Source organism: Vibrio sp. AIC-3, from assembly GCF_013114515.1.
Classification (GTDB): domain Bacteria; phylum Pseudomonadota; class Gammaproteobacteria; order Enterobacterales; family Vibrionaceae; genus Vibrio; species Vibrio crassostreae_C.
On the sequence record NZ_VTXG01000014.1, the window covers coordinates 1 to 57671 of the forward strand.

Genomic DNA, 57671 nt, shown 5'->3' on the forward strand with positions numbered 1-57671 from the left:
TGATATCAGGAACTGTGAGCCTGTCGGTGACGTTCACCTAAATCCAGAAAGAGAAGCTGCTTAATAAGTAAGCAAATGATGACAACTACCTTGAAAAACACCGTTATCCATACAAAGCATTTAAGAGAGATTCCCAACGCATGGCATTTTTATTATGCGTTGCGTTCAGTGTTTAAGGCGGTATACGGTAGCATCGGTATTGCGTTGCTCACACCTTAACAGGGCTATAACACAAAATCAGGCTATTGCTCAAAATTGCTATTTGAACTATTATTTGTACATTAAATTGTACCATAGGGAGTTCAACATGAGCCGCATCCATTTTGATCAAGATATTCAGCCTTTGTCTGAATTTCGTGCTGGCGTGACGTCATTTATTAAACAGATTAACGAAACTCGCAGACCACTAGTTATCACACAACGTGGTAAGGGTGTTGCGGTTGTCCTTGATGTTGCAGAATATGAAGCAATGCAAGAGAAGATCGAGTTACTGGAAGAAATGCGTACTGCTGAAGCACAATTAGCTTCAGGTTTAGGTGTTTCCAATGAAGACGCTCGTGCTCAAGTATTGGGGCGCATTAAGAAATGAAAGTAGTCTGGTCACCACTAGCATTACAAAAGTTAGGTGATGCAGCCGAGTTTATTTCACTGGATAATCCAGTGGCGGCAGAAAACTGGGTTAATGAGGTTTTTGATAAAACTGATTTACTCTCAAGTATGCCTGACATGGGGCGAATGGTTCCTGAGCTGCCTCATACCAATTACCGTGAAATTTTGTTTGGTCACTATCGAATCATATATAGCCTCAGCCATGAAATTCGCGTCCTTACAGTACGAAATTGTCGTCAGATACTAACGGAAAGTGACGTGTAGCAATTGTGTTATAACAAGCAATTTAAGAGGGATTCACAACGCTTGGCATTTTTCTTCTACTTCAAATTTAGTGTTTATGGCACAATGCTTTAGGTTGGGTGGAGGCGTTGTTCACCCCTTAATTGGGCTAGTTGCCCAGAGGAAGTAATCAATCCATTGGGAACTTTTGTTTCTGGTGGAGTACGCGCATAATTCGGATAATGTCGCCTTCGATCCAATAGGAGACGATCATTGAAATCTCAGGAATTATAAGTAATTGCCCACGAATGCCGTCTCTCTGTACACCCATTAGAGGCTGCTCAAGCAAGTTTTCTACTTTTGTTTCAATGAGGTTGTCAGCGTTTTCTGCCGCATCAGGGTTGAAGTCATAGATAAACTCAAAGATCCTTTCACGATCATTGAGTGATTCTTCTTCCCATAAAATCATTGCTTACCTCGATTACGTATTCTGGCTTTGCGTTCTTCCATTCGAGATTTAGCAGTTTGGTGTTCAACGAAAACGGATTCTCCTGAGTCAAACTTCTCAAATGCTAGGTTTACTTGTTCAGTTAGCCATGCATCGTGAGATAATGTTTGTCTTTGTTGCTCAGCGAGTTGCTCAGTAAGCTCACGGCAAGCACCACTCAGTGTGCGACCTTGGCTCTCAGCCATCTGTTGAGCTAGGCGTTTTGTTTCTTCATCAACACGAAATTGAATTCTAGTGTCCATGATGTATTCCTTTATTGGTGTGTGTACAAATGTTAGCACTCACCTTTGAGATGGGCAACTGACAAGCTACTATGGCGCCAATAACTAACTTTTGGTGCTATGTTTCATCGCACATAGTCCCATATCTCATCAACCATTGCAGAACGTTAAATGATAGGTCACCACAATCTGTAGAGGAAAGTGCATTGAAGTTAACCAATAAACTCGTACGTTACCCGCACATTGATGTTGATCGTGCGTTTGAAAAAGAAGCTGAATTATTGCAGCAAATTCAGGCGGGTGAGATTGGGCAAGCCTTAATGTTGTGGCAAGCAAAAGCGCTGACACTTGTTTTGCCCGCAGGTAAAAAGTGGCCTGTGACCGTAGAGTCTAGAAAACAACTCGCGGCACAAGGTTGGCAACTCACCTCACGTAAAACAGGCGGCGCTCCCGTTCCCCAACTGCCGGGGATCATTAACTTATCGCACATTTACCATTGGCCTCGTGATGAAGCCTACAACATCCAAAAAGCGTATCTACATCTGTGCAATATCTTAACCCTGTTTTTTAAAGAACTGGGTATCGATGTGGATGTACACGCGACTCCCGGTTCTTATTGCGATGGTGATTACAATCTCAATATCAACAAACAAAAAATAGTGGGCACTGCGCAGCGTGTTTTGCTTAAACAAGGGGGCGGCCAAATTGTACTTTCGCAAGCCTGTATCTTGTTGGATGTCGACTTAGAGAACATCGTTGCACCCGTAAATTTTTATAATCAAGTTTGTGGCAATCCAACCGTGGTGGATGCGCAGGTTCATACTCCGTTGTCCGCACATCTGACAACTCTACCCAACGTAGACTCACTTTTTCAGCAGTTAAGCCAAGCTTTCATCAAGCATGCGTGATACCAACCTTTCGTTAACGCCAAACTAATTTGCCGATGGTAGAACGATTTCAATACTATGTGTCGATGACAACGAATGGGTTGAACTTAAGGCGGTGAGAACTTTATAATGTTACTTGTAACATAATAAAGAGTTCAAATAGTTATGACAGAACAGCAGAAGAAAACTCGAACCACACTTCAAGATGTTGCAGACAAAGTGGGGGTCACAAAGATGACCGTCTCTCGTTACATGCGCAATCCCGATTCAGTCGCAGCCAAAACTCGCGTTAAAATTGCAGCGGTTATTGAAGAGATGGGATACATCGAAAACAAAGCGCCAGCTATGCTCTCTAAATCGTCGAGTAAAGCGATCGGTATCTTGCTCCCTTCGTTATCAAACCAAATCTTTGCCGCGTTTGTTCAAGGTATCGAAACGGTTACTAAAGAGAATGGCTACGAGACGTTGCTTGCTCACTTTAGCTATGATGCTGTGGAAGAAGAGGAAAAGATTGCTTCGCTGCTTTCGTATCAAGTTGATGGGTTGATATTGACGGAAAGCCACCACACCCCCCGCACGTTACAGATGATCAAGAATTCAGGTGTTTCTGTTGTTGAAACGATGGAACTCCCAACCAATCCGATCGATATGGTTGTTGGCTTGGACCATATTGATGCTTCTTACCATGTCGTGAAGCGAATGATTGAAGCTGGTAAACGCTCTATTGCTTACTTTGGCGCTCGATTGGATGCGCGAACCAAGTTGCGTTTGCAAGGCTATGACAAAGCGATGTATGAGGCTGGATTAGAGCCTAAACACGTGTTGACTGAACAGCACTCTAACTTCTCTTTGGCTGAAGATCTGCTTGATCGCGCTCTTGCGGATTACCCAGATCTAGATGGCGTGTTCTGCACCAATGATGACATCGCGATAGGTACCTTGCTCATTGCCCAGCAACGTGGAATCCAAGTGCCGCAACAGCTATCTGTGGTGGGCTATAACGCGTTAGATATCGGTCAAACCATACGCCCAAAACTGACTAGCGTGGATACGCCACGTTATGAAATAGGTAAGAAAAGTGCCGAGCTACTGCTTGCCCGATTGAAAGGTGAGCCAGTTACGGAAACGGTAGTGGATATGGGCTATCGCATCACTGATGGCGAAAGCGTTTAACCAAGTATCGTGGAAACTGAAAGGGGCATCGAAATGATGCCCCTTTTGCTTTTACATTTAAGTAATGACACAGCTAGACGATAAAACTCGCCCCTTGTTCTGCACTCGAAACGCTTTGGCGCATCACGCTAAATAGGTTGCGCCCCATGGTTTGCTGGTTGGCGTCTGCCTCAAATACCTTCGCTTGGCGAGATTGCATGTCGTTGAGGTTATTGAGTTCGCCACTCGCGCAATCTAAGCGCAGGATATCGCCTTCGCAAACAAGCCCAATAGTTCCTCCTCGAATAGCCTCTGGTGAGACATGAATCGCGGATGGGATCTTTCCTGAGGCTCCAGAAAGGCGCCCATCAGTAACCAGAGCCACTTTAAACCCTTGTTTCTGAACATTACCTAGAATCGGCATGAGCTTATGCAGTTCAGGCATACCGTTCGCAGCTGGTCCATTATTTATCACCACAACAATGCAATCTTTGTTGAGCTCACCTCGTTGATACGCAGCTTCTACCTTATGTTGGCAATCAAAAACTACCGCAGGTGCTTCTATTACACGTTGCTCTTCTGCAACCGCTGACACTTTAATCACTGCGTTGCCAAGGTTCCCTGAAAGGACTCGCGTTCCGCCTGTGCTTTGGAATACCTGTTCTTGGCCTGCAATTACCTCTGCATCTGCCGACTGTTTGCATTTTTTCCACGTTAGCTTTCCATTTTCAAGCTCTGGAATACTCATTTGATCTTCAAACGAGCCAAAGGTAGGTGTGACATCTCGGTGCAGTAAGTTGGCTTGATCTAAACGGCGTAACAGCGCGGGAACTCCTCCTGCCGCTTGGAACGCATTCATATCTGCTGGGCCGTTGGGATAAACTCGAGCAAGTAAAGGCACCACATCGGATAGATCGCTGATGTCTTGCCAAGTCAGAATAAATCCTGCTGCGCGTGCCATTGCGACCATGTGAATGCTGTGGTTAGTGCTGCCACCTGATGCGAGTAGGGCAACAATGCCATTGATTAAGCTTTTAGCGGTAAAGACTTCAGAAAGCGGGCGGAAGTTTGCGGCTTGTGGTGTCATTGAAGCAATTTCAATGGCGGCATGCTGAGTGAGTGATGCGCGCAATTTAGAGTCAGGATGAATAAACGCTGAGCCCGGAAGCATCAGCCCCATCGCTTCAAATACCAGCTGATTGGTATTGGCTGTGCCGTAAAAAGTGCAGGTGCCCGCTGAGTGATAAGCGTTGCACTCCATGTCCAGCAAGGCACTTTTTCCTACCTTGCCAGCCGCGTATTCTTGGCGAATATGTACTTTCTCATCATTGCTGATGCCCGTTGCCATCAAGCCCGCCGGAACAAAAGCGGTGGGTAGATGCGCAAAAGAGAGCGCGCCCATCAGTTGTCCTGGAGCTATCTTGTCGCAAATGCCAAGCAATAGGGTTGAATCAAACACGTTGTGACTCAGTGAAAGAGCGGTCGATTGAGCAATCAAGTCCCTTGAAAACAAAGACATATCCATGCCTGGTTGGCCTTGAGTTACCCCATCGCACATCGCGGGAACACAGCCCGCTACTTGAGAGGTGTGGCCGAACTTAGCTAACGCCTTTTTGATCTGATCTGGATAGTGTTGATACGACTGGTGAGCGCTTAACATATCGTTGTAAGAGCTGATTAACGCCACATTGGATTTAGTGAGATCAAGAATCGAGCGTTTCTCATCGGAGCAAGAAGCTGCGACAGCATGAGCCAAGTTGCCGCAAGAAAGCCCTTTACCACCTTTGCCAGCAGAGGCTTGGTGTTGGGTTCGGTTTAGAAACGCTTCATGAGTCTCTTTGCTTCGTTCAATTAATCGTTGAGTCACCGCTTGGATGGTTGGAAGGGTCATTCTGTTTCTGCCTCATCAGTCATTGAAAGCACAATCGCAGCACAGTCCACAACGTCATCAATATCGCCATCAATGCTGATGACAACCGTATCTGGCTCGTGATCGGGTCTTTCTAATGTTTCGAACTGGCTTTTAATCATGTTCTCTTTCATGAAGTGGCCTTGGCGCTGACGCATTCGATGCAAGATCAGGTCAATGTTGCCATCTAAAAAGAGAAAGGTGAGGTTTTTGTTCCCTTCGCGAATTTGGTCGCGGTACATCTTCTTCAACGCAGAACACACAATAATGCCGTGCTCATTTTTACTTTCTAGGCTGTACGCTGCATCACGAACGCGTTCCAGCCATGGAATGCGATCATCATCATTAAGAGGTTGGCCTGACGCCATTTTTTGAATGTTTGCTCGAGGATGAAGGTCGTCACCATCAATGAACTTACGCCCAAGTTTTTTTGCCAACTGCTCGCCTATCGTGCTTTTCCCACAAGCACTGACACCCATGACGATGACACTACTACCAGCCATAACTCAATCCTCTTAACAAATTTGCGCGTGATCTCAATTTTGAACATCGCTTGTAAATATGGCTTTATCTTATAAGCGTTACCGGTAACATGTTACCGGTAACTTAAGGAAGTGTGATGAAGGACACAAAACAACAATTCACAACAATTGTGATTGTTTTTGCATCCTACTGACGGAAAATTAGTCACATCTCACTATATTCGCGTTTAAAAATCACTGGAAAGAGATCTTTGGGGGATAAAATGGCCAACGATTACCGCGCAATTGCGAAATCTGTTGTTGAGCATCTTGGGGGCAAGACAAATGTGGCTGCCCTAACACACTGTATGACTCGACTACGATTCGTTTTACACAGCCAAGATGGCGTCGATATTAACAAGCTAAAAGCACTGAAAGGTGTGATGGGTGTTGTTGATAATGGAGACAAAGTACAAGTTATCATTGGTAACGAGGTATCGTATGCATACAAAGAAGTGATGGCGCTTTGTGAGCTATCCACTGTATCTGAGTCAGAGGTTCCTGCTAAAAAAGAGAAGCTAACGGCTAAGTCAATTGGTGCGAAAATGTTGGACGCACTGGTTGGTACCATGTCGCCTCTTATCCCAGCAATCATTGGCGCTTCAATGGTCAAACTGCTCGCCATGGTACTTGAGATGCTGGGCTGGGTTGAGCCAAATGCACCTACCTTGATTATCTTGAAAGCGATTGGCGATGGCGCCTTCTTCTTCCTACCGGTTATGGTTGCCGCTTCCGCATCGATCAAATTCAAGACCAATATGTCTCTTTCCATTGCGATTGCCGGTGTCTTAATCCACCCGAACTTTATGGAATTGATGGCGCAAGCAGCAGAAGGCAAGCACGTTGATTTCTTCGGTATCCCAATCACGTCAGTGAAATACACCTACACGGTTATTCCTGTACTTGTGATGACTTGGGCTCTTTCTTACATAGAACGTTGGGTAGATAGCATTACCCCTGCTGTGACTAAAAACTTCCTGAAACCTATGCTTATCGTATTGATTGCAGCTCCGGTTGCTATCGTACTTATCGGTCCATTTGGTATTTGGGTTGGTACTGCACTTTCAGCGCTTGTTTACACAATTCATGACACATTAGGTTGGTTGTCGGTTGCTATCATGGGCGCACTGTGGCCTCTACTTGTTCTTACTGGTATGCACCGTGTATTTACTCCAACGATTATTCAAACCATTGCTGAGACGGGTCGTGAAGGTATGGTTATGCCTTCAGAAATCGGTGCCAACCTCGGTATGGGTGGTGCGTGTCTGGCTGTTGCTTACAAAACCAAAAACAGCGCACTAAAGCAGACATCATTAGCCGCAGGTGCTTCAGCTATCTTCGCCGGTATCTCTGAGCCTGCATTGTACGGCGTGCTTGTTCGTCTGAAACGTCCACTTATCGCAACAATGATTACTGGTTTTATCGTAGGTGCATTAGCGGGCATGGGTGGCCTTGCGAGTCACTCGATGGCAGCACCAAGCTTGTTTACGAGTGTTCAGTTCTTCGATGTGAATGACCCAATGAGTATCGTTTGGGTGTTCGGTCTGATCGCATTGTCTATTGTTCTGTCATTTGTTCTAACCCTAGTTTTAGGCTTTGAAGATGTTCCAGAAGATGATGCCGATGAGAAAGCAACTTCAGAGTCAGCAAACAAAGAAGCTGGTAAGGCAGAAGACAAGCCGACAGTAGTGTCCGCGTCTTAATTAGAATTGATTAATTTATTCAGTCACCTTACTTCAGCGTAAGGTGACTTTTATTGTTTCCGAGGTATTCGATGTCAAACATTCAATTTCCCGAAGATTTCTTATGGGGCGGCGCTATTGCTGCAAACCAGTCTGAAGGCGCTCACTTAGCGGGTGGTAAAGGCCTAACAACCGTAGATATGATCCCTTATGGTGAGAACCGCATGCCAATTAAGCTTGGTCAGGTTGATAAGGTGACGCTCAGCGAAGACGAGTTCTACCCAAGCCATAACGCGATAGACTTTTATCACCGTTACAAAGAAGACATCGCCTTGCTGGCAGAGATGGGATTTAAAGTCTTCCGCGTATCCATCGCTTGGAGCCGAATCTTTCCAAAAGGTGACGAGCTAGAGCCGAACCAAGCTGGCTTAGATTTTTACCGTGATGTTTTTGAAGAGTGTAAGAAATACGGTATTGAGCCGCTCGTTACCTTGTGCCATTTCGATGTGCCTATGCACTTGGTCAACGAGTATGGTTCGTGGCGTAATCGTAAGATGATTGAGTTCTTTAGCCGTTACGCGAGAACCTGTTTCGAAAACTACAAAGGCTTGGTGAAATACTGGTTAACTTTCAACGAAATCAATATTTTACTAGCGAGCCCGTTTTCTGGTGCTGGATTGTTGTTTCAGGAAGGCGAAAATCACGATCAAGTGAAGTACCAAGCAGCTCACCATGAGCTAGTAGCAAGCGCTTTGGTAACCAAGATTGCCCATGAAGTTGATGAGCAAAACCAAGTGGGTTGTATGCTGGCGGGCGGTAACTTCTATCCATATTCATGTAAGCCAGAAGATGTGCTGATGGCTATGGAAAAAGACCGCGAGAACCTGTTCTTTATCGATGTTCAATCGCGTGGTTACTACCCATCTTATGCTCAAAAAGTGTTTGATAACAAAGGTGTGGTGCTTGAAACACAAGAAGAAGATTTCGAGATTCTGAAAAATACTGTCGATTTCATTTCTTTCAGTTATTACGCTTCACGCTGTGCTTCCGCTGATATGAATGCAGGAAATACGAGTGCAGCGAACGTCGTTAAGTCCATCAAAAACCCTCATCTTCCAGCAAGTGATTGGGGCTGGGTCATTGACCCTACAGGTCTTCGAATTACGATGAACACACTCTATGACCGTTACCAGAAACCACTTTTCTTGGTAGAAAATGGCTTAGGTGCTCGTGATACCTTGGATGACAATGGAGAAGTGAACGATGATTACCGCATTGATTACCTTCGTCAGCACATTGTTGCGATGCATGAAGCAATGGAAGACGGTGTACCATTGATGGGTTACACACCTTGGGGTTGTATCGATCTTGTTGCGGCGTCGACCGGAGAGATGAGCAAGCGCTATGGGTTTATCTACGTGGACAGAGACAACCTAGGCAATGGTACGTTAAATCGTATTCCTAAAAAGTCATTCCACTGGTACAAAAAAGTGATCGCAAGCAACGGCAGCGACTTGGCTTAATTTGTCTGTTTGATAATGAGAGAAATGAACAATGAAAACAATTGAACAGCGACTCAGAGATATTCGCATCGTTCCGGTGATCGCCATTAATGACATTGCTCAGGCTGTGCCGCTTGCGAAAGTATTGGTTGAGAATGGTTTGCCTTGTGCTGAAGTGACATTTCGTACAGAAGCGGCAGCAGAGTCGATTCGTTTGATGCGTGAAGCCTACCCTGAGTTACTGATTGGCGCAGGTACTGTGCTGACTATAGAGCAGGTGGATACTGCCATTAATGCGGGTGTTGATTTCATTGTCAGCCCAGGTTTGAATCCAACCACAGTCAAATACTGTCAGCAAAGAGGGGTTACGATTGTTCCTGGAGTGAGTAACCCAAGCTTGGTTGAACAAGCAATGGAAATGGGGCTTAAGACACTAAAGTTCTTCCCTGCCGAGCCATCTGGCGGTGTCGCAATGTTGAAAGCGTTGACGGCTGTTTACCCGGTTAACTTTATGCCTACAGGCGGTGTAAGCCCAGCGAACGTTGAGTCTTACTTAGCACTGAAATCAGTCGTTGCCTGCGGTGGAACTTGGATGGTACCGACAGACAAAATGGACAAGGGTGATTGGGATGGAATCGCAGAATTAGTCCGAGCGGTCGGCTCCAGATAGTTCGATAGAGAGATACATAGCTAGAAAATGAAAGGGCCAGCTGACACTGGCCCTTTTTGTGGCTGCTTCAAACGATGTAGAGGTTACTCGTTACCAAGTAAAGGTTTTAATGACGTTTTGCTTAGTGATTGGGTTATGCGCGATGTCTTGATTTATCTTATCAAGAAACGGCTTGCGAGCTTGAGGCAACATGCCACGCATTGGTGAGATGTTATTGCCGTGGTCGCCCCAGTAGTAGCAATCGAAATCTTCTAGGTTTTCGAGCAAGTATTTTTCTTCTTCCAGAATCTGCAATGGCGTTGGTAAAACAAACTCGCCACGGTTTACTTCTTTTTCCAATACCGATCCCGGTTGAACGGCTAAAGCCATTGGTGCAATCGCATCCGGCTGCATGATGTTCAGCAAGCTGGTGGTATTAATCGCATGCTCGACAGAACGTTCTTTGCCGCCAAGGCCAAAGATGAAAGAAGCCAGTACCTTGATGTCTGCTTCACGGGCTAGGTTCATACCTTCAATTGCATGCTCACGCGTCATGCGCTTTTGAATGCGTTCAAGCACAATTGGGTCACCGGACTCCAAGCCTGAATAAGCCATGCTTAAACCTGCCGACTTAATCTCTTTTAATTCAGACAAGCTCTTACGACGGAAGTCATTAAACCCTGAATACAGAGAGATGTTCTTGATCTCTGGGAAGGTGATCTTGATGTAATCCAGAATCGAAATCAGCATCTCGGTTCTAATCGCCATCACGTTACCATCGACCAAAAAGATTGATTCAACATGTGGGTAGATTTTTCTCGCCGCATCAATATCTTCAAAGATGTCTTTGATGTCTCTTACTTTGAAACGCTTATCATCAAACATCGTGCAGAAGGTACACTGGTTATTACTGCACCCCAATGTTGTCTGGATGAGTACGCTCTCTGCTTCCATCCAAGGACGATAAACTTTACCTTCAAAACGCATAAATGCTCTTCGGCCGTAGCCTGTGTTGTTTCGACGGGGGCAAGTTTAGCAATCTGCATCTTGGGTGATAATTGGGCAAAGCGGGGAATCAGTATTAAAGAAATCTTAATAATCGAAAGAGCGCGCAGTTCTTTGTCTGTATAGATAGAACTGCGGCTTGGATTGTGTGTGTGGTGGTGGGGGGGAGTGTTAGTGGTCGTTTTTTACTAATGAATGATCAGTGCGTAACGCACAGCTTTTCTTCGAGTAATTGATTAAGCACTGTCACCAGCTTGTGGTTCTTAGTGTTGTCTAATGCGTCGGCGTGCGGGTCTTTGAACAACCCAGAATCATTATCAAAATATTGACCAGAAGCGTTGGCAAACTCATCACTGAGCGCAGCACGACAAAGAATATCGGCTCCAATCGCAAGGTCGTTGCCATCAACGCCATAAGCATCTTTCACTAATTTACTACCAAGGAAAGAAGCTGGGTTTACAGGGATAATTGCGGTGCCTTTGTCTAAAAGAGTATTGGCTAATTCGATGGACCACATCGTTAGCGCCAGCTTACTTTGCGCGTAAACCGGACCATCAAGTTCGCCCGCATTCGGACTGATTAATGCATCTAGATCTACGGGTGCTTGGGCTGCTGAAGATAGGTTGACGATACGACCTGTCGCATCAAAAAGAGGAAGCAGCTTTTGTGTCAGTAGATACGGCGCAATGGTGTTTACGACAAAACGCACATCAAGATTGTCTGGAGTGGTGATGTCCGACACTTTATACACACCTGCGTTGTTAATGAGTATATCGAGTCGTTTGTGATCGCTTTTGATTTGGGTTGCGAGCGCCTCAACTTCAGAGAGCGTCGATAGGTCTGCGATGTAGCTTTCGATGATTGCATTCTTAGACAGGCGAGACAGAGCGGTCACGACTTTATTGACCTTAGCTGGGTTGCGGCCATGAATTAGAACATGGTGCCCTTGCTGCGTTAGTGCTTTTGCGGTCTCTAAACCAATGCCATCCGTGGCACCTGTGATCAGAATTATTTTTTGCATATTCCGTCCTTCAAAAAATAGTTTGAACAACGTTATAACAAAGATTAATGACACATAGTTGCATTTGGCTCACAAGCTGAAGACTCAAATGTGAGTCTATGGGGCAAATAATGACCATTTTAACACTTGGTGGTTAACCGTTGGCGTTTAACGATTAAGTAAGACAATGGGTCAGTTTGTGACTGACCCAAATTAAGAGAAGTGACCGAGTTATTTGATGTCTTGAACGTTCATAACCAGAGTTTCCCAGTTACGTTGGTTTTCCATATCGTGCTCTAGGCCTTGCTCATCGGCAATTTGGAAGCGCTTAACCGCAGGGGTTTTGCTCGTAGCTTGATACAACCAATAAGCTTCCGCTTTGAGTGCTTCGGCTTCGTCAGCATCAAAGTCTCTTGCCCTTGAACATTCACAGTACCGAAGTCAAAAGTGACGGTAAGAATTCCATCCTCGGCTTGAGCTTTAAACGTTGTATAACCTTGATATACCATTTCCATATTCCTTCTGAGAGATTTCATTTCAGCCTATTCAGTGTGAATGCGACCTAAATTCAGGCTAGCGAGGAATGTTCGAACCAACAATTAACCATTAAACGAAACACTATTAACGAATTATTAAGAGTGTTGGCGCGTTTGATAATTTCAATTTATTCAGTGTCTTAGATGGATATTTTAACGTTGAAGGTATCTTGCTAATTCGATTGTCAACGAAATCTAAAAACTCATTCCTTGTCTGGCGCTCTTATCCTTTTCATTTAGCTTCGTATACTGCTCAACTAGGTAATTAGCCCCAAGGTACAGACAAGAGTGAACCGACTTATGCAGATGAGATCCGCGACTTTGAAAACCATTATTGAGAAAACGCTGCCACTGACGCTGGGTGTGTTTGCGATCATGATGGTTCAATTGGTCGATTCGATCTTTATTGGTCAGCTAGGGGTGAATGAATTGGCGGTTCACGGTATCACCTTGCCATTTCAAGCAGCGTTTACCGGTGTTCAAGTGGGCATCGGTGTGGCGGCAACGTCCATTATTTCTCAAGCGGTAGGGGCAAAAGAACAACGTAAATCTACTTCAATTGCGACGCTGTCGGTTGGATTTGGAGTGTTGGTGATTGCTTTGATCTGCATAGGGCTGATTGTTTTTAGCGATTCTGTTTTTGCGTCGTTTGTGAATGATGTCTCTGACGCTCAATACCAATCCATGCTGTCTATTTTTAATGTGTACTGGCCACTGTGGTTGTTCAGTGCATTGATGGTGGCGGTGCTTTATCTTGCCACCTGCGTTTATCGTGCCAATGGCGATACCAAAACAACCGGAAGCATGTTCTTGACTGCTAGCGTGATTAACCTAATTCTCGACCCTATTCTGATCTTTGGATTGGATATGGGCATCGCAGGGGCGGCGATCGCATCGAGCCTTGGCTACGCTTTCGGCGCAATCTACATGCTAATCAAGTCTCGCGGCAAAGGTTGGTTTGGCTTCAATGGCGCGTGCAGTAACCGAATCAAAGGCTACAGTTTTGAGTTATTCAAGACGGTAATGCCAACCACTGCGAATCAGATATTACCTGCGGTCAGCGCGTTCTTCTCAATGCTATTGATTGCGAGAATCGGAACCGATGAGATGGCTTTTTGGAGCTTACTCGCCCGTGTTGAAAGTTTTATGCTGGTGTTTTCTCTTGCTCTGACGATGTCTATCCCGCCTATGATTGGTCGTTACCTAGGGGCGCAGCAGCGATGCAAAATCCCTGAGCTATTGAATACAACAGCGAAGTTCTTATTGGTTTTCCACACCGTGATGGCAACATTGTTGGCGCTGTTTAGTGGCTGGATTATTCCTGTTATCTCGGAAGAACAAAGCATACGCAGCTGGTTTGAAGTGACCTTGTTATTTATACCGTTCAGCTATGGGCCGCTTGGGCTTTGCATGTTGGTTGCGTCGGTCTTTAATGCCTTGGGTGTGCCGCGTAAAGCTTTGAATGTCTCTTTCCTACGCTTGTTTGTTTTCTACATTCCCGCTTTATGGATCGGCTCGATAACCGGAGACATGGTCAATGCGGTTATTGCTGCGACAGTCGCCAATGTTTTAGCGGGCGCTTTTGCATGGTTTAAGCTTAATGCCTATATTAAAACTCACATTATTCCCCGTGCCGCTGCGGCCAATAAGCAGCGTGTACTCAGCGCAGGCTAGCCATTATTGATGAACATTGAACATCTAAAATTGTTTGTGCGACTCGCGTCTACGCACAATATAGGTCAAGCAGGACAAGAGCTTGGGTTGTCACCTCCGGTAGCCAGTATTCATATCGGAAAACTCGAAGAGAGCCTAGGTGCTATCCGCGTCGATCACGGTGAAGCGGTAAGGGATGTATGTGTCGATGGCTTGGGCATTGCCATGTGCGCGAGTTGGATAGCATACAAGCAGCTCGCGGAAGGTTCGCTGGTTGAGGTGTTGCCGGATTACCCTTTAAAGGATGAGGCGGCTATCTGGGCGGTATACCCGAGTGCTCAGTTACTTGCACCAAAGGTGCGCGTATTTATCGATTACTTTGTTCAATATTATGGTTCACCTTCTTATTGGGATTGCGACGTAAACGGGCAAACTCAATAGCGATTCAGAAGCATATATTGAGAACAAATAAGAAAGCCCCAACCAAAAGGGAGGGGCTTGTTTTTATGTTCTTTATAGAACGTTTTTCTAGCTAACTGCTGTTGTTTTTATTTAGTGTATCCGGCGTTTAATGAGCGTGTACCGCTGAATCTTGGTATAGCTCTGCATCAACTTCTTCGCCTTTACTTGGGCGCGGTACAATCTCAAAAGAGGTGTCAGCTTCTGTCAGTGAAGACAGCAGTTTGTTAAGTGATGTCTTATCACCTTTCACGCCTGCTTGTCCGTCTTCTAACAGTTTTCCAAGGCTTGTTTTCTTAAGCACGATGTCAGACACGTCAGACTTATTGATGATCAGTGTCGTATCCGCATCTTGCAGCTCTGATACTTGGATGTTGTTCAGGTTGCCGTTAGACATCTCAACGTAGTAGAACTCTTTTACATCAGGCAACTGAATATTCAATGTAAATGGTGTTTCTTGTGCTTTTAGCGAATCCACTTTTACGGCTAAGTAATCGAGTAGGTTTTCAATCGTCATGTTCGCTAACACATCCGGAGATGCAGTTTTCGGTGCGCCCGGTTGTGTGCCAATACGAAGCTCTTGAGCGCCGGTTAGGTAGATGTTTCTCCAACCTGCACCTTCTGATTGATAACCCAACTGCTCGTATGTATCTGCCAATAAGCCACGTGCAACTTTGTTCTCTGGCTCAGCTTGAATCACCTTATTCAGTGCTGTTGCAACGAAGCGGTATTCACCTTCTTGGAAATCTTGCTGCGCTTTTTCAATCACAGCATCGCTGCCGCCCATGTACTCAACAAACTTCACCGATTCTGGCTCGATTGGTAATGGATTAAGGTTAGCTGGGTTCATGTCGAAGTAACCAAGATACATGTTGTACACAGCGCGAGCGTTGTGAGAGTAAGTACCGTGGTAACCGTTGGTGTGCCAAGACTGTTGGATGCTGTCTGGCATGACCTTGTAAATCTCGTCACCGATGTCTTGCAGAACCACGCCGTTATTGGCTAAGCGAAGCGTTTGGTTATGAGTAAAACCGTAAGCGTCACGCTGCATTTTTAGGTAATCAGAGATCTCTTGTTCGCCCCAGATTGGCGATGAGTGAGACGCAAACAACACCTCTGTTTCTTCACCCCAAGTGATTAACATCTCGTTGATCTTCTTAGACCATTTCAAGCCGTCACGTACTTTAGCGCCACGCAGCGTGTACAGGTTGTGCATGCCTTGGTAGGTCAGTTCGCCAGTCCAAAGTGCTTTCATGCTTGGAATATACGTCACCATTTCAGAGGCCGCTTCGGTACCTGAAGCATCCATGAATTGCATTTCTAGGCCGTCAATAACCAGAGTTTCAATCTCTTCGTTATGGTTCAGCTCGTAGTCTGGCAGTACGTAAGTAATGCTACCGGTTGATAGGCCTTTCGACAGTGCAGCATCAACAATACCGTGCTCGTGTCGGTTCAGGGTTGCACCATACTGATAAGCGGTACGACGAGACATTGCATTACCCGCCAATACGTTTTCGTCGACGATCTCTTTAGTAATGTTTTTCGAACCGTACACTTTTACATCTGGGTATGCGTCTTTGATTGCTCTTGCGCCACCAAAGTGATCAGCGTGCGAGTGAGAGTAAATCATAGCAACGACGGGCAGTTCGCCGCCATCAGGCACATTGCTCTTGAAGAATTTGAGTGATTTAGCGGCCGCTTCTTTGGTAAGAAGAACGTCGTAAGCGATCCAACCGTTGTCACTACGAATGAAAGAGATAGACGCTAAGTCAGCACCTCGAACTTGGTAAACTTTACCCGGAACAACTTCATATAAGCCTTCTGCTGCTTGGTTCAATACCGCTTGGCGCCACAGTGAAGGGTTTACTGAATCTGGTGCTTGGTCTGCATTCGTCACACTTGGGTCGATAAAGTTAAAGCTATTGCGAATGATGTCGCCCGTCTCTTGGTCGAAGCTAGCAATAAGACCCTTGTTGTTATTGTCGAAAGCGCGAGTGTCGGCAAAGTTAAGTGTTTTTGCGAACTCTTGGTTTGCCTTAGTTGTCATCTCGGTTGCGCTTTTGCCACCTTGGTCGCCAATTTCGCTGAAGTGTGCGTGGTCATGGTTAGCTGCAACTGCAGGGAATGCGAGCGAGATAGCTAGGAACAGTGATGCATTTTTGAACGTGCGTGAAGTCGTCATAAGAGCCTCTTCATTTCAGAATTTTGTTTCGTTGAGGCGATTATAGGAATAAGACATATAGCAAAAAATAAAGTAAGCTTTATTTAATACATCACGATTGGCTATGTATTGAGTCATGCAATGGTTGGGGAACGAAGGCGAATCCTGACCTATGATTGATTAAGACCACATTGACAGGGAGAGTAACGGTGAGCGACGTGGAAAAGTTGGATTTAAATCTATTGAGCGTGTTCTTAGAAGTGTATCGATTAAAGTCGATCACGCTTGCATCAGAATCGCTTGGTATGACTCAGCCTGGGGTTAGCGGGGCATTGAAGCGATTGCAATCTCAGCTTGATACCGACCTGTTTATTCGTGAAGGGCGTGGGATTATTCCGACTAACGCTGCGGTGCAATTGGCAGACCGAGTAGAGCCTGCTCTAGAAGGGATAAGCAGCGCAGTAAGCACTTTAAAGACATTTGATAATCAGCAGCATCATGTGTTTCGTATCCTGGTGAATGAGATTGGATTAACCAAGCTTCAACCTCTCGTCGAGCAAGATGAGACGTTGGGCAATATCTCGATTGAATTCAATATGGTGCCGAACAACGAAGAAGAATTATTGCAAGGCTTGAGCATGCAACAAGCTGATTTAGCGATTGATATCCATTACCCGCAAGTTAACGGCTACATGAAGCAGCCGATGATTGAAGATGAGTTGGTGCTGATAGCTCGAAAGGGGCATCCGAGAATCAATGGCTCTGTGACGCAAGAGCAATATTACAACGAAAAGCATGTTACTTTTAGAATGCGTCGAACACGTTTATACACGGCAGATTATTTTACCAAGTCGCCACTGAAACAGAGAAAAGTGAGTGCCGAGTGTGACTCGCTGATGACCATGTGTGTGCTGGTATCGGGCTCAGATTGTGTCGGCAGTACATCGCGTGATTTTGCCAATCAATTTTCCGAATCCTTCCAGCTTCAAGTCCTTGATCAGCCGTTTGAAATCTTACCGATGCAGCAATACATGATTTGGCATAAAAGAACCGATTTGAACCCTGCTCATCAGTGGCTGAGAAACAAGATTCAGCAATATATGGCTGACTAACGAGCCGCTCTTGCTGCTCGTTTCTGTTTGGCGCTCTCTATCATCTTAGAAGGCGTCATTCCTGTCACCAACATGGTGCCGGTGATAACCAGAATTGAACCAACAATCGTATTGATGCCAATTGCTTCATCTAAGAATAAGTTACCCCATAGAATACCAAATACCGGAATGATGAAGGTCACGGACAGGGCTGAAGGTGCGCCGAGTTCAGAGACGAGATTGAAGTAAAGTAGATACGCTAACCCAGTACATACCGCGCCTAATAAGACAACCGATGTAGTGATCGTAACGTCGGGTGTTTCTCTCATCGGAATAAAGAATACAAACGGCAAAACCAGCAATACCGCAGCCCACATGCTGCCATGAGCATTGTTGAATGCCTCAACTTTAGGGGCTTGTTTGGTATAGTTTGACGCTATTCCGTAGCTAAAGGCCGCCATCACTGCTGCAAAGATAGGAAGCATAGCCTCACGGCCAATGTTCATCGCATCCCAACCGACTAACACGCCAACTCCTGTTACCCCAATCCCAAGTCCCAATAGAACTTTCGCCTCGAGTGCTGTTTTGGTCCATATTGCACCAATGATTGCCGCCCATATTGGCGCGGTAGAGTTCAAGATGGCGAGTGTCGAGGCGTTAAGTGTCTGCGCGGCATAAGCGAAAAGCAAAAAAGGAAGTGTGGTGTTAAACAGGCCGAGAATGAAGAAGTGTTTTGCGTGATCATGAAAAGAGAGCTTCTTTTTTAAATAGAAAGAAACTAAAAGCAGAGTAAGTGCTGCAAACAGAACTCGCGCTTCAATTAAGACTGCGGGCCCTAATGGATTGGCGGCCATTCTCATGAAAAGAAACGAGCCTCCCCATATAGCCGCAAGTAGTATCAGTTTTAAAAAGCTCACAGTTTGAATCTCAGATTGTGTAAAACCTGACTATGGAGGAAAGATAACTATTACACAAACATAGATGCCAATACTGTGCAGTTATGGACATAAAATCGAGCCCGTTAATCAGGAACAATTTCGATGAATTTCGTTCTGTTTATTGTTCCTTATTTGATGAGTAATCTAGCGTTAGACATCAAACTTAGGCAAACAAAATGAAGATTGAACACATCGCAATTTGGACCAAACAACTCGAAGTACTGAAGCGATTTTATGAAGATTATTTCGGCGCGACATTGAACTCAAAATATCACAACCCAACTAAAGGGTTTTCTTCATACTTCCTCTCGTTTGATACGGGAAGTCGTTTAGAGATTATGGAAATGGACTCTGTCCCTGAATCGAAAGACGACATCTATGACCAGTTCACAGGCTTCATTCACATGGCGATATCATTAGGTTCGGAACAGGCAGTCGATCAACTGACTCAACACTTGGTCGAAGACGGCTATGAGCGCTTAGATGGCCTAAGAAGAACAGGCGATGGCTATTATGAGAGCTGTGTACTCGATCCGGATGGTAATCGTTTGGAACTTACCGTTTAATGTAGAGACTTAATTGAGTTACTCATCTACTAACGGAACTGAGGTATGACAATGATGAAGCTTGCTGTGACTTTCCTTTTTAGTCTTGGGCTTATGGGATGTGCTACCTCAGAACCGGTGTATGAGCAGGAGGCGGACTCAAAGCCTGAACCATCACAACCCATAGGTTACCTCGGTTTTAAAGCTCACCAAGAGTGGGCGATTCAATTCAATGATTGCACGGTCTACGATTTAATCGGTGCACAACCTTACCAGTGGTTTGATCGCACTTCAGCCTCTGTGAGCTGTTATACGTTTAAGCCAAAAGATGCCATCGAGCCTTTATCTGTCTATGCCGACGCAAACTTCGACAGCAATAAGCTAGCCCCGATTAACCTATTTCAAGAGCTGCAGGTATCAGAGTCTGGCTGGGGCAAGTTTCCTGCCGTCTATGAGACCAACGGTACCAATTGGCTGAAAGTCAAAGAGGGTTGGATTCACCTCACTTTAGCCGATCAGACACTCGTCCAGTTCTACCCGGGAACTCAAGACCAATCTGGCAAATCACTGCATGATCAGTATTTTGAACAGCATTGATCGTAATGCTGACTGTTGATTAGTCTTTAGATCGATCAAAAAAGATCTTTTAACTGTTGCTGAAACCGGTTTCAATCTGTATCTTTGCTTTTATTGAAATCGGTTTCAGAGTTGCAATTGCAGCTCAAATTCTGATCTTTTTCACGAATAACTTGTAGTGAGTAATGGTATGAACAACGAATTTTCGAACGATTTTTTATGGGGCGGTGCAGTAGCAGCGCATCAACTAGAAGGCGGCTGGGATGCGAATGGTAAAGGTGTCAGTGTTGTTGATGTATTAACAGCGGGCGCTCATGGTGTACAACGTCGAATCACCGATGGCGTGATTGATGGCGAAAACTATCCTAACCAAGTCGCAGTGGATTTCTACCATCGCTACAAAGAAGACATTAAGTTATTCGCTGAGATGGGCTTTAAGTGTTTCCGTACCAGTATCGCGTGGACGCGTATCTTCCCAAATGGCGATGAAGCTGAACCGTGTGAAGCGGGATTAGCGTTTTACGATGATCTGTTTGACGAGCTGTTGAAATACGACATTCAGCCTGTGGTAACACTGAGCCACTTTGAAATGCCTTACCATCTAGCTAACGAATATGGTGGCTGGATGAACCGTAAAGTGATCGACTTCTTCGTTAAGTACTCAACTACGGTGATGGAGCGTTACCAGCACAAAGTGAAATACTGGATGACGTTTAACGAGATCAACAACCAGATGAACACCTCGGCAGACATCTTCGGTTGGTTGTGCTCTGGCGTGAAGTTCCCGCAATGTGAAAAGCCGCAAGAAGCCATGTATCAAGCGGTTCACCACCAGTTTGTTGCGAGTGCGTTGGTGGTTAAGAAAGGTCACGAGATCAATCCAAATCTTCAAATTGGCGCAATGTGTGCGATGGTGCCTTTCTATCCTCGTTCTTCAAAGCCAGAAGACATCATGGTGGCACAGCAAGCGATGCGTGACCGTTATTTCTTCTCGGATGTAATGGTGCGTGGTCATTACCCAAATTACGCTAAGCATGACTGGGCAATCAAAGGCTTCAATATTGAGATGCAGCCCGAAGATGAGCAGATCCTAAAAGAAGGTAAGGCTGATTACTTAGGCTTTAGCTACTACATGTCGAATACCTTGGATTCTTCTTCTCACCAATCTACAGAAGAAGCGATGGACGGCGGTCATGAAAATTCGGTCGATAATCCGTTCATCCAGTCTAGCGATTGGGGCTGGCCAATTGATCCGACGGGTTTGCGTTTCTGTTTAGCGTCTCTGTATGAACGTTATGAAGTGCCATTGTTCATCGTTGAGAACGGTTTTGGCGCTGTTGATACCATTGAAGAAGATGGCAGCATTAATGACGACTACCGTATCGCTTACCTTGGCGACCACATCAAAGAGATGAAAAAAGCCGTTGCGATTGATGGTGTTGATTTGATGGGTTACACCCCTTGGGGCTGTATCGACTTAGTTTCGTTCACCACGGGCGAGATGAAAAAACGCTACGGATTCATTTACGTAGATAAGCACAACGATCAATCTGGCTCACTAGAACGCAAGCGCAAGAAGTCTTTCGAGTGGTATAAAGGTGTGATTGCATCTAACGGTGCCACTATTTAGAATGCATTCCCCAGCGCAGTTATGTGAACTGTGAGCTGTCATTTTGCAATGAATTAGTCGGCCTATGTCGGCTAATTTTTTATAAAGGAAAAGAAGCGAATGGTAACCATGCTTGATGTCGCAAACCGCGCAGGCGTATCTAAATCGACCGTTTCTCGTGTCTTAAATGGCAAGAACATCGTGCGCCCAGATGTGGTGAAAAAGGTATTTGATGCGATTCAAGAAACAGGTTATCGACCGAACTTGTTGGCTCAGCAATTGGCGACCAAGAAGACCAATTTCATCGGCTTTGTAATTACCAATGAGTTGTTCAATGGCCCTTACTTCTCTTCCTTGATGTATCACGCGGCTTCTTATAGCGAAAAGTCGAATCACCAACTGGTGATCACCGATGGCAAACACAGCGCTGAAGACGAAATAAAGGCGATCAACTTCCTGCTGGATATGAAGTGCGCGGGCATCATCCTCTATCCGCAATGCTTAACCGAATGTGAGATTGCAAAGATCATCGACAGCACCGACACTCCGATTCTGGTACTCAACCGTGAAATGCCGTCGAAGCCCAATCATGCTATTACCACCGACCATTATCAGAGCGCTTGTTTGATGGTTGAACACATCATCGAGCAGGGTCATACCGATATTGCAGTGATTCGTGGTAAAGCCGGTTCTTCGACCGATGAGCTGCGTTACCAAGCCTATCAAGATGTGTTAACTAAACATGGTGTTGCATTGGATGAGTCCAACGTTGTTCAAGGTGATTGGACGATGGAGAGCGGTTATCACGCGGCTCAGGCTTTGGCAAAAAGCAGAACCACATTCACTGCTATCTTGTCTGAAAACGATGATATGGCGATTGGTGCGATTAAGGCGTTAACCGAACTTGGGTACTCATTGCCTCAAGATGTTTCGATCGTCGGCTTTGATAACAGCAAAGTGGGGGCGTTTTTAACGCCAAGCTTAACGTCTGTGAGTGTGCCATTAGAGCAAATGACGCAAAAGGCGATCCTGCAAATTGTCGGTGAAACAGAGCAAGCGACCACCATCAATACCACTGGTAGTTTGGTGTTACGTGATTCGATAGCGAAGCTAAATTAGCACTGTTCGAATTTCATATTTTACCTACAAAAAGTGACGAGCTGCGCATCTCTTAAACCAAGCTCAAACACTCCTTATTCACTGTTATTTAGATGTGCGATATTGCGTTTTTGGTCGATGAATTGACCACCATTAGTTAAGTAATGTGAAGCTAGATAAGTAATATGAAAATAGCTAATTGATGTGAGAACAGGTAAGTAACGTGAAAACAGAAAAACAAAAAATGCTAGCAGGTGAACCTTATCAGGCTTGGGATAAAGAGCTTTATGCAGCTCGTATCGAATGTCGCAAGGTGCTTCAAAAACTCAATAACAGTATTCCTGGCACATCTGAATGGGAAGCAGCAACGCAAGAGCTCATTCCGGACTGTGAAAATGCACATTTAGAACCTCCATTTCGTTGTGACTACGGCTCGAACATCAAGCTAGGCAAGAACTTCTACGCTAACTTTAACTGCGTGATTTTGGATGTGGCTGAAGTGACTATTGGCGATAATGTGCTGCTTGGTCCGAACGTTCAAATCCTGACTGCAGGTCATCCACTTGATGTGAAAGGCCGTGTAGAAGAAGGCGTTGAGTTTGGCACACCGATTAATGTTGGCGACAATGTTTGGCTTGGCGGTGGTGTGATCATTTGCCCCGGTGTCACCATTGGCGAAAACAGGGTGATTGGCGCAGGCAGTGTGGTAACTAAAGACATCCCAGCCAATGTGGTTGCAGTCGGTAACCCATGTAAAGTGCTGAAATCGATCGATAACGGACAATAATCAGATTTAAATGACGAAGCCCGAACCTAGGTTCGGGCTTTGTTTTTTCTATTCTTGCTAAATGCTAAATGCTAAATGCTAGATGGAACAGCTTGTTGTGCTTGCTTCTTATCTAACGCACCACTGAATCGAGTCAGAACAAGAGCGATCAAAACGATCACAGCACCTACCCAAGGGGTGTTCATTAATCCAGATTTCGCGACAATCAAACCACCGCCCCATGAGCCCAATGCAATACCGACGTTGAAGGCGGCAATGTTCAACCCAGAAGCGACATCGACTGCGTCTGGTGTGTATTTCTCAGCCAGTTTCACAACATACACTTGTAGCCCCGGAACGTTACCGAATGCGAATGCACCCCAAACCAAAATGGTAGCAACAGCTGCGTAAGGGTTTACTGCGGTAAAGTTGAATACCACCAGTACTGCGGCTAAACCAGAGAAGATAACGGTCAGTGCTTTAATTGGGCCCATCTTGTCGGCCATTTTTCCGCCCCAGATGTTACCGACCGCTACTGACACACCGTAAACCAACATGATTAAGCTGATTGAGCTCGAATCAAATCCTGATACATTTTCCAGTATTGGAGCAAGGAACGTAAACGCTGTGAATGTGCCGCCATAACCTAGTGCTGTGATAGCGTAAACCAACAGTAAGCGTGGTTGAGTTAGAACCTTTAGTTGTGCCGAAATCTTCGCCGCTGGTGGTTGCTTAAGGTTGCTTGGAACCAAGATAGCGCTACCGATAAGAGCAATAAGACCAAGCAGAGCCACGATCAAGAAGGTCGCTTGCCATCCAAAGGTTTGGCCGATATAAGTGCCCAGTGGTACGCCGGTTACCAATGCAACCGTTAAACCTGTAAACATGATCGCAATGGCACTGGCTGCTTTATCTTTTGAAACCAAACCTGTCGCGATGGTCGATCCGATCGAGAAGAACACACCATGGGCAAGGCCAGTCAAAATTCGTGCGGCGATCAGCGTGTTATAGCCTGGAGCTTGCCACGCCAATAAGTTACCAATGACAAACAATGCCATCACGGTTAGCAATACCGCTTTACGATTCCACTTTCCGGTTAATGCCGTTAATACTGGTGCGCCAATAGCAACGCCAAGCGCGTATAAACTGACTAATAGGCCAGCCGATGGCAGAGATACATTCAAGTCGCTCGCCATGGTAGGAATCAAGCCTACGATGACAAATTCTGTGGTTCCGATGGCAAAGGCGCTGAGCGTCAATGCAAGTAATGCTAATGGCATAATCATCTCTCTTACTGTTCTTTGTTAAATACCGAGCGCGATAAAATGGGGCAGCTTGTGACTGCAATAGGAGCGCTTCGTTTGATGGCGAGGATTATCTAGCAAAATATATTTGTGAAAAATGCCGCTATTCACAAATAACCTTTGTGTTATTTGCAATAATTAAAGAGTTAGCCGATCATTGGATTAAGCTGATGAGATCGAAAAGACACAGATGATTTGAGCTGTGATGAGCACAAGCGAGATGACATTAAACAAAATGAAGATAGCGAAGGAGCCTTATGTTAACCCGTTCAGATGATTTAGAAATGGTACTCACCGTTGTCGATGCTGGTGGTTTTTCTGCGGCGGCAGAGGCGCTGGATGTGCAGGTCGCCAAGGTATCTCGTTCGGTGAGTAAGGTTGAGTCGCAACTCGGCGTCTCAATATTCAACCGAACAACGAGACGCGTGGAATTGACGGAGGAAGGACGGCAGTTTGTCGATTCAGTCAGGGTGGGATTACAGATGATTCAGAGCGCGGAAGAAGAAATCGTGTCGCGCGGAGAGTTGCCAAAAGGTCGTTTAAGAGTCGATGCCGCCAGTCCATTCGTATTCCATCAGCTAGTGCCGTTGGTGCAGTCATTCAAAGAGGCTTACCCAGACATTGAGTTGGAACTCACTTCCAACGAAGGCTTCGTTGATCTTCTCGAAAAGAGAACTGATGTTGCGATTCGAATCGGTAAGTTGTCCGATTCAACACTGCACGCTCGCCCGTTAGGAAAAAGTTTACTCCATATTGTGGCGTCACCTGATTATCTCGCTAAGCGTGGGCTGCCCACCAAACCTGAAGATTTGAGTTCGCATCAAATTGTGGGGTTTGCGGGTAACAAAGTGCTTAACCATTGGCCTTTACCAAACCAAAGTGATGTCGCGCCTACTGTGACAGCCAGTAATGGTGAAACCGTGCGTCAACTAGTCTTAGCTGGAAATGGGATTGCTTGTTTATCGGGGTTTATGGTGCAGGAAGATATGGCTGCGGGTCGCCTAATCCCTATTCTGGAACAAGACAAACTTGCCAACACAGACCGAGAGCGAGTGAATGCGGTTTACTACAAGTCGTCATCGGTCTCTAAACGTATCTCGGCATTTATCGATTTTATCCAGCCCCGTTTGAAGCTCTAACTATGGCAGACTACTGGGACTGTAACTAAGCGATCTAAGTCATCTCGTTAAGTGTAAATAACGTAACATCCAGTTTTCATTAATTCTACTTTGCCTTGGCTGATGATGTTGTTCTTCTTCTTATCTTGGATAATTACCTATAAATTTCAGGCTTTAGCAGTAATAATCAATGAATAGATCGGAATAGCTTGTTCATTGAAAAGCTGTACGGAAAGTTTCTAAAGACATCATCGTGAAAAGGAAGTCAGATACATGCCTGTGCTCCAACGCATCAGTTTAACGTTAATCTTAATCGCCGTTTTAGGTGGGTGTTCTTCACTTCCTGAAGGCATCGATCATCCAACAGAACCGCCAACCTCTCCTGCACCTAGTTCTTTATCGGTTCTAACCAATGAATTTCAGCCTGAAGCTTTAGAGCAAGGCACCACCGCGGTTCGTCTGCAAGAGTCTGGTTGGGATGCTTTGGCACAGCGATTAGCACTGGTCGAAAGTGCCGAGCACACCATCGACATTCAATACTACATCTGGAACTCTGACGAATCGGGCAGCTATCTCGCTAGCCGTTTGTTAGCCGCGGCTGAGCGTGGTGTGAAGGTGCGCGTAATGTTGGATGATATCAACCTCAACGAACGTGAAGGTTTGCTGTCGGCACTGGATGCGCACCCTAACGTCGAGATTCGTATCTTCAATCCAACGCCAACACGCCGTGGCTTCAGTAAATGGCTGAGCTTTGTCGGTGACTTTTCTCGCTTAAATCGCCGTATGCACAATAAGTCGTTTACCGTAGATGGTACTTTGTCTGTGGTGGGTGGCCGTAATATCGGTGATGAATACTTTGACCTTTCTGATGAAATCAATTTCCGAGACCGCGATGTATTAGTCATGGGCTCGGTAGTTAACACCATCCAAACCAGTTTTGTTGAATACTGGAACAGCCGTTGGTCTTACCCTGTCGATATGCTGGGTGATGACGAACAACCTGATCTCTCGAAGATAGATAATATTGTCGTTCCGCATTATCAAAATTATCCTGAATTACCATTAGATCGTAAGGCTGCTGATAGTTTACTGAAAGAGGTGGTTAGTGAGATGACTTGGGTGAATGCGTGTTTTGTTTACGATCAACCCGTCCCTGATGACTCCGATAATACTGATGAACCAAAAGCGACCGCGATTCTTCTAGGTAAGTTAGCGAGCGAATCGAAACAAGAGATCTTATTGGAATCGGCTTACCTTGTATTCGATGATGGTCAGCTTGAAGAGTGGCAGGTATTGAATAACAAGGGCGTTGAGATAAAAGCGCTAACGAACTCTATGGCGTCTAATGATCTGGTGACCAATCACTCCGCTTATGCGGGCAGACGTTACGATATGTTGGAGCATGGTATCGACCTGTTTGAGCTAAAACCAGAATCTAAGCTTTGTGAAGCATCGACTCAGGACTTGTCGAAATGTGCACCTGAGACGGCCTATGGCTTGCACGCAAAATCAGTCGTATTCGACCGCAGCATCGCGAGCATCGGTTCATTTAACTTCAACTTGCGTTCTACCTACCTCAATACTGAATCGGTTTTGATCATCGAGAATAAAGAGATTGCTGAAACGTTAGCAAAAACTATTGAACAAGCAATGAGTGACGATAATAGCTGGCGTTTGGAACTGGAAGACGGTGATGTGTATTGGTATTCAGGCGATCAAAGCTGGGACAGCGAACCAGAAACGGGTAAGTGGGAACGAATGCAGTCAGGCTTTTTGCAATTGCTACCGATTGAGAAATATCTGTAAGCTAGCCGCCTCCGGATAAATAAAAATGTCAGCGTATAATACGCTGACATTTTTGTTTGTGGCGATGGAAAGGTAGCTTATTTATCTAAGCAGCGTCTTGAACGTTATCTTTTAGTCAGTTGCTTACTGTTCAAATACGGCAGAATATGTGGGCGAGATTCGCCAGACAGCTTTTGAGTGATCTGCTGTGACCAACTGCTCTGCTTTTGGTTGCTTGAACGGCTTGCGTAGTAGCTTTGCATTGAATCATCGTAGCTGGCAATTTCATCTAGGCTCAGCGGTTGGTATTGGTTTTCGTGCATCACCACATGAGCAGGGAGGCGAGGCTTCACCTCTGGTTGCTGTGCCGGATGACCTAAGCACATTCCGAACAACACGGCGGTATGTTGTGGTAGTTCTAACAGTTCATCGACTTGTTGTGCGCTGTTACGCAGCCCGCCAATGTACACGCCACCTAAACCTAGAGACTCAGCTGCCAGCATGCAGTTTTGCGCCATGATGCCAGAATCTACCGCGCCAATCAGGGTCAGTTCAGTAAAGTCGGTTTTCACTTCAGGGTTGATTTGAGCGTGGCGTTGATAGTCGATACAGAACACTAAAAACTCAGCCGCATTCTCAACGTAAGCTTGGTTACCTGCGTATTCAGCTAACAGTTTGCGCTTCTCGGTGTCTGTCACTCTCACGATAGAAACAGCTTGCAGTAAGCTCGATGATGAAGCCGCGAGACCAGCCTGAATAATCACATCAAGTTGTGCTTTTTCAATCGGTTGATTTGTATATTGACGAATGGAGCGGTGCCCCAGAATAGTTTCAATCGTGCTGTTCATAACTCTCAGACAGTCCTTGTGATGATGGCGTAGAGAATCACAATAACGACAATTACCATGAGCGTAAAGGGTGTTCGAGCCTTTCTGGTTGACATATTTCAGCAGCGTCAGCCCAGTTTTTGAGATTCTATTTATAATCGATTAATGCCAGCTGCTATGCCGCTGGCATTTTATTATTGAGCGAAACTTGCTTCGAAATAGGCACTAAATGATAAAAACTGTCGGATAAAATAGGGCATACTGGACTCAATATATAAACCAAAGAAAGTAACCACGCGCATGAATCCGATCTGCCTCAACGACCCTTTTTCTCTTCCTAATGGCCAAGTGATCAAAAATCGCCTGTTCAAATCGGCAATGAGTGAACAGCTAGGTGATAAACATCATAACCCTAAGCAAGGTTTAGTCACGCTTTACCAGCGTTGGGCTCAAGGAGGAATTGGCCTATCCATGACGGGCAACGTGATGGTCGATAGAGGTGCGCTTGGTGAACCTAAAAACGTTGTGTTGGATGAGCAAAGTGACTTAAGCGTATTTCGTGAGTGGGCGAAGGCTGGAACACAAAATGGTTCGCAGATATGGATGCAGCTGAATCACCCAGGTAAGCAAATTCCTAAATTCTTATGTGATAGCCCGGTTGCTCCTTCGGCTATCTCTTTAGAGCGTGGATTAGAAAAAGGCTTTAATACGCCACGAGCTCTGACTGAGAAGGAAATAATCGCAATCATTGATAAATTCGCGCTGAGTGCAAAGCTTGCAAAACAAGCGGGTTTTACTGGTGTACAGATTCACGGTGCTCATGGTTATCTTGTCAGTCAGTTTTTGTCTTCTAGACACAATCAACGCCAAGACAAATGGGGTGGGTCACTCGAAAACAGACTTCGTTTCGTGCTTGAGGTTTATCGCGCGATTCGAAAAGAGGTTGGTGAAGATTTCCCTGTCGGAATTAAGCTCAACAGCGCCGACTTCATGAAAGGTGGCTTCACTGAAGAAGAGTCGATGCAGGTTGTGCAAACACTGAGTGATAACGGTATCGACCTGATTGAGATCTCTGGCGGCACCTATGAAAGTCCATCAATGATGGGTTCAAAGAGCAAAGCTGAATCAATCAAGTCCAGCACAGTAAAACGTGAAGCGTATTTTATGGATTACATGGTTAAGGCGAGAAAACTCGTGAGTACACCGCTGGTGGTCACGGGTGGTTTTCGAACCGCGCAAGCAATGAATGAAGCATTAAACACCTCGGCGACCGATTTTATTGGTATTGCGCGAACAATGGCGGTTGATCCTGATTTCCCTAACAAGTTAATTGAAAACCCTAGCCACGGCATGCCACTAACGGTGCCAACCACAGGAAAACCCGCATTAGACAAGGTGGCGATGGTCGGGCTGGTTTGGTATGAACATCAGATGTGGCGCATTGCCTCTGGCAAGAATGCTGACCCTAAACTTAGCGCATTAAGCGTGGTGGTAAAAACAATTCTCAGCGCTGGCTGGCACGCTTTCAAAAAGCGCAGAGTGTAAGCAGGCATGGATTGATAAAGCAGAACTTTGAGGAATTGAAGTTCTGCTTTTTTGTTTGTCTCCTTTTAAGTTCTCGATAAATACATCGCAGAGCACCCTCGGCCAGCTTAGCTGTGGTACTAATCTAATACCAACATGAGCATTGGTTATAGTGTTCATAAGTGGCAAATCAGAGTAGACCAACTAGGATGAATTGAATTAAACCCTACAATTAATTCAACAACATGGTAGTTGCTATGAAGAAAATAACCCTCTTATCTGTCGCGATCTTATCCAGCCTCTCTTTCTCATCTTTTGCTAAGGATTGTGATCCCAATTTGCTGCCGTCATGGAAGGATAGTGAGAGCAAATCCGCTATCGTCGACTTTGTTGGGCAAGCCACTAAAGCTGAGTCTGATACGTTCGTGGCAATTGAAGATCGCATTGCCGTGTTCGATAACGACGGTACGCTTTGGTCGGAAAAGCCTTATTACTTCCAATTAGCCTTTGCACTAGATCGTGTAAAAGAGATGGCGCCTGATCACCCTGAATGGAAAACCGAAGCACCGTTTAAGTTTGTACTCGAAGATGATATTGAGAGCGTTCTGGGCAGCGGTGAAGAAGGGCTATTGAAAATCATCATGGCGACACATTCTGGTATGACTGTTGAGCAATACCAGCAAGACGTTGAGCAATGGCTGACGGTAGCAAAAGATAAACGTTTCAACAAAGCCTACACAGACCTTACTTATCAGCCAATGAAAGAGATGCTGACTTACCTGCAAGAGCATGACTTTAAGACTTATATTGTGTCGGGCGGAGGCGTTGATTTCATGAGGGCGTGGGCTCCACAAGCTTACAATATTCCTACAGAGCAAATCATCGGTAGTGCGCTTAAATACAACTACAGCTACAACGATGGCAAACCAACGGTGACCAAAGATTCGTTGATTTTGACCATTGATGACAAAGCCGGAAAGGTCACTAACATTCAGCATATTATCGGCAAGAAACCTATTCTAGCGGTCGGCAACTCAGACGGTGACCAAGCGATGATGCAATGGGCAACGAGCCAACCCAATTCAATGGCGATGATTGTTCATCACACTGATGCTGAGCGCGAGTGGCAGTACGATCGTGAGTCTCACGTTGGCAAGCTTGATAAAGCGCTAGATGAGGCGAATTCCAGAGAGGATTGGACACTGATCGACATGAAATCCGATTGGTGTGAGGTGTACTAACGCCAAGTATACCCTTGGTCAAAACTTCAAAGGCTCGGATTTTAAATTCGAGCCTTTTTTGTGAGCGGAGGTTTTGGGAATGAACGGTTTGAAAGCAATCGTTTGAAAGGAATAAGGTGTTATGGGTTCGCTTTAAGCAAGAACGTACTATAAATTTTCAATGCATGACGGTTTAATCGAGTTAGTCGGAAATTAAAGGAATAGAAAAATGAAAACGATCGGTTTGCTCGGCGGTATGAGTTGGGAGTCGACAGTGAGCTACTACAAATCCATCAACGAGGGCGTTAAAGCCACACTCGGCGGGCTCAATTCTGCAAAGGTTTGTATGTACAGCGTGAACTTCGATGAGATAGAAAAGCTTCAACATCAAGGTCGCTGGGCTGAGACGGCCGATATCTTATCGGACGCGGCTTTATCGGTAGAGAAGGGCGGGGCTGATTTCATTCTGATTTGTACCAATACCATGCATAAGGTCGTTCCTGAGATCGAAGAGAAGGTCACGATTCCTATCTTGCACATCGCTGATACCACAGCGCAGAAGTTGCTTGAACAGGGCGTAAAGAAAGTCGGATTACTCGGCACGGCTTTCACGATGGAACAAGATTTCTATAAAGGACGCCTGACTAACAAATTCGGTATCGATGTGGTGATTCCTGATGAGGACGACCGAGAGAAAGTGCACAACATCATTTATCAAGAGCTGTGCCGAGGCGAAGTAAAAGAAGAATCTCGAGCTGTCTATCGTCAAATCATTGATAAGCTAAGCCAACAAGGTGCGGAAGCCGTTATTCTGGGGTGCACTGAAATCGCCCTCCTGATTCAGCAGCAACACACTGATGTTCCCTTGTTTGATACCACAACCATTCATGCAGAAGCGGCTGTACGTTTGGCGACGAGTGACTAACTTCTAGTTCTTATTCTTAGTTCCATAGCTGTCCTATTTTCGCTCTTGTACGATTTTCATTCGTTGAAGTGAAAGTTTTTTGTACAAAAGCAGGTCGTTAGTTAAAGAAGCGATGCTTTGTTCATTAACCAAGGCCTTATCGGTAGGTAAGGTTTTAGTTAATGACTGAGGTATCCGCGCTTTTAAGCACTATGCTTTAGTCATGACCGAAAGAGGATTTATTATGAAATGGCTTATCTTATCTGTAACGCTGTTATTCGTGGCAGGATGCCAATCGACGGGGTCTCAAGAAGCACAAGTCGGTGACGACATGAATCGAGTTCATACCCAAGGGTGCAGCAGCTAATCTTCTTTTGTGGAAACACATTTTCAGCTGCTCCGGTAGAGAGTTACCCTACAAAGCCTTGTGTTGTCACAAGGCTTTTATTTTATACAAAATCTAAAAAATGATTCGACTATATCGCGAATTATCAATGAATACTGTTGTTGATAAACTCTGTTTTATTAAAGCACGCTCTCGTGCTTATAGACCGGAGAAACCAATATGAATTACGAGGGAAAAGTATATCGTCCATGGACAGAGGCGAAGAGCATTCTGATTCAAACCACTTTAGGTTGCAGTATCAACACGTGCACGTTCTGTAATATGTTCAGCGATAAACGATTCAAGGTTTGTGATATTGAGGATGTGTTTAAAGATATCGAAGAAGCTCGCCTGATTTATCCTTATGTTGAATCAATTTTCCTTATCGATGGCAACGTGATGGCCGCCCGCACGGATTATCTCCTTAAGATTTTGGATAAGCTTCGTCATACCTTTCCAGAAAGCAGAAAAGTATCGCTCTATAGTGGTTTGAACGATTTCCGTCGTAAAAGCTTGAGCGAACTTAAAGAGCTTAAAAGTGCCGGTCTCACTATGGCTTATGCGGGGTTGGAGTCAGGCGATGCGGTTGTACTCGACAACATCAAAAAGCGCATGACACCAGAACAAGCGATCGAAGGCATGGAATTAGCCAAAGAAGCCGGCATTGAAACCTTACTTTCGTTTATCTTCGGCCTTGGCGGTCGTGATCGATCACGTGAACATATTGTCGAGACCGCAAGATTACTGAATATCATGAAGCTTGAGCAGATAGCGCCAATGGCGTTAGCGATTCAGCCAGGAACCGTGATGGAACAAGAAGTAAAAGATGGCAAGTTCGTTATGCCGACGCAACTTCAGATCTTAGAAGAAGAAAAGTATCTGCTTGAGAATCTAAACATCGACACTTTCTATTGGGGCGACCATGGTAATAACATCGTGACTCAGAAAGGTTTCCTGCTTGATTCAAGAGAGCAATTTTTGGCTAAGGTGAACCATGCGATAGCATCAAACCCAATGGCTAAAGACAGTGTTATTCAGACGTTTGCTTGGTAGCGTTTAGTTAAAAACGATACTTGCAGGCTAAGTAAAAATCGAAAGAAGTATTGTTTTCGAGGCGGGATAATCGCCATAAACCTACTTCCGTTACTGAGACAATTCAAAATCAGCAAAGCCATTTTCTTGGTGGATGTTGTAAATTTGTGAATCTGAATTGTCTATATTCTATGCTGTGTACTGGATCTCATTTGTTATTTGACTCCCTTGCTAAGGTTAATAATGAATGCGTAATACCAATCACTTTACTCAACTTAAGAGGTTTCTATGCTAGGTGAAAATCATTCTCTTGTTCACGAATTTCCTGAAATGAAAGATAAAATTGCTGAGCTTGTTAAAACTGACGATGGCTTTGCAGCAGACATGAAGACGTACGACAACCTTGATAAAGAGATTCGTAAGCTTGAGCTGAAAGATTCACCCATTGATGACGGCTCGATGCACCAACTGAAACATGATCGTTCTGTACTGAAAGATGCACTGCATGCACGTTTAACTGGCTAGTGAGCTAGTAATTTTGCTGATTAGCTAAATGGCGAATTGCAGACTTAGACAAAAAAACTCCTTCGGGAGTTTTTTTCGTTTTGGCACAATAACATCTTCACAATTCAACTGAGTTAATACGTTGTATTGTTATGTGAATGACGCATAATGAGGGTTACTGGTACACGATTTTTAAGATTTTATTGGTAATCTCATGAATATTGAACACCTCAAATTGTTTGTTCGTTTAGCTTCCACACATAACATCAGCATGGCTGGGCAAGAGCTTGGTTTGTCTCCTGCTGTTGCAAGCTCGCACATCAGTAAACTGGAAGACAATTTAGGCGTTCGCTTGGTCCACCGAACCACTCGTAAGGTCTCTTTAACCGAAGAGGGGGAAGCATTCTTACCTCATGCTGAAGAAGTGTTATCGAGCGTGGATGCTGCCAAATCGGCGGTCGGTGTGGGTTGTGACTCTCCAACCGGAACGTTGCGAGTTACCGCATCTGCGTCTTTTGGACGTTTGCATCTTGTTCCTGCCTTACCTGGATTCTTAGAGCGCTACTCTGGGTTAAAAGTCGATCTCAGGCTATCAGATTCGATGGTGGATGTTGTTGAGGGTGGCTTTGATATCGCGATTCGTATCTCGGAGCTGAAAGACTCGACACTGATTGCCCGAAAACTTGCGACAGACAAGCGTATTGTGTGTGCATCGCCTGATTACTTAATCAAATATGGTAAGCCAGCCAAACCTCGAGATCTTAACGATCATCAATGTATTAGCTTAATTGGTTTAGAAAACTGGACGTTCAATACTGAAAGCGGGCCTAAGACGATTAAGGCATCTGGGTCGTTCAGGGCAGATAACGGAGAAGCACTGCGTGACGCAGCCTCAGGTGGTATGGGTATCACGGTGACATCGAATTGGTGTGCCTATGAACAACTGAAAAGCGGTCAGCTGGTTCAAATATTAGAAGATTACCCATTAACATCAGAGCCTGCAATTTGGGCTGTGTACCCAAGCACAAGGTTACTTGCACCAAAGGTGAGAGCCTTCATTGACTACTTCTCTGAATATTATGGTAATCCGCCGTATTGGGAGAAAACATAGAGACAAACGTTATTAAAGCGCTGACATGGTGAGCGTTTTTAAATGTGTTGTTTCGTTGAGATAAAGAATAGCAACCTTTTGTGAAGTTGATAATCAACCGGATTAATAAAACACTATTTAGTTTTTGTTGAAAATAGAGGTGTGAATAAAGTCTCAGGCTGAGCGGAATAGTAGACAATAAAAAAGCTTAGCGTGGGGAGCGCTAAGCTTTGTCATTATTTATATTCAGGAGCGGATGGTTTTGCTAGAAGAACTAACCGACTTGAGAAAAGTTCACCACAGTGCTTTCAAGATTCTCTTTTAAGTAGCTAGAAACTGCATGCTGCTCTGTTTCACTTAAGTACAGGCCAAGCTTGGTTCTGCGCCACAAGATGTCTTCGTCAGTCATCGCCATCTCTTCATTGATCAAGTAATCGATCTCAGCTTGATAAACGCCGTGTGCTTCGCTTGAGAATTGGGTACCAAGATCAGCTTCGCTCGTTGCACCTTCCAGCAGCTTCCAAGTGTAAGTACCAAATTGAGTCACATAACGTAGTAACAGTGCTTCTGATATCCAAGGGTACTTGGTGTGGATCATCTTAGCGAGCTGTTCTCTGCTGCAGCTGAAGTTACCACCCGGTAGTGTGTCGTTAGCTGTCCAAGGTGCGCCCATGTGTTTCAGGTAAGGTTCTAGCTTGTTCAGTGCCGCTTCACCGAGTTTACGATAAGTCGTTAACTTGCCACCAAAGATAGATAGCAGTGGTGCTTGATCCATTTCTGCATCCAGCTCCAGTGTGTAGTCACGAGTGATAGCTTGTGGTGAGTCAGATTCATCGTCACAAAGCGGTCGTACGCCACTGTATGTCCAGACCACATCGTCACGCTCTAGTTGCTTAACAAAATGCTGGTTAACGATATCAATCAAGTAATCAACTTCTACATCGTCGATAGCCACTTCGCGAGGATCGCCTTTGTATTCAAGGTCGGTGGTGCCGATGATCGAGAACTTATCTAGGTAAGGGATCATGAACACGATGCGGTTATCTTTGTTTTGTAGAATGTACGCTTGTGGTTCGTCATGAACACGCGGTACCACAATGTGTGAGCCTTTGATTAGGCGAATATTACGTGGTGAGGTTTGTTCTAAACCATCATCAAAGAACTGTTTCACCCAAGGGCCAGCAGCGTTGACCAATGCTTTTGCTTTGCGCTCAAAACGTTGGTTTGTCATCACATCAAGAATCGTTACATGCCAAATGTCGCCTTCGCGGTGTGCTTTTTCAACTCGGCAGTAGTTGCGTACTTCTGCGTTGTTTTCTTTCGCCGCCAACACGTTCAGCAATACCATACGCGCATCATCTACCCAGCAGTCTGAGTATTCGAAACCTGTTTTCATTTCTGGTTTAAGCAAACCTGATTGAGCCAAGTTCACCGTTTTACTTCCAGGAAGAGTCGTACGTTTACCTAAGTTATCGTAAAGGAATAGGCCACAGCGAATCATCCAAGCTGGGCGTAAAAATGGTCGATGAGGTAAACGGAAACGCATTGGCTGAGCAACGTGAGGCGCTTTTCTTAACAAGACTTCACGTTCAGCGAGCGCTTCCGAAACCAAACGAAATTCGTAATGTTCAAGGTAGCGTAGGCCACCGTGGATAAGCTTTGAGCTAGCAGAAGACGTCGCAGACGCGAAATCATTTGCTTCGTATAAACCAACGTTTAGACCACGACCAGCAGCGTCTGCCGCGATACCCGCACCATTGATGCCGCCGCCAATAACGATTAAGTCTAGAGTTGAAGATGTACTATTGTTTGAATTAGTTTGTTGAGCACTCATGGTTTTGACCTCTTTCTGAGCGAACGAGCATTTTAGAACATAATTGAATCCTATATGAACTTTCGTTTGCGGTCATTTATTATTTTCGTTTATGCGCGTTTTATGTGATTTGCGCATAAAAAAACCTTCGCTTATGACAGCGAAGGTTCCAAATAACTCTCATTCGAGCATAGAAGTGATATTAATCATGTTCAAGTGCGACTTTCCAAGTAACAAAAAAGCCCATTATCGATAAAGTGATCTATCAATAATGGGCTCTTTTAATGAACATGATTTCTGAGCGTTTTTTTATTCGTCCGACGCTAGTGGTTGAGACGCGGTCTCGATCACTTCCAATGGGATCGATGAATCCTTGAGGATGTTCAGGATCTCTTCTGGTGGCTGTTTATTGGTGAACACCATGTGTGCTTGAGAGATGTTACCCAGCTTAACCATTGCGTTGCGACCAAACTTACTGTGGTCGACTGCCAGGAAGATGCTGCGGCTGTTTTCGATGATAGCTTGCTTCACTCGAACTTCATGGTAGTCAAAATCAAGCAGTGAGCCGTCAAAGTCGATGCCGCTGATCCCTAGAATGCCGAAATCGAGGCGGAACTGCTTCACGAAATCGAGTGTTGCTTCACCCACGATACCGCCATCACGGTTTCTCACTTCGCCACCTGCCAAGATAACCTTTATCTCTGGGTTTGGTAGCAGGATACTGGCAACGTTGATGTTGTTAGTCACGACTCTGAGTTGTTTGTGGTTTTTGTTCAGCGCGCGTGCCACTGATTCTGGCGTGGTGCCGATATCAACGAACAAGGTTGCACCATCTGGAATGTGTTTAACCAGCTCGTCGGCAATCACATCTTTTTCATTGAAGTTAAGCGCTTTACGCGTGTTGTAAGAGGTGTTTTCTGAGCTAAGAGGAATGGTTGCACCACCGTGATAACGACGGATTTTGTTGCTATCGGCCAGCTCATTGAGATCTCGTCTGATGGTTTGTGGGCTGACATCGAATTTTTCAACGAGCTCTTCGGTGCTCACATATCCTTGTGTTTTTACCAGGTCTACAATCTGCTGGTGTCTTGGTATCTGCTTCACTTAACTTACCACTCCCTGCGCGCAAAGGGCTCTAGCGCGTCAAAATCGAAAATATAAACTCACGCTATTGTGCTCGAATTGATGAAAAGAGAGAAGTAATGATGGTAAGGAATCATGTCTAAACCGCAAAAACGCTGGTCAAAAAGTGGAATTTGAGCCTGAAACGCAAAAAAGAGCACAAAATAGTGCTCTTTTTAGTTTCGTTTGCTGAGGTTCGAGCAATCTAATCGATGAGGCTGCTCGAGTTCCTAGGTCAACGATTAATGATTAACGATGAGCTGAATACTCAGTATTACTCTTCGTCGTCATCGTGCAGTTCAGACCAAACCTGTGCACACTTGATTGCACGCTTCCAGCCTTTGTAACGGCGGTTACGTTTCTCTTCGTCGTGGTGCGGCATGAAGGTGCGGTTAAGAACGGCTTTGTCTTGAAGCTCGTCAATGCTGTCCCAGAAACCAACCGCTAGGCCAGCAAGGTAAGCGGCACCAAGAGCCGTTACTTCCGTTACTTCAGGGCGGTGAACCTCAGTATCAAGCACGTCTGATTGGAATTGCATTAGGAAGTTGTTCGCTACTGCACCACCATCAACACGTAGGTTTGCTAGCTTGATGCCAGAGTCCGCTTGCATCGCGTCTAGTACGTCACGCGTTTGGTAAGCAATACCTTCCAAGGTTGCACGGATGATGTGGTTAGAGTTAACACCACGAGTCAGGCCAACAATCGTACCGCGAGCGTAAGCATCCCAGTATGGTGCGCCTAAACCAGTAAACGCAGGGACTACGTAAACGCCGTTTGAAGAATCTACTTTGGTTGCGAAGTACTCAGAGTCTTCTGCGCCAGCCAGTAGTTTCATTTCATCACGTAGCCATTGGATTGATGCGCCGCCCATGAATACTGCACCTTCCAGTGCGTATGCAGGTTCGCCTTTAGGGCCACATGCCAGTGTGGTTAGAAGGCCGTTTTTCGATGTGACTTTCTCTTGGCCTGTGTTCATCAGTAGGAAACAGCCCGTGCCGTATGTGTTTTTCGCTTGACCAGCTTCAACACACATTTGACCGTAAAGCGCTGCTTGTTGGTCACCCGCAATACCCGCGATTGGAATACGAGTACCGCCTTTACCACCAAGGTTCGTTTGGCCGTAAACTTCAGAAGAGCGTTTCACTTCAGGCATCATTGATGCTGGAATACCCATCTCGTCTAGTAGCTTGCTGTCCCAGCATAGGTCGTTGATGTTAAACAACATAGTACGTGATGCGTTAGTGTAATCCGTAACGTGTACACGGCCTTGAGTCATCTTCCAAACCAACCAAGTATCAACCGTACCGAACAGTAGCTTACCTGCTTCAGCGTCTTCGCGAGCGCCTTCAACGTTGTCTAGAATCCATTTTACTTTTGTACCTGAGAAATACGGGTCAAGGACTAAACCTGTATTGTCACGCACGTAGTCTTCTAGGCCACGTTCTTTAAGTTCTTCACAAATTTCTGCAGTACGACGACATTGCCATACGATAGCATTGTATACCGGCTTGCCTGTCTCTTTGTTCCAAACGATGGTGGTTTCACGTTGGTTAGTGATACCGATACCCGCTAGCTCGTCGCTGCGAATGCCTGCTTTAGCTAGAGCTTCAACCAATGTAGAGCTTTGAGTCGCCCAGATTTCCATTGGATCATGCTCAACCCAGCCAGCCTTTGGATAAATTTGAGTAAATTCTCGTTGAGAAGAGCTTACGATGTTTGCATCGTGATCGAGGATTACAGCGCGAGAGCTTGTAGTGCCTTGGTCTAGGGCAACAATGTATTTTTGCTCGGTCATGGTAAGAATCCTTTTTGTTCCGTTATTTATATTTTAGTAAATGTAAGGTCGCTTGGGGTTAAGCTTGAGCTTGTTCAGCTTCTTCTTCTGTTTCACATTGGTTTGGAATTGTGCAGCCATGGCCTTCCACTGGTAGGTGAGCACCGATAACACGTGGGTACAACCAGCCACCAAAACACGCACCAGCGATAGGAGCAAGAATTGGAACGATGAAGTAAGGAATATCACGAGCACCAGTCAATGCAAAATCCCAACCTGCAAAGTAAGCGAAAAGTTTTGGTCCGAAGTCACGTGCAGGGTTCATAGCAAAGCCAGTTAGTGGACCTAAAGAACCACCGATAACCGCGATAAGAATACCGATCAGTAGAGGGTTCATTGCACCGCGAGATGCGCCGTTGTTCTCATCACCTAACGCTAAAATGGCAAACATCAACACTGCAGTAATCACGAATTCCACAGCAAAAGCGCCGAAGAAAGAAAGTGAAGCATGTGGGTAAGTCGAGAAGATACCAGCAGTTGATAGTGCGTCTTGGCTGCTACGAACGAAGTTATGTGCGATTTCGTAGTCAGTAAATAGGTTGCTGTACAGGCTGTAAACCAATGCTGCAGAGCAGAAAGCGCCAAGCAGTTGCGAAATGATGTAAGGCACCACTTTCGCTTTATCAAAGCCATGGAACATGGCCAGTGCAATCGTTACGGCTGGGTTGATGTGTGCGCCTGAAACGCCGGCAGTACAGTAAATTGCAATCGCAACACCGAAGCCCCAGATGATGCTGATTTCCCATTGTCCGAATGTCGCACCAGTTAATACCAGAGCGGCCACACAGCCAACGCCAAAGAATATGAGTAATCCTGTACCGATAAATTCAGCCAAGCATTGCCCAAATAAAGAAGGGTGTTTGTTTGTTGTCATGTTCGAGTCCTTTTTAGTTTTGCTTATCTAGCACGTGTATTGTGCATATATTTGCGAACTCGAAAATAAACGAACATCAAAAGTGAGCGTTTGAGCATAAAATTGTTAATTAAAGTCACTTGAAATGTTAATCCGAACACTTTTGCTCGGAAAAGATGCTCGCATGAACGTCATTGCTCGAATTGATAGGTTGCGAAGCCGCTCAAACTACCTATATGTAAATGAATGCGCAACTGGTACGAGGAGTTTATGTTTGGATTTGTGATGTTACTTCGTGAGTGGCGGATTATTAGACTTAATTAGGGAGGGCTGTGTGATGTTTTTGCTATGTAACAAGGGAGTTAACAAATGAGCTTATATGCATAAATGAATAAACTGCCAACTATGTTGTAGTTTGGCAGTTTTCATTTGGGTGTATGTTCTTGTTATACGAGACGAACTTACCGCTCTAAACCAGAGCTGCCACTTTTCCTTTCGCTACCAATTGATCTCGAACCGAGTCGTATGCCCAGTTGAACGCAATCGCGTAAAGCACGAAGAAGATAACTAGGCCGATGTCCATGAACAGTACGGTTAGGAAGTCGAGTTGTAGAACCCACATCAAGACAGGTAGAGTCACGGTCATTAAGCCAAGCTCAAAACCTAACCCGTGCAGGATACGTGTTTTCTTGGTTCTTTTGCTTCGGTCTGCTCCGTAAATTTTGTCGTAGCCATAGTTGTAAACGTAGTTCCAAGCCATTGCTATCAATGATATTGCGAGCGCTAAGCCTGCCATTTCACCTGCGCCATTTCCTGTAACATAGGTTGCAAGCCCTGCCATCAAAACCAAAGCAACCAATTCAAATAGCACCATGTGCAACATGCGTTCTTTATGTGACATTTTTCTAACTCTCTTTACGATTAAATAGCCGCCGATGGGCTAATGACTTGGCTAAATAATATCTACTTAAGTGATAATATAAAGATAGTTAGCATCACATATAGTGATAGTAAGTTTTGGGAGACACCGAATGTACAACATTGAACAACTGAAAATGTTTGTGTATGCCGTTGAATTAGGGTCATTTTCTGCCAGTGCTCGTCAACTGGGTAAGGTACAGTCGGCGGTGAGCCAAGGCATTAGTAATCTTGAAATAGATTTTAATGTTGAGCTTTTTGATCGTTCAACTCGAAAGCCTTCACTAACCAAAGCGGGCGAGCAGTTATTTAAACAGGTGAAAGCGATCGTGCTTCAGGTTGAAGATCTGAATGTGACGGTTAGTGCGATGGGCAGCGGTGAAGAGGGGCTCATCAAAATTGCATTAGATGATTCACTATTGGTCCCGAATCTATCTAAGATCCTTAGTCAGTTCAGTCAACAATTCCCTGCGACTGAAGTGGAACTGGTTGCGTGTACCACGACAGAGGTCAATCCGTTAATTATCGAAGAGAGGGCCGACATTGGATTAATGTTTACTAACTTGGCTTTTGATGTCGGTTCTGAGCCTTGCTTTATCGGTCACTTACCGTTTATTGCTGTGTGTCATCCAAGTCATGCGCTCGCAAAAACAGGTGTGGCGAAACTCTCTGACTTACTCCCGCATCGTCAGTTAATGTTGAGGGGAGACAAAGGTAAGGTGATGGATCAGTTTCCGCTGATTGCCGGAAAGGTATGGTGGTCAAACAGCTTTATCGTCATTAAAGAGATGATTCTTGGTAGCGATATCGGTTGGGCATACTTACCGAAACACCTTGTTGAAGAAGAGCTTATTAAACAGCGCTTGGTAGAGGTGAATGTGTCATTTGACCATAAAACTTGGTCGCCTCCGGTTGATCTTGTTCTGTCTAAAACACGCTCAAAAGGTCCTGCATTACTTTGGCTTGAACAAGCATTGAAAGGCCTATTAGACGAAACTGAATAAAGAAAAGGCTCACCGTTTAACGTGTGAGCCTTTCTGTTCAAAGTGATGCTGCTTTTTGTTAGTTCTAGTTCTAGTTCTAGGTGTAGACGTAGATGCTATACGCTAGGTTTAACCGTCTGACCGTTGTAGTACTTGTCTTTCATCTTAAGCGCCACGTTCACAAGGTAAATCAGCACAGGGACTTCAATCAGTGGACCGATAACGCCTGCAAACGCTTGGTCTGAGTTGATACCGAATACTGAGATAGCCACGGCAATCGCTAGCTCGAAGTTGTTACCTGTTGCTGTAAATGCAATTGATGCGTTCTTGTCGTACTCGATGCCCATCTTTTTACCGATGAAGAAACTGATGAAGAACATCGCAGTGAAGTAGATAGTCAGTGGAACCGCAATTAATAGAACGTCCATTGGCAGTTCAACAATCATTTCACCTTTCAGGCTGAACATCAGAACGATGGTTGCCAGTAGTGCAATCAGTGTGATTGGAGAGATGCGTGGGATAAATACGTCGTTGTACCACTGCTCGCCTTTCATCGACACAAGGATCTTACGGCTTAGGAAGCCCGCTAGGAATGGGATACCTAGGTAGATAAGTACACTGTGTGCAATGTCGATCATCGAGATATCAACCAACATGCCTTCGTAACCAAATACTGGTGGAAGAACGCTGATGAACAACCACGCCATAAAGCTGTAGCTCACCACTTGGAATGCACTGTTTAGAGCAACCAATGCCGCGCCGTACTCTTTGTTACCGCCGCCGATGTCGTTCCAAACCAGAACCATCGCCACACAACGAGCAAGACCAATCAGAATCACCCCAACCATGTAACCTGGGTGGTCTCCCAAGAAAGTTAGTGCCAATACAAACATCAGAATTGGACCAACGATCCAGTTCATGATCAAAGAGAGCTTAATGGCTTTCTTATCTTTTACCACAGTGCCTAGCAGGTTGTAGTTAACCTTAGCCAGAGGTGGGTACATCATTAAGATAAGGCCAATCGCAAGCGGAATGTTAGTGGTGCCAACAGACATTGAATCGTTCCACTGTTCGATCTGTGGGAATAGGGTGCCGAGTAGTACACCAAGGCCCATGGCAATAAAAATCCACAGTGTTAAGTAGCGATCTAGAAAACCTAACTTTGGTTTCATGATAATCTCTCTTAGTTGATATCGTAAATCGTCGAAAAACGATTGGTTGTGGCAAAAAAACACGCTTAAAAGTAAAGGCTATCAAAGCCGATCATTCAAGCGTGAACTTCTATTTTAAAATGCTGTTAAATATCGATTCGAAGCGTTGAATATTGTCGCGGTCGATGCGGTAACACATCTTCGGCGGAATCGACTCAGCCGTAATAAAACCTGAGGCTTTCAATATTCTTAAGTGCTCTGATACCGTTGATTGAGCTAAACCCAATTCACTCACCAGATCACTGTTCAAGCAGCCGCCCGATTTTTCTAACGTGGAAAGGATACTCAATATACGTATTCTTGCTGGGTGAGCGAGTGCTTTCGCCAGTGCGGCCATTTGCTTTTCTGCTTTAGCATCACCGTGTTCGATGGGCAGAGAACAGCCACCAGATGTCGAGCAAGTTGAGTTCATATTGACGTCTCACTTTCATTAATCGTTAAAAGACGATTAATGATAAGCCTATTTTAAATAGGGGTCAATGCTCACTGTCTATTTGAACGAACTCTAAGGTGGCGATTCAGGGACTATGGTTGAACTCTGCTTTGACTCAGCTACGCAAAATGGCGTGAACATCGATTAAACGCCATTTTGCTCGGTTATCCGCTAGTTAAGAACGGTATAGCCTCGGTTGATCATACAGTTACGATTCACTTGAAACTTCTGCTGCTCAGATAGCTCGGCGGATTGTCTTTTTTGAGCACCGTGCTTTAAAGCGCCGCTGATAATACCGATGCCAGCACCAATTTTTGCACCATCATGACCACTCCCGCCAGAGACGGCTCCACCAACCGCACCCAGCGCTGCACCCTTAGCGGTTGAACCGACAATATCGCTGCCAAGAGAATCGACCTCTTCAGGCTTCACTTGTTGAGCGTATTGCTCACATTCATACAGATCGGCGTGATACTGTGTTTCATCAACACCTTTAGTATCGACAATGATTTGATTAGCAAATACTGAACTTGATGCTACAAGCAATATCGCTGCGATTGGAGAGAATGGAAATTTCACAATATAGACCTCTAGAGTATTCATTGCATTGTTAAAGTGACGTGTAGTTCTCGATGAAATCAAGGCGATGATCGGTGTACTCACCAGAATCCAACATCTTAGATAACCCGCGAAGCGTGTTGTAAGGCTGAGAAACGGCCACCATGTTAATGAGCCAATACGGAATATCGCCACCTGGATCACTCAATACTCGATAAGAGATATGGGTGGTGTTTTCGTCGATTGGTGTCAGGATCCAACTCGCCTCTAATTCAGCCACTCTGATGATTTTTTTATTATTGTTTGGCAGGTAATCAGGCCTACCATGCTGATCAATGGTGACAACCATCGTCTCTGGATCTTGAGTGATGACGTTCTCTACGATAGCTTCACGATCGGCAACTGGCCAAGGTGCCTTGGTATAGGTTTTGGTGATCGTGTGCGCCGCACTAAAATGCTCTATTTCTTCCATGTCATCGATGTTTTCTACCCATTGCGTGCCAACAGAGGTATCGATAAAGAGTGCGATAATAGAAGTGAGGGACGCGTTGATGTCGCCTTCTGCTCGAAATTCTTTAAAGTGACTGCCTTCAATTTTACGGTTATAAACCTCGATGCCTTTTTTATCGCGTGCCAGTGACCAGCCATCGGTGTCTGATGCAAACACCGAAACTGAACAAGCAAGAAGAAGCAAAGTAATAATCTTATTCATCATGTTAATGAGCGCCCTTTCCAGCTGATTTTATTGGTTTTAGATAAGCGGTAACTGTTCAGCACGAGTAGGCTTTGAACACAAATACCGAAGGGTACGGTTAACGCAAATTTTGCGGGAACAAACAGTTCCTTAACCAAAATGAAGTAGGTGACGATCGACACCAAGAGCATCACAGAGCTGACAATGAGCGAATAAGCATGAATGGCAGAAATGTCACTGATGAAGGCGTTCGCCGATACCAGCATCAAAAGCGGTCCCGCCCATGCGATGATGTTGGCTTTGATGAAGACTTTTAAAGCTTGTGCTTGCGATTGACAATTCACAATAAGATTCATGTTTTTGGAAAAGCCAGCCCAGATTGAGTTGAAGTCTGAATACATGTGCGTACTCATTAGTTTGTCTGCAAATGCCCAGAAAATCTTAAATCCATTGACCTTCATGACTTTTGCAAAGGCGATGTCTTCCGATATCGCGTTTGCTACTGCGGCGTGTCCACCGACTGCGTCGTAGGATTTTCGGGTAAACAACATCGCCTGACCGTTAGCAATCGCTTCTTCCTTAGTCATGTCGTTCGAGTTTTTAAAGTTCATATAAGATGCGATCGATAGAAAGATGCCCGGCAAGGTCGCTTTTTCTGCCACAGACGCAAAAGTTTGTTTTGGATTAAACGATAAGAGATCAGTTTTTTGTTGGATAGCAAAGTCGATAACGCTCTGTAGCATCTCGGGTGCTGAATCGGTATCTGCATCAATGAAATACACATATTCACCGCTCGCGTTGAGTGCGCCAGCCATACATGCATTGCTCTTACCAAGCCATCCGGTCGGTAACGTTCTACCTGAAATACAGCGCGCGTTAACGTCGAACTTACTGATCAATGCTTCTACTTTTGCACGGGTTGAGTCAGTAGAAAAGTCATCAACAACAATGACTTCAAACTTGTCTTTTGGGTAGCTCTGCTTCAATAGAGAGCCAAGGCTGATTTCAATATTGTCTTCTTCATTTCGCGCAGGAATAATGACGGAAACAGTCGGCCACTCAGTTCTTTTGAACGATATTTTAGGTTCAATGTGAATACGATGGCGCTCTAAGTTCGCAAGTGTGATTAGAAACTTGACGGTAACGATGCAAAGCAAGGTCGTAATAATAGCTAAAATCATAATGACTGTGGTCGGAATAAAGTGATGGAGAGACGGGAAAGAATATAGTGGAGTGTGATCTAACGCACATCTCGTATGTAGGACTTAACCCTTCAAACTGGAATGCGCTTCTGTTAGCGTTTGCCTTGGAAAGATGTGAGACAGTGACTGACAGGCGGTAAAATAAGCATTGTATTCACCAGCGACTCTAGCGATATAATCGAACCCAGAACCGTTACTCAAGATAACGAATGATCATAATCCAATAATAGGTACGCCCGACATGCCCCAACAAAACATCAAATTTATCGCGACTGATATGGATGGCACCTTACTCGATGAGCATGGAAAGCTCGACCCTGAGTTTTTCAATCTTTATGAGCGCTTAGAAGCGCAAGATATTATTTTTGCTGCCGCGTCTGGCCGCCAGTATTACAGCTTGCTAGAAACATTTTCCCCGCTTAAAGATCGCATGATGTTTATTGCTGAAAACGGCACATTAGTGATGCACAAAGGCCAAGAACTTTACAGCTGCTTGCTTGATACCGATGCCATTAAAGAGATCATTAAAGAAGCTCGAGCTATTGAAGGCGCGCATGTGGTGCTATGCGGTAAGAAATCGGCATACATCGAAACCAAAGATGAGCGTGCTCTGGCGGAGATCTCTAAGTACTACCATCGCCGTGAGCAAGTAGAAGACTTACTGGCGGTAGAAGACGATTTCATCAAGGTGGCTATCTGTCACTTCGACGGTTCACAAGAGAAAGTGAACCCAACTATTGATGCCAAATTCGGTGAGAACTACCAAGTGGTTGTAAGCGCAAAAATTTGGTTAGATGTGATGAACGCTGAAGCGTCAAAAGGTGCGGCGATTAAACATCTACAGAACACATTAGGTTTCACTTACGAGCAGACCATGAGCTTTGGTGATTACCTAAATGACTTGGAAATGCTTAAAGAGAGCTACCACTCTTACGCGATGGAAAACGCGCATCCAAAGTTAAAAGAGATCGCGCGTTTTGGCGCGCCAAGTAACGTTGACGCGGGTGTGTTCCAAGTACTTGAGAAATTGCTAGCGTAACGCTCTTAAGCTAGATTCGATTTTTATCAAAGCCAACTCGTGAAAATGAGTTGGCTTTTTTGTTGGCTGCTGTTGTATTGAGTTAAATTTGAACGAGTGTTCAGCTTGTTGTAGTCTAACCAGAAAGATGGGTATTCACTTTGAATTGGATACGCCTTAGTAACGATATTTGGAATGATTATGAGCAAGAAACTTCAACTTGATATTATTTCTGACGTAATGTGCCCGTGGTGCATAGTCGGTTACAAAAACTTAGAGCTAGCCGTTGCGGAACTTGGTTTAGAAGACCAGATTGAACTTGAATGGCAGCCGTTTGAGCTTAACCCTGACATGCCGCAAGAGGGCGAAAACCTGCGTGCCCATATCATGAGAAAATACGGTTCTAGCGCAGAAGAGAGCCAACGTTCACGAGAACAGCTTTCGGCTCGCGGCCGAGCGGTTGGTTTCGATTTCAATTTCTATGACAGTATGAGAATGGTCAATTCACGTCATCTACATGTACTTCTCGATTTTGCACTAGCGCACGGCAAACAGACTGAGTTAAAGCTACGCTTCTTTGCTGCTCACTTCACAGAGCAAAAAGACCTGTCCGATCTTGAAGTCATTGCACAAGAGCTTGAAGCGGTTGGCTTAGACTCAACGAAGGCACTGAAGCGCCTAAAGAACACCGACAACTTGAAGCAAATTGAAGCGCAAGAGTTTGAATGGCAACGCATGGGGATCTCTGCGGTTCCTACTGTGGTGTTCAACCGTAAGAGTGCAGTAACGGGCGCGCAGACGGTAGAAACCTACAAGCAGATTCTTCAAGAGCTTATTGCTGAATCATAAACGGATCATTGCTATCAATTAGAGTCTGAATTTCATGGAATCACTGTCACTCGCTCAAGCGCAAAAACTGGTATTGCTTTCGCAAAAGCTGCCGCCTAAGAAGTTGCCACCTAAAAAGCAACGCAATGGGGGCGCTTTGGCGAACACGTTGTCTGCGATTGAAAACCTTGGCTATGTGCAAATTGATACCATCTCTGTGATTCAGCGAGCTCACCACCACACGCTTTGGAATCGCAATCAAGATTACCAACTGAACCATCTTGATAAGCTGTTAGAGCGTCGAGAAGTATTTGAGTATTGGTCGCATGCCGCCGCGTATTTACCCATGCGTGACTTCCGATTCAGCCTACACCGCAAGAATGGCTTTGCGAGCGGTAAGCTCAAGCATTGGTATAAAAAGAATGACGCACTGATGGCTCATGTTCTCAAACGTATTGAGAATGAAGGGCCGTTGATGGCGAAAGATTTTGAAGGGGATAGGCCAAACCCCGGCGGTTGGGGCGGTAAACCGGCCAAGCAAGCATTAGAAACATTGTTCATGCAAGGCGACTTAATGGTGCCAAGCCGAGTTAACTTTCATAAGGTGTATGACCTAACCGAGCGAGTTTTACCGAGCGGAATTGATACCTCTGAGCCGACAGAACAAGAGTACATCGAGCATCTCATAAAGCGTTACTTAGAGGCTAACGGAGTTGGAATAGCGTCGGAAATGAGCTACCTACTCAAGAACACAAAGCCTTTGATTCAGAGAGCACTCCAACAGATGCTTGAAGATAAGCAGGTTCTGAAAGTAGATATTCAAGGCTCTGATTACTATGTCCTGCCAGGTGCTTTTGAACTGCTGAATCAACCTCTTTCCAGAACCAAGCTTAAGATACTGTCTCCGTTTGATAACCTGCTGATTCAACGAAAGCGAATGCAATCATTGTTCAACTTTGATTACCTCCTAGAATGCTATGTTCCAGAGGCCAAGCGTCAGTTTGGTTATTTTAGCTTACCGATTCTGTGGCAAGGTGAGCTGGTGGCACGAATGGATTGCAAGGTCGACAGGAAGAGTGGTTTGCTCAATATCCGTAACTTGGTTGTGGAAGAGCGAATTAAAAACCATGAGTTGTTGGTTCATGCTTTATGCGATGAACTAAAACACTTCATGGTGTTCAACCAATGTGATGATATGATCGTCCATAACACCACGCCCTCAGGGCTTGGCAGTTACTTGATGAGCCAATGGCAAACAGTCTAGCGGTCTTTGTTGTTTAGAAAGCGCTTAGTTACTCAGCAAACGCAGCTAACAAGAACTCGACAAAGGTTCTGTTCTTCAACGACAGTTGCTTGGTTTTGTAGAGCAAGTGAATCGGCTTTGGTAACGGCGCCATGCCGGGTAGGATTTCCAACAGCGCTCCACGATCAATCTCTTCTGCGACTAAGATAGTCGGTTGCAACAACACGCCCACACCCTGCAGGGCGGCATACCGCAACACATCACCATTATTCGACATCAAGCGCACACGTTCTTTATTCGGTGTGGCGTGAGGAGCTTGGCTGCTGTAACTGAATCCAAGCGATGGGTGTTGTGCCAAGTCTTCTAATACTCTGATTTCAGCATGTTGGTTTAGGTAAGCGGGCGCCGCGCAATAACACATCTCATAATCCCCTAAATACCTTGCGACCAAGCTTGAATCGGACAGGTCGCCAATTCGCACAATCAGGTCAATGTCGGATGAATAAGGGTCGACAAGGTCATTATTCAACATCAGCTCAACGTTGATGGTTGGGTGATGTGCGAGAAATTTGGCCACGATAGGGGCGAGCACCTTGTTTCCATAGGTAACTGGGCAGTTAATTTTTACCGTGCCTTGCGGTTGATTTTCTAAGGTTTGAATCAGGTTCTCTGCATTGCTGATGTCTTCGAGAATTCGCTTACACTCACGATAGTAAAGTTGTCCTGAATCGGTTAACGATTGCTTACGCGTGGTGCGGTGGATCAGCTGAGACTTCAAACTGGCTTCTAAGGAATGGACATGTTTGCTTATCATGGTCGCCGACAGGTTGAAGTGGTTTGCGGCGCTGCGAAAGCTACCTTGTTCCACCACATAGACGAAGACTTTCATGCTGGTTAACTTATCCATTGAACATTCTTGGTTGATAAACAATAAACAAAACGTGAGTTTATCAATTATTAGGGGTTAATTATATTAATGGCAAACCGATAATTAACTAAAATAAGAGCGTGCAATGCCTCAAACGAATGAAACTATCTTTGTTACTGCCGAACTTAAGATCAAAACCAACATAGAACGAGCAGCTGCGCTCGAAGCTATCGAACAGTTTTGTTTAGACATGCAAAGCGAACGGGGCTGCCTACAAGCAATTGCAACCTATGATCAAAGCCAAAGCGATCGTGTGATCTTGCTTGAGCAATACGTAAACCGCGAGGCGATCAATCAGCACTTTGTGATGCCTCATACCCAAGCGTTTATTGAGCGTGATATTACCGAGTTGGTTCAAGCATTCGAAACGCAACGTGGGCCTATCAAAGTACAAGAGCAGGAGATCTAAGACATGAAATGGGGAATCCTAGGAACCAGCTTTATCTCAGGCGTAATGGCGGATGCGATTAAAGGCGATGCTCAAAGTGAGCTGTATGCTGTTGCTGGACGCACAGAGAAAACACTCAATGAGTTTGCTGCCCAATACCAGCCAACACGAACCTTCAACAACTATGAAGCCTTGATTGAAGATGAGTCGGTCGACATTATCTACATTGCTCTGCCAAACCATGTTCATCATGAGTATGTGATTAAAGCGGCTCAAAAAGGCAAAGCGATCTTGTGTGAGAAGTCTCTGTCGGTAGATATGGAAAAAACCGAGCAAGCTTTACAAGCCGTGAAAGAAGCGGGCGTATTCTTTGCTGAAGGTTTGATGTATTTAAACCATCCACTTGTCACCAAGCTTCATCAAGAACTGGCGACTGGTGAGATCGGTGAAGTGCGCTCAATTCAAGGTTCCTACGTTGCGGCGATTGAGCAGTTCGTGAATCCTGCAAGTAAAGGCGCGCTGTACAACCTTGGCTGCTACCCAATGTCGCTGATTCACTCTGTTGCACAGCAGCAATTTGGCGAGAGTGTGTTCGATGATGTGCAGATCTCTGCAATCAGCCGACGTGGCCAAGATGGCAATATTTGTGAATCGTCGGCGATGATGCATTTTAATGACAGCTTTACTGCTCAAATCCATACTGCAGAAGACCACGGCTTAAAGCATGGCTTCACGATTCTAGGCAGCAAAGGCTGTATCACGCTAGATACTAATCCATGGCTACCGACGGCAGAAAACACGTTTACGGTAGAGATCTATGAGACGTCGACACGTGAAGTGAAAGTCGAAGCGCAAGGCGATGGTTTCCATTATCAAGTGCGCAATATCCGCCAAGCGGTTGAGCAAGGTGACACACAACTTGCTGCGCCGATGGCGACTCATCAAGACTCTCGCGTAATCATGAAGTTATTAACTGATTGGGAACAAGCGGCGAGCTAATGTTTTAGTAAATTCTATACTCGTCTCATGTTTGATCGCCTCGTAAGCTATCAAACATGAGGCGTTTCCTCTATATCTTCTAGTCGACTCTCCCCAATAAATACTTTGCATTTGAAACCGCCACAGTGTCCAATATCAGGTAGTACGAAACTGACCGAAAAACCTTATTTTTTAAGGTGTTAAATAGGACCTTTACCGCATGCGTAAATCAGATAAGAAAATCGAGAATCAAATCAGAGACGTGTTAACTGACGTTTGTGAAGACACGCTGAAAGGCTTCGATGGTTTTTTGTGGGTGACTCACTCGGCCAACTTCTCTTCATTTCCGCAAAGTTTGAAAATTGTCTGCGTATTCGATACCAATCAGGATAGAACGAACTTCTTAAGTGGCGAAGGTCAACAGAGTGTCTCAGGGGCTATTCAACAAGCGTTCAATCAAGTTGGAATTCAACTGAAGAATATCGATAAGCATGTTAGCTACGATACGCAAGAAAATTGCGATCGCGACCATCAAGGGAAGTGGAACAAGAGGCTTTAAGGAGCGTTGTCATCGTTCTTGTTTAGACAGCCTATCTAAATTGAGTTTCAATAGTGTGGCGCTCAAACTGAGATTCGATACAGCAAATCCAAGTCCTATTCTGAGTTCTAGGCTCTGATAACTTCTCATCTTCCAAACCGTATTATTCTCATTTTGAGAAAATCTGAGCTGATTTCTCGTTAGCCGGAGATACTTGGTTTCCAAATAAAATTAAAATCACAAAAACTTATATTTTCCTTAATGCATTGATTTTGAATCGGCATTTGCTCGTTTTACTTGCCACCGATGAAACAAGACAGACGAGCACTTGAACAATAGAGCCATGTAGTCGATACTTTTTTCGTATTTTGATTCCTAAATTGACACGTAAGTTGGCTGACTTTTCGTTTTGTGATTTAAGGCATGACAGTATCGATTAGGAAATTTGAATCATGAAAACCTACATTTCTGGGCTGCTCGCACTCATACCGTCATGTTTAATCGCTGGTTACGCTTTTGCTGTTGGTACAGCGGTTGTGCTGCCAGGGCAACATGAAGTTGGTGTTGATCTTTTGGGCTCCCCACTATCTACGAATGCCGTCATTGATTGGGAAATTTCCAACAGTGATATTGTGTTCGGAGCTTATGCCGACAAAGCCGACAATGAGCGGGCCACGACAATTGGTTATATGTACAACCAAGTCATGGCGATGAACTCGGGTTGGTTGGAGAACGATCTCCGTAACCAAGCTGAGTTAGAAGGCCTCAATTTCGAAGACTATTTTCTGCACTTTTCTGAAGATACTGTCATTGCCGAAGTTGATAAAACTCATGGCGAAAAGACCCTTTTAAACCGAAAACCTATGATCTTGGGTTATACAGCCAGTGAAGACCATGCTGGTTTTTGGTTGTATCAAGAGCCTCCGTGGGATGCCGATGTGTTTGAGAATTTCGAACAGGGTGGGGCTTTGTATGTCTATCATGCTGAACAGTTCGAACGGCTGACCTTTAAGTTCTCACAGTTTGCTGGCAGCGGTGAATTTTGGATTGAATACCCAACTGCTATTGATTCTCAGGGTAGGGTTTCACAATGGGAAAGGCTTGATGTAAAGAAAGACAAAACGCTCAATATGACCAAAAACCAATCGGTGGTCTGGAACCTTCCGGATAACTGGTTAAGAGCCACAACTCATGATGGGAGCGGTGCGAGTTATGGCGGCGGCCAGTATTTTGGTTCAACCTTTTTGAGAGGTGGTGGGCGCTTATACGTTGTGAGAGTTCGTTGGCAAAGTGAGAACGCCGACGACAGGCCGCGTTTAAAAGAAGTGAAACTCAAGAACAGCTTTCCAACCGTCAAGTTAACCGACGCTCCGATTACAACGCCGGACGGCAATGCTATCAGCCAATGGCGAAAAATCCGCGGCTTTGATGTGTCTGCAGACCTAGATGGCGATAACTACTTGTCGCCAAGTGAGTATCGAAATCGAACCAATAAGAACGCGACAGCGCGTTTTCGTTGGGAATCAAGAGTGGTGCCATTTGGTCGAATGTGGAGCGCTAACTCATCTTGGTCGCTAACGAACGTCGCAAACGCGGATTATCTATCTGCTATTCATCGCTACTACAAGCAAAGCTGGGCAAGCCAAGGTTTGAATGGTGCGTACAACGACGACACAAATAAGCTTATTGGTTCGAATCAGTTCTATGTTCACTCTGGCGGGCATGTTCAAGAGTTAGGAGCTGTTGCGGGTTCGAATCAAGCGGATGATCTCTATAAACAACAATTTTCAGCGTTTCTGAAAAATCTATCTGCTTTAGAAAGTGATGCGTCGATTGGGTTGAATATCGGAACCGCGAACTTACTGGGTCGAAATGGACAGTCTCATCTTAGCGAGGCGGGATCTCTGTATTTACGCGAGCACTACATTTTTCCGTCTACTGGGTTTAGTGGTTACTCGGGGATCTCTAAATTCTGGGATAATTCTGCGCTCGCCTACAATGGGCAAAGTGTTATTTTTCAGGCGACAACGCGTTATGGGCGAGTTCAGTATCTTGGAAATAGTGAAGATAATTGGAAGCAAGACCAATACTCGACCCTAGCGATCTACCACCTCAATCGACACGCTCAACATAGCTACTTTAATCAGTGGAACAATGGTTACGTCTATGGAAGTGGCAATACGACGGCTGACACTTTCTGGCAAAGTGGTGTCCCTAAAAACATCGCCTACCAACCCAGTTCGTTATTGGCCGTTGACTTGGGAGAGCCGAGTCATCAAATCCCACATGGCTTTGCGCCGATTCCTTTGATGCTTTCGACAACGACACCTCAGCCTACTGACTACACCATCGTTGGCGATTCCTCGATGAACGAAATGGTGCATGCTGATCTGCCCAATGGTATCACTCACGTTCTACCGACGTTCACGTACTTTATGTATCAATCTGAAAATCAGGTGGTTGCTGGTGGCCCTGAGGACATGGTGTTAGCGAGAGAGTTCAGCAATGGTCGTGTGTTGTATCGCACGGATTTCCACGGTAAGAATCCGAGCTTTTATGACGCGGCAAAACTCACCATCGCGCTGGATGTTCCAATGAAACCTGTTGATGCTAACGGTAACGTTGGTGACTATGTGAGTGAAATCGAAATTGGCGGTTATGAAGGGCTGTTCTTACTTTATTAGAACCAATGCGAGTGAGTGCTCTCGAACCAGAGCAGACTAGAGCTTAGGTTCGGGATATGAGCTTATTCTTTTTACACTGCTTAAACTCTTTGGCGATCCACGATTGCTCGTTTAAACCATTGTCGATTAGAGCAAAAAGGTAGCCATCGACTTTGCTTGAAGCTGCTGGATATTCTTGAAAAGCGTGCTTAGGGTAGCCGGGGTAATCTGTCTCGTATTGAGCGTCTAACTGCTTACCGAGTTGACGCCATTTTACGAATAACTCCGAAGAAGACGTCTCAACCTTATATTGCCCCAAAATGCGTTGGTGATGGGTTAACGCCACTTTAGCGCAGTGGTTGGTCTGTACGACTTTTTGTATCAATTCAACTTGTTCTTCACTCATGGTTTTCGCCAGTACATTCTCTTGTTCGATGCGCGCCATTCGTTCACCAAACGTTTCAGCATGGGTGGAAAACACAAAAGTAAGCGGTAAAGCCAATACCAAAAGACGCTTGTAGAACATAACCAAACTCGTTAGAAGGATTCGCGGCTATTATGCCGCCCGCCGCCAATATTATTAATGAATATAAACGCTTAATTGTAAGAATTATTTTTATCGAGTGGATAAATAGATGATTTTGGAGTTGTGGTATTCAGGCTCTGAATGTTTGGTTGGTGAGCCTGAAATTTGATGAGGGATCCGTTACGAATTAATGACCTTGATGCCTTTGTCTTGAAGCTCATCAATCACACTACTCGAAAGATCAATGTCGGTGATCACGCCATCAAGCGCACTTAAATCTAAGGCGTGGAAAGTAGCGATACGTCCGTATTTGGTTGAGTCTGAAATCAGATAGTTTGAATGAGCTGCTTGAACAATGGCTTGTTTGACTAATACCTTATTTTCACAAGGTGTCGAGAGCCCTTTTAGATTCCAAGATGAAGAAGAGATAAACGCAATATCAATATTCATCCCTGCCAAGAACTCAGCTACTTTTCCCCCAATACTCGATTGATTTTCACGGTCAATCTTGCCACCAGTATGGTAAATCTCAGATTGTGTGCTGTTCATTAGGTATGCGGCAATCGCGAAGTCATTGGTGATGATAAGCAGATCATCTCGCCCTGCAAGTTGGTGAGCGATCTCCAAAGAGGTTGTTCCAGCGTCTAAGTAGATAGTCGAATACTCAGGAACCAATTGAGCAGCTAGTTGACCTATTTGAGCTTTTTCGCTTGCTTGCTGTTCTACCTTGATGTCGTGTGACAATTCGCTGTGAAGTGCTTTAGTCAGCTGAACGCCACCCGAAACTGAAATCACTTTCCCTGATGTCTCTAGCTTTACGATATCTCGACGAATAGTCATATGAGACACCTCTAAGTGCTCAACAAGCTCAGAAATACTGATCACTTCTTGGTGTGATAATAGTGACAAAATGGTTCTCTGACGTTCCGCTGGAATCATGATTCTTCTTCTATGTTCTTATTTTTCATCATCCTATCAATCTTTGGTTGTTTTGTGAATATCTGTGAATATCTGTTGTGAAATAGCAATTAGAACTGTGATTGCTGCCGAAATTACCCTTATCTAATGCCTCTAAAGGGTTAAATCACTCATTAATGTTAACTTTTGTTAAATGTGTGACTTATCACTAAGTCGCATTCGATTTCTTCACATATAATCACAAACATAAACAAGAATTAACAAATCTAGAATTCAATAATTACGTGAAAGGCATCTTGCTATGAAAGAAGTTCAATCTGTTGGTGTTATCGGTTTAGGTTCTATGGGCATGGGCGCAGCGAAGTCATGCGTGCGTGCAGGCCTTGATGTATATGGTTTCGATTTGAATCCGCAAGCGCTTGAAAACTTGGGTGAATATGGCGCAAAAGCGGTCTCTACAAGCGCGGTTGAGTTTGCCGACAAACTTGATTCAGTTTTGGTATTGGTTGTGAATGCAGCTCAAGTTAACACGGTACTGTTTAAGACTGGTCTTGCGGCGGCACTGAGACGTAACACGCCAGTTATGGTCTCGGCAACGATCTCAGCAGAAGACGCGAAACAAATCGAAGCTCAGCTTGCTGAACATGATCTTGTGATGCTGGATGCGCCAGTGTCCGGCGGTGCAGTAAAAGCAGAAGCGGGTGAAATGACGATTATGGCTTCAGGTGCGGTGACCACATTTGAAGCACTGGCTCCGGTACTTGATGCAACTGCAGCTAAAGTCTACAACATCGGCGAGACCATTGGCCTTGGTGCGACCGTTAAGATTATCCACCAGTTACTAGCAGGTGTTCATATTGCTGCGGGCGCTGAAGCGATGGCACTAGCCGCACGCGCAAACATTCCGCTTGATTTGATGTACGACGTTGTTACGAATGCAGCGGGCAACTCTTGGATGTTCGAGAACCGCATGAAGCACGTAGTCGATGGTGATTACTCTCCAAAATCTATGGTTGATATCTTTGTGAAG

At 45.0% G+C, this 57671-nt stretch carries 56 protein-coding genes and 1 pseudogene (1 of these 57 running past the window's edge); 33 read left to right on the forward strand and 24 right to left on the reverse strand.

Features of this window, described 5'->3' with window-relative positions; all coding sequences use genetic code 11:
- Positions 1-307 precede the first annotated feature (307 nt).
- Both F0229_RS11525 and F0229_RS11530 read left to right on the forward strand, forming a co-directional pair.
- The gene (locus F0229_RS11525) at positions 308-589 is read left to right on the forward strand and encodes a type II toxin-antitoxin system Phd/YefM family antitoxin (RefSeq protein ID WP_011080399.1); all 282 of its coding nucleotides are present in this window, start codon (positions 308-310) and stop codon (positions 587-589) included.
- On the forward strand, positions 586-873 hold the full coding sequence (locus F0229_RS11530) for a type II toxin-antitoxin system RelE/ParE family toxin (RefSeq protein ID WP_017064044.1): 288 nt from the start codon (positions 586-588) through the stop codon (positions 871-873). Before F0229_RS11525 ends, F0229_RS11530 begins: the two co-directional genes overlap by 4 nt.
- Before the next feature lie 148 nt (positions 874-1021).
- Here F0229_RS11530 and F0229_RS11535 read toward each other — a convergent pair whose 3' ends face one another.
- Complete coding sequence (locus F0229_RS11535; RefSeq protein WP_017064043.1) at positions 1022-1300, reverse strand: type II toxin-antitoxin system mRNA interferase toxin, RelE/StbE family; 279 nt, start codon at positions 1298-1300, stop codon at positions 1022-1024.
- On the reverse strand, positions 1297-1581 hold the full coding sequence (locus F0229_RS11540; protein WP_017059448.1) for a hypothetical protein: 285 nt from the start codon (positions 1579-1581) through the stop codon (positions 1297-1299). The genes F0229_RS11535 and F0229_RS11540 overlap by 4 nt, the downstream gene beginning before the upstream one ends.
- Before the next feature lie 185 nt (positions 1582-1766).
- Between F0229_RS11540 and F0229_RS11545 the strand changes: the two genes are divergently transcribed.
- Both F0229_RS11545 and F0229_RS11550 read left to right on the forward strand, forming a co-directional pair.
- The gene (locus F0229_RS11545) at positions 1767-2468 is read left to right on the forward strand and encodes a lipoate--protein ligase (RefSeq protein WP_171732898.1); all 702 of its coding nucleotides are present in this window, start codon (positions 1767-1769) and stop codon (positions 2466-2468) included.
- A gap of 144 nt (positions 2469-2612) precedes the next feature.
- A complete protein-coding gene (locus F0229_RS11550) occupies positions 2613-3620 on the forward strand; it encodes a LacI family DNA-binding transcriptional regulator (RefSeq protein ID WP_017059450.1) in 1008 nt (335 codons plus the stop codon).
- Between the two features lie 73 nt (positions 3621-3693).
- Here F0229_RS11550 and edd read toward each other — a convergent pair whose 3' ends face one another.
- Positions 3694-5490 carry a phosphogluconate dehydratase gene (edd, locus tag F0229_RS11555; RefSeq protein WP_171732899.1) on the reverse strand — a complete coding sequence of 599 codons (1797 nt, stop codon included), beginning with the start codon at positions 5488-5490 and terminating at the stop codon, positions 3694-3696.
- Entirely contained in the window at positions 5487-6011 is a 525-nt protein-coding gene (locus F0229_RS11560; RefSeq protein WP_171732900.1) for a gluconokinase, read from the reverse strand. The genes edd and F0229_RS11560 overlap by 4 nt, the downstream gene beginning before the upstream one ends.
- 242 nt (positions 6012-6253) lie before the next feature.
- On the opposite strand from F0229_RS11560, the gene ascF reads away from it, so the two are divergent.
- From ascF to F0229_RS11575, 3 genes are all read left to right on the forward strand, one after another.
- On the forward strand, positions 6254-7732 hold the full coding sequence (gene ascF / locus F0229_RS11565; RefSeq protein WP_017064040.1) for a PTS cellobiose/arbutin/salicin transporter subunit IIBC: 1479 nt from the start codon (positions 6254-6256) through the stop codon (positions 7730-7732).
- 71 nt (positions 7733-7803) lie between these two features.
- Positions 7804-9234: a 6-phospho-beta-glucosidase gene (gene ascB, locus F0229_RS11570; RefSeq protein ID WP_017059454.1), complete on the forward strand. Its 1431-nt coding sequence runs from the start codon at positions 7804-7806 to the stop codon at positions 9232-9234.
- Positions 9235-9265: 31 nt separating this feature from the next.
- On the forward strand, positions 9266-9883 hold the full coding sequence (locus tag F0229_RS11575) for a bifunctional 4-hydroxy-2-oxoglutarate aldolase/2-dehydro-3-deoxy-phosphogluconate aldolase (RefSeq protein WP_171732901.1): 618 nt from the start codon (positions 9266-9268) through the stop codon (positions 9881-9883).
- A gap of 90 nt (positions 9884-9973) precedes the next feature.
- Here F0229_RS11575 and F0229_RS11580 read toward each other — a convergent pair whose 3' ends face one another.
- The 3 genes and pseudogenes from F0229_RS11580 to F0229_RS21990 form a co-directional block, all read right to left on the reverse strand.
- Positions 9974-10849: a radical SAM protein gene (locus F0229_RS11580; protein WP_171732902.1), complete on the reverse strand. Its 876-nt coding sequence runs from the start codon at positions 10847-10849 to the stop codon at positions 9974-9976.
- Between the two features lie 217 nt (positions 10850-11066).
- Positions 11067-11888 (reverse strand): SDR family NAD(P)-dependent oxidoreductase, encoded by an 822-nt coding sequence (locus F0229_RS11585; protein ID WP_102320416.1) that lies wholly within the window; start codon positions 11886-11888, stop codon positions 11067-11069.
- Positions 11889-12098: 210 nt separating this feature from the next.
- Positions 12099-12257, reverse strand: a pseudogene (locus tag F0229_RS21990) (enoyl-CoA hydratase/isomerase family protein); the annotation flags it as partial.
- A gap of 446 nt (positions 12258-12703) precedes the next feature.
- Here F0229_RS21990 and F0229_RS11595 point away from each other — a divergent pair.
- On the forward strand, positions 12704-14077 hold the full coding sequence (locus F0229_RS11595; protein WP_171732903.1) for an MATE family efflux transporter: 1374 nt from the start codon (positions 12704-12706) through the stop codon (positions 14075-14077).
- Positions 14078-14086: 9 nt separating this feature from the next.
- Positions 14087-14497, forward strand: coding sequence for a LysR family transcriptional regulator (locus F0229_RS11600; RefSeq protein WP_017059460.1), 411 nt, complete (start codon positions 14087-14089; stop codon positions 14495-14497).
- A 127-nt stretch (positions 14498-14624) separates the two neighbouring features.
- Here the strand turns inward: F0229_RS11600 and F0229_RS11605 are convergent, their stop codons facing one another.
- Entirely contained in the window at positions 14625-16697 is a 2073-nt protein-coding gene (locus F0229_RS11605) for an alkyl/aryl-sulfatase (protein WP_171732904.1), read from the reverse strand.
- Positions 16698-16885: 188 nt separating this feature from the next.
- Between F0229_RS11605 and F0229_RS11610 the strand changes: the two genes are divergently transcribed.
- Complete coding sequence (locus F0229_RS11610; protein WP_017059462.1) at positions 16886-17788, forward strand: LysR family transcriptional regulator; 903 nt, start codon at positions 16886-16888, stop codon at positions 17786-17788.
- Here the strand turns inward: F0229_RS11610 and F0229_RS11615 are convergent.
- Positions 17785-18627: a DMT family transporter gene (locus F0229_RS11615; protein ID WP_029235183.1), complete on the reverse strand. Its 843-nt coding sequence runs from the start codon at positions 18625-18627 to the stop codon at positions 17785-17787. The genes F0229_RS11610 and F0229_RS11615 overlap by 4 nt on opposite strands.
- A 254-nt stretch (positions 18628-18881) precedes the next feature.
- Between F0229_RS11615 and F0229_RS11620 the strand changes: the two genes are divergently transcribed.
- The 5 genes from F0229_RS11620 (at position 18882) to F0229_RS11640 (ending at position 23320) form a co-directional block, all read left to right on the forward strand.
- Entirely contained in the window at positions 18882-19271 is a 390-nt protein-coding gene (locus F0229_RS11620; RefSeq protein WP_171732905.1) for a VOC family protein, read from the forward strand.
- A 51-nt stretch (positions 19272-19322) separates the two neighbouring features.
- Positions 19323-19847, forward strand: coding sequence for a hypothetical protein (locus F0229_RS11625; RefSeq protein WP_171732939.1), 525 nt, complete (start codon positions 19323-19325; stop codon positions 19845-19847).
- Between the two features lie 169 nt (positions 19848-20016).
- Positions 20017-21456, forward strand: coding sequence for a 6-phospho-beta-glucosidase (locus F0229_RS11630; RefSeq protein WP_171732906.1), 1440 nt, complete (start codon positions 20017-20019; stop codon positions 21454-21456).
- A 99-nt stretch (positions 21457-21555) separates the two neighbouring features.
- A complete protein-coding gene (locus F0229_RS11635; protein WP_017059467.1) occupies positions 21556-22554 on the forward strand; it encodes a LacI family DNA-binding transcriptional regulator in 999 nt (332 codons plus the stop codon).
- Between the two features lie 202 nt (positions 22555-22756).
- Positions 22757-23320, forward strand: a complete 564-nt coding sequence (locus tag F0229_RS11640; RefSeq protein WP_171732907.1) for a sugar O-acetyltransferase — start codon at positions 22757-22759, stop codon at positions 23318-23320.
- A 71-nt stretch (positions 23321-23391) separates the two neighbouring features.
- Here F0229_RS11640 and F0229_RS11645 read toward each other — a convergent pair whose 3' ends face one another.
- Positions 23392-24579 (reverse strand): MFS transporter, encoded by a 1188-nt coding sequence (locus tag F0229_RS11645; RefSeq protein WP_017062388.1) that lies wholly within the window; start codon positions 24577-24579, stop codon positions 23392-23394.
- Between the two features lie 281 nt (positions 24580-24860).
- Between F0229_RS11645 and F0229_RS11650 the strand changes: the two genes are divergently transcribed.
- A complete protein-coding gene (locus F0229_RS11650) occupies positions 24861-25742 on the forward strand; it encodes a LysR family transcriptional regulator (protein ID WP_019827078.1) in 882 nt (293 codons plus the stop codon).
- A 252-nt stretch (positions 25743-25994) separates the two neighbouring features.
- The gene (locus tag F0229_RS11655; protein WP_171732908.1) at positions 25995-27527 is read left to right on the forward strand and encodes a phospholipase D family protein; all 1533 of its coding nucleotides are present in this window, start codon (positions 25995-25997) and stop codon (positions 27525-27527) included.
- A 104-nt stretch (positions 27528-27631) separates the two neighbouring features.
- Here the strand turns inward: F0229_RS11655 and nfsA are convergent, their stop codons facing one another.
- Positions 27632-28354 carry an oxygen-insensitive NADPH nitroreductase gene (nfsA, locus tag F0229_RS11660; RefSeq protein ID WP_017060948.1) on the reverse strand — a complete coding sequence of 241 codons (723 nt, stop codon included), beginning with the start codon at positions 28352-28354 and terminating at the stop codon, positions 27632-27634.
- 279 nt (positions 28355-28633) lie between these two features.
- Between nfsA and F0229_RS11665 the strand changes: the two genes are divergently transcribed.
- From F0229_RS11665 to F0229_RS11690, 7 genes are all read left to right on the forward strand, one after another.
- Complete coding sequence (locus tag F0229_RS11665; RefSeq protein WP_171732909.1) at positions 28634-29878, forward strand: NADH:flavin oxidoreductase/NADH oxidase family protein; 1245 nt, start codon at positions 28634-28636, stop codon at positions 29876-29878.
- A gap of 236 nt (positions 29879-30114) precedes the next feature.
- Positions 30115-31098 carry an HAD family phosphatase gene (locus tag F0229_RS11670; RefSeq protein ID WP_029235499.1) on the forward strand — a complete coding sequence of 328 codons (984 nt, stop codon included), beginning with the start codon at positions 30115-30117 and terminating at the stop codon, positions 31096-31098.
- A 208-nt stretch (positions 31099-31306) separates the two neighbouring features.
- Positions 31307-32002 carry an aspartate/glutamate racemase family protein gene (locus F0229_RS11675; protein ID WP_171732910.1) on the forward strand — a complete coding sequence of 232 codons (696 nt, stop codon included), beginning with the start codon at positions 31307-31309 and terminating at the stop codon, positions 32000-32002.
- Positions 32003-32225: 223 nt separating this feature from the next.
- A complete protein-coding gene (locus tag F0229_RS21995) occupies positions 32226-32348 on the forward strand; it encodes a hypothetical protein (RefSeq protein ID WP_258182976.1) in 123 nt (40 codons plus the stop codon).
- Between the two features lie 198 nt (positions 32349-32546).
- Positions 32547-33419 (forward strand): radical SAM protein, encoded by an 873-nt coding sequence (locus tag F0229_RS11680; RefSeq protein WP_171732911.1) that lies wholly within the window; start codon positions 32547-32549, stop codon positions 33417-33419.
- Positions 33420-33686: 267 nt separating this feature from the next.
- Entirely contained in the window at positions 33687-33923 is a 237-nt protein-coding gene (locus tag F0229_RS11685) for a YdcH family protein (RefSeq protein ID WP_017067743.1), read from the forward strand.
- A gap of 193 nt (positions 33924-34116) precedes the next feature.
- On the forward strand, positions 34117-35013 hold the full coding sequence (locus tag F0229_RS11690; RefSeq protein ID WP_017069708.1) for a LysR family transcriptional regulator: 897 nt from the start codon (positions 34117-34119) through the stop codon (positions 35011-35013).
- Between the two features lie 253 nt (positions 35014-35266).
- On the opposite strand, the gene glpD is transcribed toward F0229_RS11690, so the two are convergent.
- From glpD to F0229_RS11715, 5 genes are all read right to left on the reverse strand, one after another.
- On the reverse strand, positions 35267-36826 hold the full coding sequence (gene glpD / locus F0229_RS11695) for a glycerol-3-phosphate dehydrogenase (protein ID WP_171732912.1): 1560 nt from the start codon (positions 36824-36826) through the stop codon (positions 35267-35269).
- A gap of 288 nt (positions 36827-37114) precedes the next feature.
- Positions 37115-37909, reverse strand: coding sequence for a DeoR/GlpR family transcriptional regulator (locus F0229_RS11700; RefSeq protein WP_004740378.1), 795 nt, complete (start codon positions 37907-37909; stop codon positions 37115-37117).
- A 292-nt stretch (positions 37910-38201) separates the two neighbouring features.
- Positions 38202-39722 carry a glycerol kinase GlpK gene (gene glpK, locus F0229_RS11705; protein ID WP_017069710.1) on the reverse strand — a complete coding sequence of 507 codons (1521 nt, stop codon included), beginning with the start codon at positions 39720-39722 and terminating at the stop codon, positions 38202-38204.
- A 58-nt stretch (positions 39723-39780) separates the two neighbouring features.
- Positions 39781-40635, reverse strand: coding sequence for an MIP/aquaporin family protein (locus F0229_RS11710; protein ID WP_017069711.1), 855 nt, complete (start codon positions 40633-40635; stop codon positions 39781-39783).
- Between the two features lie 448 nt (positions 40636-41083).
- Positions 41084-41515: a PACE efflux transporter gene (locus tag F0229_RS11715; protein WP_171732913.1), complete on the reverse strand. Its 432-nt coding sequence runs from the start codon at positions 41513-41515 to the stop codon at positions 41084-41086.
- A gap of 130 nt (positions 41516-41645) precedes the next feature.
- On the opposite strand from F0229_RS11715, the gene F0229_RS11720 reads away from it, so the two are divergent.
- A complete protein-coding gene (locus F0229_RS11720; protein ID WP_171732914.1) occupies positions 41646-42536 on the forward strand; it encodes a LysR family transcriptional regulator in 891 nt (296 codons plus the stop codon).
- Positions 42537-42631: 95 nt separating this feature from the next.
- Here the strand turns inward: F0229_RS11720 and arsB are convergent, their stop codons facing one another.
- The 5 genes from arsB to F0229_RS11745 form a co-directional block, all read right to left on the reverse strand.
- Positions 42632-43687, reverse strand: coding sequence for an ACR3 family arsenite efflux transporter (gene arsB / locus F0229_RS11725; protein WP_017065681.1), 1056 nt, complete (start codon positions 43685-43687; stop codon positions 42632-42634).
- A gap of 109 nt (positions 43688-43796) precedes the next feature.
- Positions 43797-44138, reverse strand: a complete 342-nt coding sequence (locus F0229_RS11730; RefSeq protein ID WP_017064015.1) for a helix-turn-helix transcriptional regulator — start codon at positions 44136-44138, stop codon at positions 43797-43799.
- A 192-nt stretch (positions 44139-44330) separates the two neighbouring features.
- Positions 44331-44738: a glycine zipper family protein gene (locus F0229_RS11735; protein ID WP_029235181.1), complete on the reverse strand. Its 408-nt coding sequence runs from the start codon at positions 44736-44738 to the stop codon at positions 44331-44333.
- Between the two features lie 31 nt (positions 44739-44769).
- Positions 44770-45432, reverse strand: coding sequence for an START domain-containing protein (locus F0229_RS11740; protein WP_171732915.1), 663 nt, complete (start codon positions 45430-45432; stop codon positions 44770-44772).
- Positions 45429-46592, reverse strand: a complete 1164-nt coding sequence (locus tag F0229_RS11745) for a glycosyltransferase family 2 protein (protein ID WP_136973634.1) — start codon at positions 46590-46592, stop codon at positions 45429-45431. Before F0229_RS11745 ends, F0229_RS11740 begins: the two co-directional genes overlap by 4 nt.
- A gap of 262 nt (positions 46593-46854) precedes the next feature.
- Between F0229_RS11745 and F0229_RS11750 the strand changes: the two genes are divergently transcribed.
- The 3 genes from F0229_RS11750 (at position 46855) to F0229_RS11760 (ending at position 49723) form a co-directional block, all read left to right on the forward strand.
- Positions 46855-47652, forward strand: coding sequence for a Cof-type HAD-IIB family hydrolase (locus F0229_RS11750; protein WP_017069716.1), 798 nt, complete (start codon positions 46855-46857; stop codon positions 47650-47652).
- Between the two features lie 180 nt (positions 47653-47832).
- Entirely contained in the window at positions 47833-48480 is a 648-nt protein-coding gene (locus F0229_RS11755) for a DsbA family oxidoreductase (protein ID WP_171732916.1), read from the forward strand.
- 34 nt (positions 48481-48514) lie between these two features.
- Positions 48515-49723 carry a winged helix-turn-helix domain-containing protein gene (locus tag F0229_RS11760; RefSeq protein ID WP_171732917.1) on the forward strand — a complete coding sequence of 403 codons (1209 nt, stop codon included), beginning with the start codon at positions 48515-48517 and terminating at the stop codon, positions 49721-49723.
- A gap of 28 nt (positions 49724-49751) precedes the next feature.
- On the opposite strand, the gene F0229_RS11765 is transcribed toward F0229_RS11760, so the two are convergent.
- Entirely contained in the window at positions 49752-50609 is an 858-nt protein-coding gene (locus F0229_RS11765; RefSeq protein WP_017069718.1) for a LysR substrate-binding domain-containing protein, read from the reverse strand.
- A 106-nt stretch (positions 50610-50715) separates the two neighbouring features.
- Between F0229_RS11765 and F0229_RS11770 the strand changes: the two genes are divergently transcribed.
- The 4 genes from F0229_RS11770 to F0229_RS11785 all read left to right on the forward strand — a co-directional run bounded on the left by F0229_RS11770 (position 50716) and on the right by F0229_RS11785 (position 55218).
- Entirely contained in the window at positions 50716-51039 is a 324-nt protein-coding gene (locus tag F0229_RS11770) for a putative quinol monooxygenase (RefSeq protein ID WP_171732918.1), read from the forward strand.
- A 3-nt stretch (positions 51040-51042) separates the two neighbouring features.
- Positions 51043-52017, forward strand: coding sequence for a Gfo/Idh/MocA family protein (locus F0229_RS11775; RefSeq protein ID WP_171732919.1), 975 nt, complete (start codon positions 51043-51045; stop codon positions 52015-52017).
- Between the two features lie 199 nt (positions 52018-52216).
- Complete coding sequence (locus tag F0229_RS11780; RefSeq protein ID WP_171732920.1) at positions 52217-52555, forward strand: Fis family transcriptional regulator; 339 nt, start codon at positions 52217-52219, stop codon at positions 52553-52555.
- Between the two features lie 431 nt (positions 52556-52986).
- Entirely contained in the window at positions 52987-55218 is a 2232-nt protein-coding gene (locus tag F0229_RS11785) for a hypothetical protein (RefSeq protein WP_171732921.1), read from the forward strand.
- Between the two features lie 43 nt (positions 55219-55261).
- Here F0229_RS11785 and F0229_RS11790 read toward each other — a convergent pair whose 3' ends face one another.
- Both F0229_RS11790 and F0229_RS11795 read right to left on the reverse strand, forming a co-directional pair.
- Entirely contained in the window at positions 55262-55723 is a 462-nt protein-coding gene (locus F0229_RS11790) for a hypothetical protein (protein ID WP_171732922.1), read from the reverse strand.
- A gap of 180 nt (positions 55724-55903) precedes the next feature.
- Complete coding sequence (locus F0229_RS11795) at positions 55904-56662, reverse strand: DeoR/GlpR family DNA-binding transcription regulator (RefSeq protein ID WP_017072299.1); 759 nt, start codon at positions 56660-56662, stop codon at positions 55904-55906.
- A 280-nt stretch (positions 56663-56942) separates the two neighbouring features.
- Here F0229_RS11795 and ltnD point away from each other — a divergent pair, with 280 nt between their 5' ends.
- Positions 56943-57671 carry the 5' portion of an L-threonate dehydrogenase gene (gene ltnD / locus F0229_RS11800; protein WP_171732923.1) on the forward strand. 186 nt of this gene lie beyond the right edge of the window, so the window shows 729 of its 915 coding nt (coding positions 1-729); it begins with the start codon at positions 56943-56945; its stop codon lies beyond the right edge, outside the window.

What these genes read in the sequence shown, in the direction of transcription:
- F0229_RS11665 (WP_171732909.1), top strand. Translation starts at nt 28,634, where the DNA reads ATGAATCCGATCTGCCTCAACGACCCTTTTTCTCTTCCTAATGGCCAA.
- edd (WP_171732899.1), bottom strand. Translation starts at nt 5,490, where the DNA reads ATGACCCTTCCAACCATCCAAGCGGTGACTCAACGATTAATTGAACGA.
- F0229_RS11720 (WP_171732914.1), top strand. Translation starts at nt 41,646, where the DNA reads ATGTACAACATTGAACAACTGAAAATGTTTGTGTATGCCGTTGAATTA.
- F0229_RS11770 (WP_171732918.1), top strand. Translation starts at nt 50,716, where the DNA reads ATGCCTCAAACGAATGAAACTATCTTTGTTACTGCCGAACTTAAGATC.
- F0229_RS11630 (WP_171732906.1), top strand. Translation starts at nt 20,017, where the DNA reads ATGAACAACGAATTTTCGAACGATTTTTTATGGGGCGGTGCAGTAGCA.
- glpK (WP_017069710.1), bottom strand. Translation starts at nt 39,722, where the DNA reads ATGACCGAGCAAAAATACATTGTTGCCCTAGACCAAGGCACTACAAGC.
- ascB (WP_017059454.1), top strand. Translation starts at nt 7,804, where the DNA reads ATGTCAAACATTCAATTTCCCGAAGATTTCTTATGGGGCGGCGCTATT.
- F0229_RS11730 (WP_017064015.1), bottom strand. Translation starts at nt 44,138, where the DNA reads ATGAACTCAACTTGCTCGACATCTGGTGGCTGTTCTCTGCCCATCGAA.
- F0229_RS11685 (WP_017067743.1), top strand. Translation starts at nt 33,687, where the DNA reads ATGCTAGGTGAAAATCATTCTCTTGTTCACGAATTTCCTGAAATGAAA.
- F0229_RS11575 (WP_171732901.1), top strand. Translation starts at nt 9,266, where the DNA reads ATGAAAACAATTGAACAGCGACTCAGAGATATTCGCATCGTTCCGGTG.
- F0229_RS11620 (WP_171732905.1), top strand. Translation starts at nt 18,882, where the DNA reads ATGAAGATTGAACACATCGCAATTTGGACCAAACAACTCGAAGTACTG.
- F0229_RS11760 (WP_171732917.1), top strand. Translation starts at nt 48,515, where the DNA reads ATGGAATCACTGTCACTCGCTCAAGCGCAAAAACTGGTATTGCTTTCG.
- F0229_RS11535 (WP_017064043.1), bottom strand. Translation starts at nt 1,300, where the DNA reads ATGATTTTATGGGAAGAAGAATCACTCAATGATCGTGAAAGGATCTTT.
- arsB (WP_017065681.1), bottom strand. Translation starts at nt 43,687, where the DNA reads ATGAAACCAAAGTTAGGTTTTCTAGATCGCTACTTAACACTGTGGATT.
- F0229_RS11750 (WP_017069716.1), top strand. Translation starts at nt 46,855, where the DNA reads ATGCCCCAACAAAACATCAAATTTATCGCGACTGATATGGATGGCACC.
- F0229_RS11605 (WP_171732904.1), bottom strand. Translation starts at nt 16,697, where the DNA reads ATGACGACTTCACGCACGTTCAAAAATGCATCACTGTTCCTAGCTATC.
- F0229_RS11715 (WP_171732913.1), bottom strand. Translation starts at nt 41,515, where the DNA reads ATGTCACATAAAGAACGCATGTTGCACATGGTGCTATTTGAATTGGTT.
- F0229_RS11680 (WP_171732911.1), top strand. Translation starts at nt 32,547, where the DNA reads ATGAATTACGAGGGAAAAGTATATCGTCCATGGACAGAGGCGAAGAGC.
- F0229_RS11525 (WP_011080399.1), top strand. Translation starts at nt 308, where the DNA reads ATGAGCCGCATCCATTTTGATCAAGATATTCAGCCTTTGTCTGAATTT.
- F0229_RS11550 (WP_017059450.1), top strand. Translation starts at nt 2,613, where the DNA reads ATGACAGAACAGCAGAAGAAAACTCGAACCACACTTCAAGATGTTGCA.
- F0229_RS11740 (WP_171732915.1), bottom strand. Translation starts at nt 45,432, where the DNA reads ATGATGAATAAGATTATTACTTTGCTTCTTCTTGCTTGTTCAGTTTCG.
- F0229_RS21995 (WP_258182976.1), top strand. Translation starts at nt 32,226, where the DNA reads ATGAAATGGCTTATCTTATCTGTAACGCTGTTATTCGTGGCAGGATGC.
- F0229_RS11690 (WP_017069708.1), top strand. Translation starts at nt 34,117, where the DNA reads ATGAATATTGAACACCTCAAATTGTTTGTTCGTTTAGCTTCCACACAT.
- F0229_RS11675 (WP_171732910.1), top strand. Translation starts at nt 31,307, where the DNA reads ATGAAAACGATCGGTTTGCTCGGCGGTATGAGTTGGGAGTCGACAGTG.
- F0229_RS11615 (WP_029235183.1), bottom strand. Translation starts at nt 18,627, where the DNA reads ATGAGAATGGCCGCCAATCCATTAGGGCCCGCAGTCTTAATTGAAGCG.
- F0229_RS11785 (WP_171732921.1), top strand. Translation starts at nt 52,987, where the DNA reads ATGAAAACCTACATTTCTGGGCTGCTCGCACTCATACCGTCATGTTTA.
- F0229_RS11585 (WP_102320416.1), bottom strand. Translation starts at nt 11,888, where the DNA reads ATGCAAAAAATAATTCTGATCACAGGTGCCACGGATGGCATTGGTTTA.
- ascF (WP_017064040.1), top strand. Translation starts at nt 6,254, where the DNA reads ATGGCCAACGATTACCGCGCAATTGCGAAATCTGTTGTTGAGCATCTT.
- F0229_RS11790 (WP_171732922.1), bottom strand. Translation starts at nt 55,723, where the DNA reads ATGTTCTACAAGCGTCTTTTGGTATTGGCTTTACCGCTTACTTTTGTG.
- F0229_RS11670 (WP_029235499.1), top strand. Translation starts at nt 30,115, where the DNA reads ATGAAGAAAATAACCCTCTTATCTGTCGCGATCTTATCCAGCCTCTCT.
- F0229_RS11710 (WP_017069711.1), bottom strand. Translation starts at nt 40,635, where the DNA reads ATGACAACAAACAAACACCCTTCTTTATTTGGGCAATGCTTGGCTGAA.
- F0229_RS11795 (WP_017072299.1), bottom strand. Translation starts at nt 56,662, where the DNA reads ATGATTCCAGCGGAACGTCAGAGAACCATTTTGTCACTATTATCACAC.
- F0229_RS11540 (WP_017059448.1), bottom strand. Translation starts at nt 1,581, where the DNA reads ATGGACACTAGAATTCAATTTCGTGTTGATGAAGAAACAAAACGCCTA.
- F0229_RS11765 (WP_017069718.1), bottom strand. Translation starts at nt 50,609, where the DNA reads ATGGATAAGTTAACCAGCATGAAAGTCTTCGTCTATGTGGTGGAACAA.
- F0229_RS11595 (WP_171732903.1), top strand. Translation starts at nt 12,704, where the DNA reads ATGCAGATGAGATCCGCGACTTTGAAAACCATTATTGAGAAAACGCTG.
- F0229_RS11600 (WP_017059460.1), top strand. Translation starts at nt 14,087, where the DNA reads ATGAACATTGAACATCTAAAATTGTTTGTGCGACTCGCGTCTACGCAC.
- F0229_RS11655 (WP_171732908.1), top strand. Translation starts at nt 25,995, where the DNA reads ATGCCTGTGCTCCAACGCATCAGTTTAACGTTAATCTTAATCGCCGTT.
- F0229_RS11780 (WP_171732920.1), top strand. Translation starts at nt 52,217, where the DNA reads ATGCGTAAATCAGATAAGAAAATCGAGAATCAAATCAGAGACGTGTTA.
- nfsA (WP_017060948.1), bottom strand. Translation starts at nt 28,354, where the DNA reads ATGAACAGCACGATTGAAACTATTCTGGGGCACCGCTCCATTCGTCAA.
- F0229_RS11580 (WP_171732902.1), bottom strand. Translation starts at nt 10,849, where the DNA reads ATGCGTTTTGAAGGTAAAGTTTATCGTCCTTGGATGGAAGCAGAGAGC.
- F0229_RS11650 (WP_019827078.1), top strand. Translation starts at nt 24,861, where the DNA reads ATGTTAACCCGTTCAGATGATTTAGAAATGGTACTCACCGTTGTCGAT.
- F0229_RS11625 (WP_171732939.1), top strand. Translation starts at nt 19,323, where the DNA reads ATGATGAAGCTTGCTGTGACTTTCCTTTTTAGTCTTGGGCTTATGGGA.
- glpD (WP_171732912.1), bottom strand. Translation starts at nt 36,826, where the DNA reads ATGAGTGCTCAACAAACTAATTCAAACAATAGTACATCTTCAACTCTA.
- F0229_RS11755 (WP_171732916.1), top strand. Translation starts at nt 47,833, where the DNA reads ATGAGCAAGAAACTTCAACTTGATATTATTTCTGACGTAATGTGCCCG.
- F0229_RS11560 (WP_171732900.1), bottom strand. Translation starts at nt 6,011, where the DNA reads ATGGCTGGTAGTAGTGTCATCGTCATGGGTGTCAGTGCTTGTGGGAAA.
- F0229_RS11530 (WP_017064044.1), top strand. Translation starts at nt 586, where the DNA reads ATGAAAGTAGTCTGGTCACCACTAGCATTACAAAAGTTAGGTGATGCA.
- F0229_RS11775 (WP_171732919.1), top strand. Translation starts at nt 51,043, where the DNA reads ATGAAATGGGGAATCCTAGGAACCAGCTTTATCTCAGGCGTAATGGCG.
- F0229_RS11635 (WP_017059467.1), top strand. Translation starts at nt 21,556, where the DNA reads ATGGTAACCATGCTTGATGTCGCAAACCGCGCAGGCGTATCTAAATCG.
- F0229_RS11745 (WP_136973634.1), bottom strand. Translation starts at nt 46,592, where the DNA reads ATGATTTTAGCTATTATTACGACCTTGCTTTGCATCGTTACCGTCAAG.
- F0229_RS11645 (WP_017062388.1), bottom strand. Translation starts at nt 24,579, where the DNA reads ATGCCATTAGCATTACTTGCATTGACGCTCAGCGCCTTTGCCATCGGA.